Origin of the sequence: Streptomyces sp. NPDC048001 (genome assembly GCF_043203115.1) — a bacterium.
GTDB lineage: Bacteria > Actinomycetota > Actinomycetes > Streptomycetales > Streptomycetaceae > Streptomyces > Streptomyces sanyensis.
In genome coordinates, this window is sequence record NZ_JBIDBN010000001.1 from 1 (window position 1) to 56049 (window position 56049).

At 75.2% G+C, this 56049-nt stretch carries 51 protein-coding genes and 1 riboswitch (1 of these 52 only partly in view); of the genes, 23 read left to right on the top strand and 28 right to left on the bottom strand.

Translation table 11 applies throughout. From position 1 onward, the window contains the following. Positions 1-136: 136 nt before the first annotated feature. Positions 137-817, bottom strand: coding sequence for a FadR/GntR family transcriptional regulator (locus ACGF15_RS00005; RefSeq protein ID WP_362612431.1), 681 nt, complete (start codon positions 815-817; stop codon positions 137-139). A gap of 130 nt (positions 818-947) precedes the next feature. On the opposite strand from ACGF15_RS00005, the gene ACGF15_RS00010 reads away from it, so the two are divergent. From ACGF15_RS00010 to ACGF15_RS00025, 4 genes are all read left to right on the top strand, one after another. Next, the gene (locus ACGF15_RS00010) at positions 948-2249 is read left to right on the top strand and encodes an MFS transporter (RefSeq protein ID WP_362612433.1); all 1302 of its coding nucleotides are present in this window, start codon (positions 948-950) and stop codon (positions 2247-2249) included. A gap of 4 nt (positions 2250-2253) precedes the next feature. Beyond that, positions 2254-2370, top strand: a complete 117-nt coding sequence (locus ACGF15_RS00015; RefSeq protein ID WP_345615669.1) for an SGM_5486 family transporter-associated protein — start codon at positions 2254-2256, stop codon at positions 2368-2370. Positions 2371-2530: 160 nt separating this feature from the next. Then, complete coding sequence (locus tag ACGF15_RS00020; protein WP_345615667.1) at positions 2531-2740, top strand: hypothetical protein; 210 nt, start codon at positions 2531-2533, stop codon at positions 2738-2740. A gap of 70 nt (positions 2741-2810) precedes the next feature. Continuing rightward, positions 2811-3362: a histidine phosphatase family protein gene (locus ACGF15_RS00025; RefSeq protein ID WP_345615666.1), complete on the top strand. Its 552-nt coding sequence runs from the start codon at positions 2811-2813 to the stop codon at positions 3360-3362. A gap of 93 nt (positions 3363-3455) precedes the next feature. Here ACGF15_RS00025 and serB read toward each other — a convergent pair whose 3' ends face one another. Continuing rightward, on the bottom strand, positions 3456-4682 hold the full coding sequence (gene serB, locus ACGF15_RS00030; protein WP_345615665.1) for a phosphoserine phosphatase SerB: 1227 nt from the start codon (positions 4680-4682) through the stop codon (positions 3456-3458). A gap of 362 nt (positions 4683-5044) precedes the next feature. Between serB and ACGF15_RS00035 the strand changes: the two genes are divergently transcribed. Next, positions 5045-7564, top strand: coding sequence for an FHA domain-containing protein (locus tag ACGF15_RS00035; RefSeq protein WP_345615664.1), 2520 nt, complete (start codon positions 5045-5047; stop codon positions 7562-7564). Between the two features lie 130 nt (positions 7565-7694). On the opposite strand, the gene ACGF15_RS00040 is transcribed toward ACGF15_RS00035, so the two are convergent. Together ACGF15_RS00040 and ACGF15_RS00045 are read right to left on the bottom strand one after the other, a co-directional pair. Further along, positions 7695-8477, bottom strand: a complete 783-nt coding sequence (locus tag ACGF15_RS00040; protein WP_392796393.1) for a transglycosylase SLT domain-containing protein — start codon at positions 8475-8477, stop codon at positions 7695-7697. 4 nt (positions 8478-8481) lie between these two features. Continuing rightward, positions 8482-8647, bottom strand: a riboswitch (cyclic di-AMP (ydaO/yuaA leader). A 352-nt stretch (positions 8648-8999) separates the two neighbouring features. Further along, entirely contained in the window at positions 9000-9701 is a 702-nt protein-coding gene (locus ACGF15_RS00045; RefSeq protein WP_392796394.1) for a helix-turn-helix domain-containing protein, read from the bottom strand. 202 nt (positions 9702-9903) lie between these two features. Here ACGF15_RS00045 and ACGF15_RS00050 point away from each other — a divergent pair, with 202 nt between their 5' ends. Next, positions 9904-10515 (top strand): CBS domain-containing protein, encoded by a 612-nt coding sequence (locus tag ACGF15_RS00050; protein ID WP_362606273.1) that lies wholly within the window; start codon positions 9904-9906, stop codon positions 10513-10515. Positions 10516-10583: 68 nt separating this feature from the next. Here the strand turns inward: ACGF15_RS00050 and ACGF15_RS00055 are convergent, their stop codons facing one another. Further along, positions 10584-12980, bottom strand: coding sequence for a glycoside hydrolase family 65 protein (locus tag ACGF15_RS00055; RefSeq protein WP_392796395.1), 2397 nt, complete (start codon positions 12978-12980; stop codon positions 10584-10586). Positions 12981-13342: 362 nt separating this feature from the next. Here ACGF15_RS00055 and ACGF15_RS00060 point away from each other — a divergent pair, with 362 nt between their 5' ends. After that, positions 13343-14218 carry a universal stress protein gene (locus ACGF15_RS00060; protein WP_362606279.1) on the top strand — a complete coding sequence of 292 codons (876 nt, stop codon included), beginning with the start codon at positions 13343-13345 and terminating at the stop codon, positions 14216-14218. Positions 14219-14292: 74 nt separating this feature from the next. Here the strand turns inward: ACGF15_RS00060 and ACGF15_RS00065 are convergent, their stop codons facing one another. From ACGF15_RS00065 to ACGF15_RS00080, 4 genes are all read right to left on the bottom strand, one after another. Next, a complete protein-coding gene (locus tag ACGF15_RS00065) occupies positions 14293-14589 on the bottom strand; it encodes a DUF1876 domain-containing protein (protein WP_256526447.1) in 297 nt (98 codons plus the stop codon). Positions 14590-14730: 141 nt separating this feature from the next. Beyond that, entirely contained in the window at positions 14731-15987 is a 1257-nt protein-coding gene (locus tag ACGF15_RS00070) for an MFS transporter (RefSeq protein WP_392796396.1), read from the bottom strand. A 525-nt stretch (positions 15988-16512) separates the two neighbouring features. Then, the gene (locus tag ACGF15_RS00075; protein ID WP_256526449.1) at positions 16513-16743 is read right to left on the bottom strand and encodes a DUF6296 family protein; all 231 of its coding nucleotides are present in this window, start codon (positions 16741-16743) and stop codon (positions 16513-16515) included. Between the two features lie 104 nt (positions 16744-16847). Further along, positions 16848-17405: a TerB family tellurite resistance protein gene (locus ACGF15_RS00080; protein ID WP_345608153.1), complete on the bottom strand. Its 558-nt coding sequence runs from the start codon at positions 17403-17405 to the stop codon at positions 16848-16850. Between the two features lie 302 nt (positions 17406-17707). Between ACGF15_RS00080 and pgm the strand changes: the two genes are divergently transcribed. Beyond that, positions 17708-19351 carry a phosphoglucomutase (alpha-D-glucose-1,6-bisphosphate-dependent) gene (gene pgm / locus ACGF15_RS00085; RefSeq protein WP_392796397.1) on the top strand — a complete coding sequence of 548 codons (1644 nt, stop codon included), beginning with the start codon at positions 17708-17710 and terminating at the stop codon, positions 19349-19351. A 34-nt stretch (positions 19352-19385) separates the two neighbouring features. Here pgm and ACGF15_RS00090 read toward each other — a convergent pair whose 3' ends face one another. Continuing rightward, positions 19386-19739 (bottom strand): cupin domain-containing protein, encoded by a 354-nt coding sequence (locus ACGF15_RS00090; protein ID WP_345608157.1) that lies wholly within the window; start codon positions 19737-19739, stop codon positions 19386-19388. A gap of 183 nt (positions 19740-19922) precedes the next feature. Between ACGF15_RS00090 and ACGF15_RS00095 the strand changes: the two genes are divergently transcribed. Beyond that, complete coding sequence (locus tag ACGF15_RS00095; protein ID WP_345608159.1) at positions 19923-20585, top strand: TetR/AcrR family transcriptional regulator; 663 nt, start codon at positions 19923-19925, stop codon at positions 20583-20585. After that, entirely contained in the window at positions 20582-22252 is a 1671-nt protein-coding gene (locus ACGF15_RS00100; RefSeq protein ID WP_362613954.1) for an acyl-CoA dehydrogenase family protein, read from the top strand. Before ACGF15_RS00095 ends, ACGF15_RS00100 begins: the two co-directional genes overlap by 4 nt. Before the next feature lie 156 nt (positions 22253-22408). On the opposite strand, the gene ACGF15_RS00105 is transcribed toward ACGF15_RS00100, so the two are convergent. From ACGF15_RS00105 to ACGF15_RS00145, 9 genes are all read right to left on the bottom strand, one after another. Then, a complete protein-coding gene (locus ACGF15_RS00105) occupies positions 22409-22840 on the bottom strand; it encodes a DUF5958 family protein (protein WP_345608163.1) in 432 nt (143 codons plus the stop codon). A 207-nt stretch (positions 22841-23047) separates the two neighbouring features. Continuing rightward, complete coding sequence (locus tag ACGF15_RS00110; RefSeq protein ID WP_392796398.1) at positions 23048-24487, bottom strand: Gfo/Idh/MocA family protein; 1440 nt, start codon at positions 24485-24487, stop codon at positions 23048-23050. A 260-nt stretch (positions 24488-24747) separates the two neighbouring features. Next, positions 24748-25407, bottom strand: a complete 660-nt coding sequence (locus ACGF15_RS00115) for a TetR/AcrR family transcriptional regulator (protein ID WP_345608167.1) — start codon at positions 25405-25407, stop codon at positions 24748-24750. A 9-nt stretch (positions 25408-25416) separates the two neighbouring features. Then, positions 25417-25932, bottom strand: coding sequence for a peroxiredoxin (locus ACGF15_RS00120; RefSeq protein WP_345608169.1), 516 nt, complete (start codon positions 25930-25932; stop codon positions 25417-25419). A 78-nt stretch (positions 25933-26010) separates the two neighbouring features. Beyond that, positions 26011-26874 (bottom strand): M24 family metallopeptidase, encoded by an 864-nt coding sequence (locus ACGF15_RS00125; RefSeq protein ID WP_392796399.1) that lies wholly within the window; start codon positions 26872-26874, stop codon positions 26011-26013. Between the two features lie 89 nt (positions 26875-26963). Further along, positions 26964-28046 carry a PDR/VanB family oxidoreductase gene (locus tag ACGF15_RS00130; RefSeq protein WP_345608173.1) on the bottom strand — a complete coding sequence of 361 codons (1083 nt, stop codon included), beginning with the start codon at positions 28044-28046 and terminating at the stop codon, positions 26964-26966. Between the two features lie 23 nt (positions 28047-28069). Further along, complete coding sequence (locus ACGF15_RS00135; protein WP_345608175.1) at positions 28070-28945, bottom strand: metal-dependent hydrolase; 876 nt, start codon at positions 28943-28945, stop codon at positions 28070-28072. 147 nt (positions 28946-29092) lie between these two features. Further along, the gene (locus tag ACGF15_RS00140) at positions 29093-30457 is read right to left on the bottom strand and encodes an MFS transporter (protein ID WP_392796400.1); all 1365 of its coding nucleotides are present in this window, start codon (positions 30455-30457) and stop codon (positions 29093-29095) included. Positions 30458-30635: 178 nt separating this feature from the next. Further along, a complete protein-coding gene (locus ACGF15_RS00145) occupies positions 30636-31088 on the bottom strand; it encodes an NAD(P)H-dependent oxidoreductase (RefSeq protein ID WP_345608179.1) in 453 nt (150 codons plus the stop codon). A gap of 164 nt (positions 31089-31252) precedes the next feature. Between ACGF15_RS00145 and ACGF15_RS00150 the strand changes: the two genes are divergently transcribed. Next, positions 31253-32251, top strand: a complete 999-nt coding sequence (locus ACGF15_RS00150; protein ID WP_362613821.1) for a TerC family protein — start codon at positions 31253-31255, stop codon at positions 32249-32251. Between the two features lie 77 nt (positions 32252-32328). Next, positions 32329-32553, top strand: coding sequence for a hypothetical protein (locus ACGF15_RS00155; protein ID WP_345608183.1), 225 nt, complete (start codon positions 32329-32331; stop codon positions 32551-32553). Positions 32554-32595: 42 nt separating this feature from the next. Here ACGF15_RS00155 and ACGF15_RS00160 read toward each other — a convergent pair whose 3' ends face one another. From ACGF15_RS00160 to ACGF15_RS00180, 5 genes are all read right to left on the bottom strand, one after another. Then, positions 32596-33312 carry a DUF2470 domain-containing protein gene (locus ACGF15_RS00160; RefSeq protein ID WP_392796401.1) on the bottom strand — a complete coding sequence of 239 codons (717 nt, stop codon included), beginning with the start codon at positions 33310-33312 and terminating at the stop codon, positions 32596-32598. 99 nt (positions 33313-33411) lie between these two features. Further along, entirely contained in the window at positions 33412-34611 is a 1200-nt protein-coding gene (locus ACGF15_RS00165) for an alanine racemase (RefSeq protein ID WP_345609786.1), read from the bottom strand. A 53-nt stretch (positions 34612-34664) separates the two neighbouring features. Further along, the gene (locus ACGF15_RS00170; protein ID WP_392796402.1) at positions 34665-36392 is read right to left on the bottom strand and encodes an IucA/IucC family protein; all 1728 of its coding nucleotides are present in this window, start codon (positions 36390-36392) and stop codon (positions 34665-34667) included. 8 nt (positions 36393-36400) lie between these two features. Continuing rightward, the gene (locus tag ACGF15_RS00175; protein WP_392796403.1) at positions 36401-38233 is read right to left on the bottom strand and encodes an IucA/IucC family protein; all 1833 of its coding nucleotides are present in this window, start codon (positions 38231-38233) and stop codon (positions 36401-36403) included. Next, the gene (locus ACGF15_RS00180) at positions 38230-39432 is read right to left on the bottom strand and encodes an acetyl-CoA carboxylase biotin carboxylase subunit family protein (RefSeq protein WP_392796404.1); all 1203 of its coding nucleotides are present in this window, start codon (positions 39430-39432) and stop codon (positions 38230-38232) included. Before ACGF15_RS00180 ends, ACGF15_RS00175 begins: the two co-directional genes overlap by 4 nt. Positions 39433-39718: 286 nt before the next feature. On the opposite strand from ACGF15_RS00180, the gene ACGF15_RS00185 reads away from it, so the two are divergent. From ACGF15_RS00185 to ACGF15_RS00235, 11 genes are all read left to right on the top strand, one after another. Then, positions 39719-40624 carry a (2Fe-2S)-binding protein gene (locus tag ACGF15_RS00185; protein ID WP_362613836.1) on the top strand — a complete coding sequence of 302 codons (906 nt, stop codon included), beginning with the start codon at positions 39719-39721 and terminating at the stop codon, positions 40622-40624. A gap of 130 nt (positions 40625-40754) precedes the next feature. Beyond that, complete coding sequence (locus ACGF15_RS00190) at positions 40755-41198, top strand: hypothetical protein (protein ID WP_345608193.1); 444 nt, start codon at positions 40755-40757, stop codon at positions 41196-41198. A gap of 578 nt (positions 41199-41776) precedes the next feature. Beyond that, entirely contained in the window at positions 41777-42304 is a 528-nt protein-coding gene (locus ACGF15_RS00195) for a hypothetical protein (protein ID WP_345608195.1), read from the top strand. Between the two features lie 434 nt (positions 42305-42738). After that, a complete protein-coding gene (locus ACGF15_RS00200) occupies positions 42739-44868 on the top strand; it encodes a hypothetical protein (RefSeq protein WP_392796405.1) in 2130 nt (709 codons plus the stop codon). 77 nt (positions 44869-44945) lie between these two features. After that, positions 44946-46493 carry a GT4 family glycosyltransferase PelF gene (pelF, locus tag ACGF15_RS00205; protein WP_345608199.1) on the top strand — a complete coding sequence of 516 codons (1548 nt, stop codon included), beginning with the start codon at positions 44946-44948 and terminating at the stop codon, positions 46491-46493. Continuing rightward, a complete protein-coding gene (locus ACGF15_RS00210) occupies positions 46490-47863 on the top strand; it encodes a hypothetical protein (protein ID WP_362608544.1) in 1374 nt (457 codons plus the stop codon). The genes pelF and ACGF15_RS00210 overlap by 4 nt, the downstream gene beginning before the upstream one ends. 116 nt (positions 47864-47979) lie before the next feature. Next, positions 47980-48981 (top strand): SDR family NAD(P)-dependent oxidoreductase, encoded by a 1002-nt coding sequence (locus ACGF15_RS00215; RefSeq protein ID WP_345608203.1) that lies wholly within the window; start codon positions 47980-47982, stop codon positions 48979-48981. A gap of 28 nt (positions 48982-49009) precedes the next feature. Continuing rightward, entirely contained in the window at positions 49010-49723 is a 714-nt protein-coding gene (locus ACGF15_RS00220) for a nucleotidyltransferase family protein (protein WP_345608205.1), read from the top strand. A gap of 9 nt (positions 49724-49732) precedes the next feature. Continuing rightward, on the top strand, positions 49733-50626 hold the full coding sequence (locus ACGF15_RS00225; protein ID WP_392796406.1) for an NAD-dependent epimerase/dehydratase family protein: 894 nt from the start codon (positions 49733-49735) through the stop codon (positions 50624-50626). After that, positions 50623-51285, top strand: a complete 663-nt coding sequence (locus ACGF15_RS00230) for a spherulation-specific family 4 protein (RefSeq protein WP_345608209.1) — start codon at positions 50623-50625, stop codon at positions 51283-51285. Before ACGF15_RS00225 ends, ACGF15_RS00230 begins: the two co-directional genes overlap by 4 nt. After that, positions 51282-52229 (top strand): endo alpha-1,4 polygalactosaminidase, encoded by a 948-nt coding sequence (locus ACGF15_RS00235; protein ID WP_345608211.1) that lies wholly within the window; start codon positions 51282-51284, stop codon positions 52227-52229. Before ACGF15_RS00230 ends, ACGF15_RS00235 begins: the two co-directional genes overlap by 4 nt. 80 nt (positions 52230-52309) lie before the next feature. Here the strand turns inward: ACGF15_RS00235 and ACGF15_RS00240 are convergent, their stop codons facing one another. The 4 genes from ACGF15_RS00240 to ACGF15_RS00255 form a co-directional block, all read right to left on the bottom strand. After that, complete coding sequence (locus tag ACGF15_RS00240; protein ID WP_392796407.1) at positions 52310-53500, bottom strand: low temperature requirement protein A; 1191 nt, start codon at positions 53498-53500, stop codon at positions 52310-52312. A gap of 151 nt (positions 53501-53651) precedes the next feature. Then, positions 53652-54281 (bottom strand): class I SAM-dependent methyltransferase, encoded by a 630-nt coding sequence (locus tag ACGF15_RS00245; protein WP_362608552.1) that lies wholly within the window; start codon positions 54279-54281, stop codon positions 53652-53654. A gap of 132 nt (positions 54282-54413) precedes the next feature. Beyond that, positions 54414-54926: a hypothetical protein gene (locus ACGF15_RS00250; protein ID WP_362608554.1), complete on the bottom strand. Its 513-nt coding sequence runs from the start codon at positions 54924-54926 to the stop codon at positions 54414-54416. A gap of 78 nt (positions 54927-55004) precedes the next feature. Further along, positions 55005-56049, bottom strand: partial view of a hypothetical protein gene (locus ACGF15_RS00255; protein WP_362608556.1) — the 3' portion only. 212 nt of this gene lie beyond the right edge of the window; only the last 1045 of its 1257 coding nucleotides appear in the window; its start codon lies off the right edge, out of view; it ends in the stop codon at positions 55005-55007.

Below are 56049 nucleotides of genomic sequence, written 5' to 3' on the forward strand. Positions count from 1 at the left end.
GGGGGTTGGTTTTTGTTGCCCGGGGGCGGTGGGTTCACCCCGGCGCCGGGGGGGGGGGGGGCCGCCCCCCCCCCCCCCCCCCCGGGGGGGCCCGGGGGGGGGGGGGGGCGGGCCCCCGGGGGCCCGACCGCGCCGGTCACACGCCCTCCGGGCGGCGCAGGCACAGGAACGGGTAGCCCGCCGCCTCCGCCGCGGCCCGCTCCCCGTCACCCGCCCTGATCGCCTCCACCAGGCGCGCGTGGTCCATGTGGTGCTCCGGGCGCAGCTCCCGCCCGACGTCGTCGCGCAGCCAGTCCCGCAGCAGGTCGGCCAGGTCCGCGTAGAGGCCGGTCAGCACCTCGTTGTGGGAGGCGGCGACCACGGCCAGGTGGAAGGTGGCGTCGGCGGCGACGAAGCGCTCGGCATCGCCCGACTCCCACGCCTCCTCCCGCCGTCCCAGCAGCGCCTGGAGCTGTACGAGGTCCTTCGCGGTGCGCCGCTCGGCGGCCAGACGGGCGCCGGACGACTCCAGCGTGGAGCGCAGCTCCGCGATGTGGCGCGGATCGGCGTCGGCGAAGCGGCGGTGCATCACCCCCGCGAGCTCGCTGGTGGCCACCACATAGGTGCCCGAGCCCTGGCGGATGTCCAGCAGGCCGTTGTGCGCCAGGGCGCGGACCGCCTCGCGCACCGTGTTGCGGGCGACACCGAGCTGCTCCACGAGTTCCGGTTCGGTCGGGATGCGGCAGCCCACGGGCCACTCCCCGGAGGTGATCTGGTTCCGCAGCTGGGCGATCACCTGGTCGGAGAGCGCGGAACGCCGGGGTGAGGACAGCGCCATGGTGCTCCTTGTCGTAGGCCGGTCCGCTCGGGTCCGGTCGTGGGCCGGTCGGTACCCATCGTTCCAGCCCCCGGCCCCCTCCGGCACCCGACTGGACACATATTCATCCCATGATTCTATGATGGGCCCCATGCCTGACGAGATCCGGACCCTGCGACCCGCCGAAACGGCACCGACACGCCCCTCGCCCCGTGGCACCGCCCCGGAGGCCCCCGGCACCCGGCGGGCGGTGTGGACCCTCCGGCTCGTCGCCGTCGGCATCGTGCTCGCGGCCCTCAACCTCCGGCCCGCGATCACCAGCCTCGGCCCCCTCCTCGAAGAGGCCCGCGTCGGCCTGCACATGAGCGGCACCGCCGCCGGGCTCCTCACCTCCGTGCCCGCGCTCTGCTTCGCCGTCCTCGGCATCGCCGCACCCCGCCTCTCCCGCCGCTTCGGGCCCGCCGCCGTCGTCTGCGCGGGCATGGCCGCCGTCGCGGCCGGGCTGGCCGCCCGCTCCCTCGCCGGCGGCGAGGCCGGCTTCCTCGCCGCGAGCGCCCTCGCCCTCATGGGCATCGCCGTCAGCAACGTGCTGATGCCGGTGATCGTCAAGCGGTACTTCCCGGACCGGGTCGGCTCGATGACCGGCCTCTACTCGATGGCCCTCGCCCTCGGGACCTCCGCCGCGGCCGCGGCCACCGTCCCCATGACCTCGGCGCTGGGCGGCGGTTGGCGCACCGGGCTCGCCGTCTGGGCCCTTCCCGCGGCGCTGGCCGTCCTGCCCTGGCTCGTCCTCGTCCTCGTGCGCAACCGCTCGGCGTCCGCCGTCGGCGGGGCCGCCGCGGCCGCGGAGGGCGCCCCGGCCCCCCGGATCACCCGCAGCCCCACCGCCTGGGCCCTGGGGGGCTTCTTCGGCCTCCAGGCCACCGGTGCCTACATCACCATGGGCTGGATGCCGCAGATCTTCCGCGACGCGGGGGTCCCCGCCTCGACCGCGGGCGTCCTGCTCGCCGTCACCATGGCGATGGGCGTCCCCCTGGCCTTCGTCATCCCCCGGGTGGCGGGCCGGCTGCGCCACCAGGGCCCGATCGTCGTGCTCCTCGGACTGTGCGGACTGGCCGGCTACCTCGGGCTGCTCCTCGCCCCCGCCGCCGGGGCCTGGGCCTGGGCCCTGCTGCTGGGCGTCTCCAACTGCGCCTTCCCCCTCGCCCTGACCATGATCGGCATGCGCTCCCGCACCGGCGCGGGCGTGGTGCGGCTCTCGGCCTTCGCCCAGTCCGCCGGGTACCTGATCTCCGTCCCCGGCCCCCTGCTCGTCGGCATGCTGTACCAGCACAGCGGCGGCTGGACCCTGCCCCTGTCGCTCATGGCCGCCCTGCTGGTGCCCCAGATGGCCATGGGCGTGCTGGCGGGACGGGACCGCACGATCGAGGACGAGCGGGGGATGCGAGACTGACCCCATGCCTGTGCTCGATCCGAACCCCCAGAACGGCCAGCGGAAGCTCCTCGGGATCTTCGGCCTGATCCTCCTCATCGGCGTGGTCATCTCGATCCTCGCGACGATCGCCGCGCCCTGACCGCCGGACGGCCCCGCCGCCCCCGCACCCGGGGTGGGGCCAGCACCACCACCCCCTAGGGGGCAGGGCTCAGGGAGAACTGGGTGGATCACCGGATGGGGCCGCCCGGCGCTCCTCCGTAGGGTCGGAAGCATCCCAGCCCAGACCCACGGAGGCGGCGATGCCGGTCCCCACGCACACCCGTCCCCGCCCGCCGGCCGCGGCCGGGACGCGGCTGCCCTGGTGGGCGCTGGTTCTCCCGGCGCTGGCCTTCGCCGCGCTCCTCGCCCTGATCACGGCCACCGGAGCGGTGCAGGCCGGGGACGGTGCGCAGGGCGCCGGAGCGGTCGGCGCGCTCCTCGCGCAGGTACGCGAGACCCTCGCCCCCTGATGCCTCCCCTTCGCGGGAGAGCCGTCAACACCCTGCGCCCGGTGGCGTGTTTCATGCGAAGCTGGGAGGTATGAGCGCCGCTGTGTCTTCCGGGGGGACACCCCCCGGATCCCCCGAGTCCCGACGGATCGTCCTCCTCCGCCACGCCAAGGCCGACTGGCCCCAGGTGTCCGACCACGAGCGCCCGCTGGCCGACCGCGGCCGCATGGACGCGCCGGTGGCGGGCCGCCGCCTCGCCCAGGCCGGGATCGCCTTCGACCTCGCCCTGTGCTCCACCGCGACCCGGACGCGTGAGACGTGGAAGCTGGTCGTGCACGAGCTGCCCCACCGCCCGAGGACCGTCTACGAGGAGCGGCTCTACGAGGCATCCCTCGGGGAGCTGATCGCCCTGCTCAACGAGGTCCCCGACGAGGTGGGCGACCTGCTGGTGATCGGCCACAACCCCGGGATGCACGCGCTGGCCGACGCGCTGGCCGGGAGCGTGGAGGGCGACACCCTGTCCCGGATGAACCGGGACGGGTTCCCCACCTCCGCCTACGCGGTGGTGGGCTTCACGGGATCCTGGAAGACCCTGGAGCACGGCTCCGGACGCCTGCTCGACTACTGCACGCCGCACGACTGACGCCGTACGGCCGCGGCGGACGGCCGGCACCGTACGCCGCGGCCCCGGCAGAGGCGTCCCTCACGCCGGGGCCCGGGGCGGACCGCCCTCGGCTCAGTGCTCCGCGGCCCCGCCGTCCGCGGCCTCCACCTCTTCCCGGGTGATCCCCAGCAGGTACAGCACCGTGTCCAGGAAGGGCACGTTGACCGCGGTGTGCGCGGCCTCGCGCACCACCGGCTTCGCGTTGAAGGCGACTCCCAGCCCCGCGGCGTTCAACATGTCCAGGTCGTTGGCGCCGTCGCCGACCGCCACCGTCTGCTCCAGCGGAACCCCCGCCTCCTCGGCGAACCTGCGCAGCAGCCGGGCCTTGCCCGCACGGTCGACGATCTCGCCCGTCACCCGGCCGGTGAGCCTGCCGTCCACGATCTCCAGGGTGTTGGCCGAGGCGAAGTCCAGCCCCAGCCGCTCCTTGAGGTCGTCGGTGACCTGCGTGAACCCACCGGAGACCACGCCCACCTGGTAGCCGAGCCGCTTCAGGGTGCGGATCAGGGTCCGCGCCCCGGGCGTCAGCCGGACCTCGGCGCGCACCTTGTCGACCACCGAGGCGTCCAGGCCCTCCAGCAGCGCCACCCGGGCGTGCAGCGACTGCTCGAAGTCCAGCTCACCGCGCATCGCCGCGGCGGTCACCGCGGCCACCTCGTCCTCGCAGCCCGCATGGGCGGCGAACAGCTCGATGACCTCGTCCTGGATCAGCGTCGAGTCCACGTCCATCACGACCAGGCGCTGGGCGCGCCGGTGCAGCCCGGCGGAGACCACGGCCACGTCCACGCCGATGCGCTGGGCCAGCGGGGCCAGCTCCGTGCGCAGCGGCTCCGTCTCCACCCCGGAGACGGCGAACTCGACCGCGGTCACGGGGTACTTCGCCAGGCGGAAGATGCGGTCGATGTTGGCGCCCATGCCGCTGATCCTGGCCGCTATGGCGGCCGTCGACTCGGCCGTCAGCGGGTGGCCCAGCACGGTGACGTGCGAACGCCCGCTGCCGCGCGGCCGGTTGTCGCCCGTACCGGAGATGATCTCGGCCTGGAGCCCCAGGGAGTCCGCCCAGCTGTGCACGGTGGCCCGCAGGTCGCCCTCGCCGGACCCGCCCGCCGACGGCGAGGTGACCAGCGCGCACAGCACGAGCCGACCGCGGGAGACGACCTGCTCGATGTCGACCACGTCGACGGCGTAGGCGGCGAGGGTGTCGAAGAGCCCGGCGGTGATGCCGGGGCGGTCCTTCCCGAAGATCTTCACGAGAAGGGTGGGGACGTCGGTACCCGGAGGGGTCTGCGCTGCAGTCATGGTGCTCCCACCGTATCCGGCGCGGGCCCGGGACAGCCCCTCCGTCCCGTCTGGCGGACAGCCGCGCGCCGCAGGCCCCCGCCCCGCGCGGACCGCCCCGGTCCGCGCCGTGCGCCCCCCGCGCCGTGCGTTCCCCGGCCTGCGCCGCACCGCCCCCGCCGTGTCGAGGAGCGGCCCGCGCCGCACCGCCGCGCCTCCCGTCGCCGTGCGGTGACGAAGGTCCCAACTGGGTACCGAAGGCGGTCTTCCCGCGGCCTGGCTTTCGGATTCCGGACCGGGCCTGAAATAGTTCCCCACGATGTTCGCCATCCCTAGACTCCCGGCGACGGGGGGCGCTCGGGGGACAACTAGTGGGGCATGGAGTGCCGGAACTCGTACTGGAATTGAACGGAAGGACCTGGACCCTCGATCCGTCCAGGACGTACACGCTCGGCCGCGACCCGCAGGGTGACCTGGTGGTCGACGACGCCCGGGTCTCGTGGCGGCACGCCACGCTCAGCTGGAACGGCCGAAGTTGGGCCGTCGAGGACCACGGCAGCACCAACGGCACCTACCTGGGCGGCCGGCGGATCCACCAGACGGAACTCGGGCCCGGCGCCGCCGTCCACCTCGGCAACGCGACGGACGGCCCGCTGCTGGCCTTCTCCGCCCCGGCGCCGGGCGGATACGGCGCCCAGCCCGCCGCCGCGCCCCACGCCGCCGCACAGGCCGGTGCGCCCGGGGCCTGGTCCGGGCCCGCCGCCGCACCCGCGCCCGCCGGCGAGGGGGCGCAGGCTCCCCCGCACGCGGCGGGGACGCCGGGGGCACCGCAGGTCCCGCACCAGCAGGGCGCCGGGCGGCAGGACCCCGCCCCGGCCTACGGCGACCGCAGCCCGACCACCTTCCACCAGCTGGCACTCGGCCGCGTCATGCGCATCGGACGTGCCCTGGAGAACGAGCTGGTCGTCTCCGACCTCCAGGTCTCGCGCCACCACGCCGAGTTCGTCGCGACCCCCGACGGCCGCTTCGAGATCCGCGACCTGGGCTCCCACAACGGCACGTACGTCAACGGCCAGCCCATCGCCAAGTCCTCCACGGTCCTGATCGGCCCGAGCGACATCGTCGGCGTCGGCCACTCCGCCTTCCGGCTGGTCGGCGACCGGCTGGAGGAGTTCGTCGACACCGGCGAGGTCTCCTTCTCCGCCCGCCACCTCACGGTCACCGTCGACGGGGGCAAGCAGATCCTGCGCGACGTGTCCTTCGGCGTGCCGGAGAAGTCGCTCATCGGCGTGATCGGCCCCTCCGGTTCCGGGAAGTCCACCCTGCTCAAGGCGCTGACCGGCTACCGGCCCGCCGACCAGGGCGACGTCCTCTACGACAACCGCAGCCTCTACAAGCAGTTCGCCGAGCTGCGCCAGCGCATCGGTCTGGTCCCGCAGGACGACATCCTGCACAAGGAGCTCACCGTCCGTAAGGCCCTGAAGTACGCGGCCAAGCTCCGCTTCCCGGCCGACACCACGGAGGCCGAGCGCGAGGCGCGCATCGGCGAGGTGCTGCGCGAACTGAAGCTGGACATCCACAAGGACAAGAAGGTCACCGCGCTCTCCGGCGGGCAGCGCAAGCGCGTCTCGGTGGCCCTGGAGCTGCTGACCAAGCCCTCGCTGATCTTCCTGGACGAGCCGACCTCCGGCCTCGACCCGGGCATGGACCGCGATGTGATGCAGCTGCTGCGGGGTCTCGCCGACGACGGCCGCACCGTGCTGGTGGTGACCCACTCCGTGGCCGAACTCGCGCTCTGCGACAAGCTGCTGGTGATGGCGCCCGGCGGTGCGGTGGCGTACTTCGGCCCGCCCGAGGAGGCGCTGAACTTCTTCGGCTACACCACGTGGGCGGACGTGTTCTCGGCCTTCGAGAACTACCGGGACTACGACTGGGCCGGCCGCTGGAAGGGCTCCCAGCACTACCAGATGTACGCCGCCGACATCGACGCCGTCGCCCCGCAGGCGGTGCAGATGCCGCCGCAGCAGCTGAAGCCGCCGAAGCCGCAGAGCTGGGGCTCCCAGCTGTTCACCCTGATCCGGCGGTATGTCTCGGTGATCGCCTCGGACAAGGGCTTCATGGCCCTGATGCTGGTGCTCCCGGCCGTCCTCGGCGCCGTGAGCCTGGTGATCAACCCGGACAACGGCCTGCTGGTCAACGTCAACGAGCAGACCGGGCGGATCATCCCCAACGGCACGGCCACCACGGTGCTGCTGATCCTGGTGGTGGGCGCCTGCTTCGCGGGCGCCGCCAACTCGGTCCGCGAGCTGATCAAGGAACGGGTGATCTACGAGCGGGAGCGGGCCACCGGCCTGTCCCGCTCGGCGTACCTGATGTCCAAGGTGATCGTCCTCGGGATGATCACCGCTGTCCAGGGTGCGCTGGTCGGCGCGATCGGCTTCGCCACCCGCGAGCTGCCCGAGGAGGGGCTGGTCCTCGGGGGCGCGGTGCTGCTGGAGCTGTCCCTGCCGATCATGGCCCTCGGCTTCACCTCGATGATGTTCGGCCTGATCATCTCGGCACTGGTGAAGACGGCCGAGAAGACCATGCCGCTGCTGGTGATGTTCGCCATCGTCCAGGTCGTCTTCACCGGCTGCCTGTTCGTCCTGCACGGGACGGTCGGCGTCAACGAGTTCTCGTACCTGATGCCCTCGCGCTGGGCGGTGGCGGCCGCGGGCACCACCCTGGACTTCAACCGGATCAACCCCAACACCGACGACCCGGCCAGTACGGACCCGCTGTGGGACCACGAGGCCGGGGCCTGGATGCTCGACATGGGCGTGCTGCTGGCCCTCGGGGCCTTCTGCGCCTTCCTGGTGGCCCGCTTCCTGCGGCGCCACGAGCCGGAGGTCATGCGCAGGTGACGCGACCGCGGGCCGGGACCGGTCCGCGGACGGCGCCGGAGGGCGCACCCCGTTCGGGGTGCGCCCTCCGGGCGTCTGCGGTGTCCGCGCCGGGCCGCTGCGGGGGCCGGGCGGTCGGGGCGGGTGCGGCTCAGTAGGCGCTGTCGACGTTGTCGATCGAGCCGTAGCGGTCGGCCGCGTAGTTGCAGGCGGCGACGATGTTGGCGACCGGGTCGTACTGGTCGTGCTTGGTGCCCGCGACGTGGTAGGCGTCGAAGGTCGGCTTGATGACCTGGAGCAGGCCCTTGGAGGGGACGCCGTTGTGGGCGTTGATGTCCCAGTTGTTGATCGCGAGGGGGTTGCCGGAGGACTCGCGCATGATGTTGCGGTGGATGCCCTCGTAGCTGCCGGGGATCCCGTGCTTCTTCATGATGGACAGCGCCTCGCGGATCCAGCCGTCCAGGTTGTCCGGGTAGGTGACGGCGGCGGTCTGCGCGGCCGGGGCGGACTTGCCCGCGGTGCCGGTGGCGGCGGGGGCGCGCTCGGCGGAGCGGTCGGCACGGTCGGCCTCGGCGCGCCCGCCGCCGATGGTCAGCTCCAGACCGGGGTGGATCAGCGAGGGGTTGTCGCCGACGGCCTCGCGGTTGTCCTGGTAGAGCTTCTGCCAGCCGCCGTCCACCGAGTGCTCCACCGCGATGGCGGACAGCGAGTCGCCGGCGACCACGGAGTACGTCACGGGGGCGCTCTGCTGCGCGACGGCGGGAGCGGCCACGGCGGCGGCCGGGGCGGCGGGAGCGTGGGCGGGCTGTGCGGCGCTGGCGGTCGTCGCCCCGAGGAGCGGGAGGGCGAGGGCTGCGCCGCCCGTTCCGACGGCGACGAGGCCGAGGGCGATGCGGCGGGAGCGGGGACGGCGGTGCTTACCCTGTGCAGGCATGGTGAGTTCCTCTCCGTCGCCTGCGAGGTGAGCTGTCGGGTTCGGGCTGGAGATGCCCGGCCGTGCGAGCGCACGGCTTCACCCCGAGCCGTCCCGGCGTCCTTGGCGGACGCCGGTCCGGCGACTTACCTGGTTCCCCCGCTCCTGCCGAGTTCGGGTGATCTGGTCGGAATACCGGACAGCGGCAGGATTCGGCGTCCCGTCCGGAATGCCGTGACCGTAGGCGAGGCACCGGCGGCACAACAAGCCCGCAATTCACACACGCAATGCGCGGGGCGCCGAAAGCACCGGGAGAGGGCGCCCGAGATCGACTTCCGTTCCGTCAGTTCCCTTTGCAGGAAACGGAGAAGGGCAGGGGAGATCCACTGCGCGGGGCAGGCCGGGTGACCGATGTCACCAGCGATGGAGCAAAGGCCGCCAATGAATTCATTGGCGGCCAAATCGGACATTCAGTCGCGCCGGTGAGGCGGCGGTGGCACGGCTCCCCTCGCGGCATATATGGATGCATGTCCGAAATGAGGCTTACGACTGCCCGGGGGCGCCGCGCACCAGGATCCGCCGCCCGGTGATCCGCGTCGGGGCGACCGCGATCCACAGCTCCCGCCCGCCCCCGGCCCAGGGCGCGGAGTAGGCCTCGCGATCCAGCCTCCGCCCCTCCTCCTCGTCGGTGACCCGGCGCGCCGCGCCGACGACCAGCACGCTCCAGCCCTGGCTGAAGGCCTCGTCGATGTGGTCCACCTCGAAGGCGGCCTCACGCCCCGCCGAACGGCCCAGCAGCGACTCGTGACCGGTACGGAAGGCGACCTCGCCCTCGGTGACCAGGTAGTTCACCGGGAGGATCGCCGGCCCCTCCGTCGTGGCGACCGCGACCCGGCCCACACCGTGCGCGCCGAGCAGGTCCCAGCACTCCTCGGCATCCAGCTCCACCAGCTCCGGGTGGTACCCCGCACGGCCCGCACCGGCCGGGAGGTCCGCGTCACCACCGGTCAGCGCCGTGACGGTGGTCTCCAGGGCGTCCGCCAGCCGCAGCAGGAAGCCCATCCCGGGCGCGGCCGGGCTCTCCTCCAGGTACTGCAGGTACCCGGGCGCGGAGCCCGCCCGCAGGGCGACCTCCTCCCGCGAGAGCCCGAGCTCCCGGCGGCGGGCGGCCGCCCGGCGGCCGATGTCGCTGCCTGCGCGGTCCCGGCCCGCGCCGCCTGAGTCCGCTTGCGGTTGTCCGGGCATGGTCGCCACCTTCTCCTGTCGGCGGTCCGGTCACGGCACGTGCCCCGCCCCGCGCCCACGGTAGCCAGCGCCCGCCCGGCCCGCACGGCGGGCCCGGCATTCACCACCCTCCCGGCCGACCGGGGACAGACTCGGAAATACTGTCCCCAAGAGGACCCGGACGGACTGGAGGCGCCGCGATGACCCCCTGGACTGGTGCACGATGAGACACCGCTCGGTAGCCGACCTGATGACCCCGCAGGCGGTGGTCGCCCAGCGCGGCACGGCCTTCAAGGAGATCGCCCGGCTGCTCGACGAGTACGGCATCACCGCCGTGCCCGTCGTCGACGACGAGGGGCGGCCCGTGGGGGTCGTCTCCGAGGCCGACCTGCTGCGCCGCCATACCGGGGGCACCAGCGCCGACACCGCCGAAGGCCTGATGAGCAGCCCCGCCGTGGTCGCCCGTCCCGGCTGGAGCGCCGTGCAGGCGGCCCGCGTCATGGAGGACCACCGCATCAAGCGGCTCCCCGTGGTCGCGGAGGACGGACGGCTCGCCGGCGTCGTGAGCCGCAGCGACCTGCTCCGGCTCTTCCTGCGGCGCGACCGCGCCATCCAGGAGGAGATCGTCGAGGACGTGCTCGCCGGCACGCTCGGTGTCTCCCCCGCCGCGGTGGGCGTGGAGGTGGCCGACGGCCGGGTGACGCTCAGCGGCACCCTGGAGCGCCGCTCGCTGGCGCGGATCGTGGTGCGGCTGTGCGAGAGCATCGACGGCGTGGTCGACGTCGTCGACCGGCTGGACTACGCGAGCGACGACGTGCCCGCCCCGGAGGCCTGAGACGCCGCCTCCCGCGCCGCCCCGGCCCGCGCGGGAGGGGCGGGCGCGCTCCTGGGCGGCGGGCGGCGTCAGGCGGACGGGATCGGCAGGGTGCGCACGGTTCCCGGGTCGACGGTCACCACGGCGCCGCCCAGGCGCACCTCCACGGGCGGGCCCTGCGAGGAGGCGGGCACACCGACGCTCAGTTCACCCGGCCGCACCCGCACCCGCACCCCGAAGTGGCCGCGGTAGCGGAACGAGAACCCGTACTGGGCGAGCTGCGGCAGCGGGACCGGGTCGAACCACAGGGCGCCCGCGCGGGTCTCCATGCCGCTCAGACCCCGCTGCACGAGGTCGAGCGTGCCGGCCATGGCGCCGAGGTGCACGCCCTCCTCGGTGGTGCCGCCCTGGAGGTCGGCGATGTCGCCCTCCAGGGCCTCGCGGCAGTACGCCCACGCCTCGCCGCGGCGCACCCGGGCCAGGATCCAGCCGTGCACCAGTCCGCTGAGGGTGGAGCCGTGGGTGGTGCGGTGGAGGTAGTAGTCCACGGTGCGGTGCCAGACGTCCTCGTCCATGGCGTAGCCCAGGCGGCGCAGCAGACCCCCGAGCTCGTCGGGGGAGAACAGGTATCCGAGCATCAGCACGTCGGCCTGCTTGGAGGCCTTGTAGCGGTTGACCGTGTCGTGCTCGGCCTCCAGCACGCGGTCGAGGCGGCGGATGTCCCCGTGGCGGGCACGCAGACCCTCCCAGTCGAGTTCGGCCAGGTCGCCGTAGCCGTGGAACTGGCTCGGCACCCCGTCGTGGAAGGGCACGTACAGCCTGCGGGACACCTCCTCCCAGTGCGCCAGCTCGGTGCCGGTGAGCCCGGTGCGCCCGAAGAGCTCGCTGCGGCGCGGAGCGGGCAGGCCACCGGCCAGTTCGAGGACGCGGGCGAGCACCCAGGCGGCGGTGACGTTGGTGTAGGTGTTGTCGTCGATCCCCGGGCGGTCGGCGCCGGGGTAGGCGTCGTGGTACTCGTCGGGGCCCACGACCCCGCGGATCCGGTAGCGGCCGAGCCCGGGGTCGTAGGCCGCGGAGTCGGCCCAGAAGCGCGCGATCCCGACCAGCATCTCGGCACCCCTGGTGTACAGGAACTCCGTGTCGCCGCTCGCCTCGCAGTACTGCCAGACGTTGTACGCGATCGCCGATCCGACGTGGTGCTGGAGGTGCGAGTGGTCGGGCAGCCAGCGCCCCGAGCGCGGGTTGAGGTGCACCTCCTGGGTCTCCTCCCGCCCGTCGCTCCCGCTCTGCCAGGGGTAGAGGGCGCCGCGGTGGCCGCAGTCGCGGGCCAGCAGCCGGGCGCGCTCCAGGCGGCGGTGGCGGTAGGTCAGCAGGGCCCGGGAGACCTCGGGGAAGCGGAGGTTGAGGTAGGGCAGCACGAACAGCTCGTCCCAGAACACATGGCCGCGGTAGGCCTCCCCGTGCAGGCCCCGGGCGGGCACGCCCACGTCCAGGTCGGCCGTGTGCGGGGAGAGGGTCTGCAGGACGTGGAAGAGGTGGAGCCGCAGGATCCGGCCCGCCTCCCCCGGCACGTCGAGGTCGGCCCGGCTCCACAGCCGCCGCCAGGCACCGCGGTGGGACTCCAGCAGCTCCTCGAAGCCCGGCGCGCGCCGGGCGCGGTCGGACGCCGCGTGCAGGGGGTCGCCGATGGCCCTGTCGTGCGAGGTGTGCAGGGCGGCGACCTTGTCGACCGTGAGGGGCCGTCCGTGGGTGAGCGGCAGGTGCAGCAGCTGCACGGCGCGCTTCGGTTCGTGCGCGGTCCTGCCGTGCTCCGCCGGGGCGTCGGTGGTGGTGCGGGCCGCCAGGCCGATCCGGACGTCGGAGGCGCTCGTGCGGCAGCGCAGCCAGACGACCCCGGGGGAGGCGTCACCGGTGCCGACGTGGACGAGGTGCCGGCCGTCGAGCCCCCGGTAGCGCTCCACACCGCTGTTGGTGACCCGGCCGTCCAGCGCGGACTCGACCTCGATCTCCCCGTCCCAGCCTTCCGCGGTGAACTCGGTCCGCAGCGCGGCGAGATGGGGGTCCCCCATGTGGACGAGGCGGGTCTGCCGGACCGTCAGGGGGCGCCCGTCGGCGGCCGTGTACCGGCAGGTGCGGGTCAGGGTGCCGGTGCGCAGGTCGAGCCGCTGGCGGTGGTCGCGCAGGGCGGGGGTGTCGGGGGCGAGCCAGGGCTCGGGGCCGTCCGGGCCGCGGGGGCGGAAGCGCAGGGGCAGCCAGTTGGGCAGGTTGACCATGTCCTCGTTCTCCACCCGGCGCCCCGCGACCGTGGAGGTCAGGCGGTTGTAGCAGCCCGCGGCGTAGGTGCCCGGGTAGTGGAGGTCGTCGGCGGTGCACTCGGGGGCGGCACCGCGGGTGGCGAAGTAGCCGTTCCCCAGGGTGCACAGCGCCTCCCGCAGGCGTTCGGCACCGGGGTCGTAGCCCTCGTACTCCCAGCTCCAGCCGCTCATCGCCGCTCCCGCCCGCAGGTGAGTGCGGAGCCGCGCCGCGGGGCGCGTGCGGCCGGGCGCGCGGCGGCGCGCCCCGGGGTGCCCCGCAGGGCGCACCCCGGGGCGCGGGCGCGCGGGGCCGCCGGTACGGCGGTCCGGCGGCCGGGCTCGCTCCCCTCGGGCATGGCGGCGGCTCCTGTCCGGTCCGCCCCGCGGGGGGTCGGCGCTTGCTTCGGGCCCGGCGGGGCGGTCACCGGTCGGGCGGGCCCTCGGCACCAGGATGGCCGTGCGCCCGCGGGGCCGCCTGCCGGGGCCCGTGGCGGGCCGGAGCACCGCGCGCGACCCTGGAGGCCGGGGCAGTGCACAGGCCCGAGGAGGTTCCCGTGTCCCGTTCGGTGACCGCCGGTGTCGACGGCACGCCCGAGAGCCTGGCCGCGGCCCACTGGGCCGCGGAGGAGGCGCGGCGGCGCGGGCTTCCGCTGCTGCTGGTGCACGTCGAGGAGTGGCCGCTGCCGCTGGCGGTCGCGGTCCCGACGGTGAACCGCGACGACCACCGCCGGTGGGCGGACGGCCTCCTGGCCGACGCGGCCGCGGAGGTCCGCGGCGCCCACGCCGGGGTGGCCCTGGCCACCCGCAGGCTCTCGGGGCGGGCCCCGGCGGCACTGGCCGTGGCGGCGGCACGGGCCGAGCTGCTGGTCCTGGGGTCGCGGGGGCTCGGCACGGTGGCGGGCACCCTGCTCGGCTCCGTCGGGCAGGCCGTGATCGGGGCGAGTGAGCGGCCCGTCGTCGTGGTGCGCACCGGCGGGGGCGACCGGGGCCGGGACGTGGTGGTCGGGGTGGAGCTGCACCACGGCGGCACCACGCCGCACGTCGACGAGGCGGTGCTCGACTTCGCCTTCGAGGCGGCGCGGCTGCGGGGAGGGCTGCTCAGGGCGGTGCACGTCGCCCGGCTGCCGGTCCTCCACGGACGCTCGCCGGAGCACCGGGCGGCCGCCGAGCGGCACGGGCTGTCCTCCCTGGCGCTGGCGCTCGGACCCTGGAGGTTGCGCCATCCCGAGGTCACCGTCGAGCAGCGGGTGGCCGTCGGCTCGCCCGCCCGGATCCTGGTGGCCGAGGCGGAAGGGGCGGCGCTGGCCGTGGTCGGCCGGCGGGTACGCCATGCACCGGTGGTGCCGCACATCGGGCCGGTGGCGCATGCGGCCATCCATCACTGCACGGTCCCCGTGGCGGTGGTCGCCCACGGCCCCGCGGGCGGGTGAGCCGCCCCGGCCCGCCCGGCCGGCGGCCGGGACGGCCCGGCCCCGGGCGGGTGCGGGGGCCCGCCCGGCCGGGCTCAGGGCGCGCTGTAGGGCCATCCGTAGCCGGGCTCCGGCGGGCCCGAGGGGCCGGCGCCCACGGCCTGGAGGTCGCGGTCGGCGGCCCGCATCAGCTGGCGCACCACGCTGTGCATCGCACGGGCGGCCGCGAGTTCCTCGCCGATCTTCGGCACGTCCACGTCCTGCGGGCTGAGGTGGGCCGTGCCGTAGCCGGTGATGGTTCCCGTGTCCGTGCGCAGACGGGCCCGTGCCTTGGTGGTGCCCTCGTCCTCGACGAGGGCCACGTCGACGTTCCACTGCAGTGTCCTGGTCATCGCCGCTCTCCCGGCCGCTCGGGGCTTGTGCTTACAGGATCCGCCCGGCCCGGGCCCGCTGCGAGGCGGCCGGGGCGGGGCGGCCTGCGGGGCGGCCTGCGGGGCGGCCTGCGGGGCCCGTGCGGAGGGAGGGGCCGCGGGTCACGGAGCGGCACGCTCCTCCCGGCGGTCAGGGGTGCCGAGATCGTGGTGCAGGCGGCGGGCGCGGGAGACGAAGGGCCGGGAGGCCAGGGTGACGGTGAGCGAGAGGGCGGCCAGGGCGGTCATGACCGTTCCGGGGTCCGCGTACTGGGCGGCGGCCCCGGCGAGCGCCGCACCGAGCCCCTGGCAGGTCATCCGGCCGGCCGAGTCCACGCCCTGGACCTGGCCCCGGATCGCCGGGGGTGTCAGGGCGAGGAGCCGCTCCTGGAGCGGCAGGGTGGCGGCGAAGCCCGCACCGGCGACGAACACCGCGGCGATCGCCGCCCCGGGGGGCGGGTCGGCGGCGAAGAGCAGGAAGGGGGCGGCCAGCAGCAGGCGCAGCGGGAAGGCCGCGCGGCTCCGCTGCCCGGCGGTCAGCAGCCGCCCGACGATCAGGTCGCCGAGGAGCATGCCGGCCGATACGGCCGCCAGCAGGGCCCCCGCCAGGTCCGGTGCGTAGGAGAGGAACAGGGCCTCGCAGCCGACGATCAGGCCGCCCGGGACCCAGAGGTTCAGCAGGAGCGCTCGCGGGCCGGAACGGGAGAACAGGGCACGGTTGGCCGTCCGGGTCCGGCGCAGTCCCGGGCGGCTGGTGGGGCGGACCGAGCGCTCCCGGACGGTGGCCGCGGTGACCGCCAGGGCGGTCGCGGTGAGGACGGCGGCCAGGGTGAACACGCCCGGCGGGTGCAGGAGGCGCAGCAGCGCGGCCCCCGCGGCGTACCCGAGGACGGCCGTGGCGCCCGCGGTGATGTTCATCAGCGAGCGCGCCGTCGCGTAGGAGGCGGTCGGTACCGCCTCGGCGAGGAGCCCCATGCGCGCGCCCGTCCCCAGGGACTGGAAGAACCCCAGCACCAGGAGCAGCGCGAAGCGCACGGCGAGGGGGAGCGCGGGAAGCGCCTGCGCGGCCGTGACCGCGAGCGAGACGCACTGGAGGGCGGTGAGGGTCCGCCGGGGCCGGTGCCCGTCCGCGACCGACATCAGCGTCAGGGCTCCGAGCACGGTGGCGAAGGTGGCGCCGTACATGCTGAGGGCGGTCAGCAGGGGCGAGCCGGTCTGGTGGTCGACGAGGGTGGCGAGGGCGAAGCCCGCGAGGGTGCTCGCGGCGACCGCGAGGGTGAAGCCGGTGTAGAGGCCGGCGAACTCGCGGTTGCGCAGCAGAGCGCGGTATCCCGTCCGGGGTGGCTGGGCAGGGAGGGGTGAAGGGGCGTCAGAGGGCATGAAAAAAGCCTCCGGACACCGCTTGTGCGGGCCGAAGGCGACGGAGCCCAGTATAGCGCAGCGGACCGCGCGCCCCGGCGGCGGCCGGGCTTGGCCGGGGGTGCCGCCCTTCCCGGGCGTCGCTGGGGGCATGGCGGCGGGGTGCCGCGGGCGGAGCCCGGGCCCGGCAGCCGGGCGGAGCACCCCCGGGGCGCGCCGCTCCGGGGCACTGGTGAGCGCCGCGCCGCGCCCTTGGCGGGGCGCAGCCGGCCGACCGGGTCCACGCCCTGGCCTGGCCCCGGATCGCCGGGGGCAGGCCGGGGCCCCGGCGGCCGCCGGGCGGCCGATCGCGGAACGAGGAGTGCGTCCACCGTGCGGGTCAGCGACCAGGACCGGGCCCGGCCCGCTCCGGGACGCGGCCCGGAGCGCGGGCGGGCGGGGGCACCCGGCAGCGGCCGGGTCGCACGACGGCGCGGCGGCCCGGGGCACCCGGCAGCGACCGGCCGCCCGGCAGCGCTTGCGGCCGGATCGCGGCAGAGGCCGCGCTCAGCCCGTCAGGACGCGGGCCACCACCGGGAGCGGGTGCACCTGGTGGGCGCCGCTGGCCAGCATGCGGACCTCTCCCCGCTCGCTGATCTCGGCGCGGACGATCCCGGTGGCGTCCTGGTAGACCGGGCAGCCTCCGGCGCCCGTGCGGTCGGTGCGGTGCACGACGACCACGTCGTCGGCGACAGCGGGCGCCTGGAAGACGAGTTCGTAGTGTTCGGGAAACTCCATGGCAGCCATCACCCCTTCCATCGTCGCCCCCGGGGCGCCGCGGCGCCCGTCCTGCGCACCGGGGACCACGGAGCGGCGCGGCCCGGCGCCGGAGGGTGTCCGCCTCAGAGGCCGAACTCCGTCGGGGACAGGCCCAGCGCGGCGCACGCCTCGCGCAGCACCTGCTCCTCCGCCGGGGCGACATAGCCGTCGGCCCCGGCGACCACCAGGCCCGTCTGGACCACCGCGCGCGCCTCCACCGGCTTCTTCGCCGCCTTGGCGATCTCCTGGAGCGCCTGCGCCTTGCCGTGTGCGAAGTTCGCCGCGAGCTGGTCCACGTGCCGGTTGAAGCGCTCGCGCAACTGGCCCGCGGGGAAGTTCTGCAGGACGTCGTTGGAGACGATCAGCGATTCGACGTGCTGCCGCTCGGCAGGGTCCACATGCCCGTCGGCGGCGGCCACCAGGGCGCACACGGCCATGCTCGCGTCCCGGAAGGCGCCGCTCTTCAGCTCCGCCTTGAGCGAGGTGAGCTGCGACTTCAGCGCCCCGACGAGCTGGGCCCTGGAGCCGCCGCCGGAGCCGCCGCCAGGCCCCCCGGGCCGCGCCGGACCGCCGCCCCGCGCGCCCTGCGCCTGCTGCTGGAGCCCCTTGGCCTGCTCCTTGAGCTTGTCCCACATCGCCACGTGTGCCACCTCGACTTCGCCTGTGCCCGTCGTGTGCCGCGCGTGCTCGCCCGGCGCCCTGCCAACGTGCCGCACCTCCCGGCGAGTTCCCCGCGCACGGGACATCCCTCGAACGGGTGAGCGCATCGGGCGGCCGCCCCGGCGGCGGAGTGTGACGAGGCCCGCACGGTCGGTGCGCCCGAAGCAGGAGCGGGGGCGGCCCCGCGGGGGAAGGATCAGGACCGGCACGGCGCGGTCCCCGCCGCTTGCGACACCCCGGCGGGTTCCGCGCTCATCGGCGGTACGACACCAAGGAGTGGACGATGGCGGACGAGCGCGCGGGGCTCCCGGCCCGGCCCGACGAACTCGTGGACGTGGCCCGGCTGGTCACCGCCTACTACGCCCTGCACCCCGAGCCGGGCGAACCGGACCAGCAGGTGGCCTTCGGCACCTCGGGGCACCGCGGCTCCTCCCTGCGCCGCTCCTTCAACGAGGACCACATCGCGGCCACCAGCCAGGCGATCTGCGAGTACCGGGCGCGCCGGGGCACCGACGGCCCCCTGTTCCTGGGCGCGGACACCCACGCCCTGAGCGAGCCCGCCCGGGTGACCGCGACGGAGGTGTTCGCGGCCAACGGCGTGCCGCTGATGCTCGACGCGGCCGACGGCTACACGCCCACCCCGGCCGTCTCGCACGCGATCCTGGCCCACAACCGGGGCCGCCGCACCGGCCTCGCCGACGGCGTGGTGGTGACGCCGTCCCACAACCCGCCCTCGGACGGCGGCTTCAAGTACAACCCGCCGAGCGGCGGGCCCGCGGGCTCGGAGGCGACCGGCTGGATCCAGCACCGCGCCAACGAGATCATCACCGGGGGCCTGAAGGAGGTGCGGCGCCTGGGCTACGCACGGGCACTGGCCGCCGACTCCACCGCCCGCCACGACTTCCTGGGCGCCTATGTGGGCGACCTCCCCTCGGTGCTCGACCTGGACGCGGTGCGGGCGGCGGGCCTGCGGATCGGGGCGGACCCAATGGGCGGGGCGTCGGTGGCGTACTGGGGGCGGATCGCCGAGGAGCACCGGCTGGACCTGACGGTCGTCAATCCGCTGACCGATCCGACCTGGCGCTTCATGACCCTGGACTGGGACGGGCGGATCAGGATGGACTGCTCCTCCCCGTACGCGATGGCCTCGCTGATCGAGGAGCGCGACCGCTTCGCCCTGACCACGGGCAACGACGCCGACGCGGACCGCCACGGCATCGTGACCCCGGACGGCGGCCTGATGAACCCCAACCACTACCTCGCGGTCGCGATCGGCCACCTCTTCCGCCGGCGCGGCGGCTGGCCCCCGGACGCGGGTGTGGGCAAGACGCTGGTGTCCTCGTCGATGATCGACCGGGTGGCCGCCGACGCCGGGCGGCGGCTGGTCGAGGTGCCGGTCGGCTTCAAGTGGTTCGTCGACGGGCTGTCCCGCGGCGACATCGCCTTCGGCGGGGAGGAGTCGGCGGGCGCCTCCTTCCTGCGCCGCGACGGCTCGGTGTGGACCACCGACAAGGACGGCATCCTGCTCGCGCTCCTCGCCTCCGAGATCCTGGCCGTCACGGGCCTGTCGCCGAGCGAGCACTACGCGGGGCTGACGGCCCGCTTCGGCGAGCCGGCCTACGCGCGCGTGGACGCCCCCGCCACCCCGCAGGAGAAGGCCGTGCTCGCCCGGCTGTCGCCGCATCAGGTCCCGGCCGGCACGCTGGCCGGGCAGCCGGTCACGGCGGTGCTCACCGAGGCGCCCGGGAACGGGGCCCCGCTGGGCGGGGTCAAGGTGACCACGGCCGACGCCTGGTTCGCGGCCCGCCCCTCCGGTACGGAGGACGTGTACAAGGTGTACGCCGAGTCCTTCCTCGGCCTGGAGCACCTGGCCAGGGTGCAGGAGGAGGCGAGGGGGGTGGTCTCCGCGGCCCTCGGCGGGCGGTAGGGGCGGGGGCGGGGCGGCACCGGCCGCCCGCGTCTCAGGGCAGGCTGATGTGGTACGCCTTGCGCAGCGTCTCGTGGACGGTCCAGGTGGTGCGGTCGCCCTCGCGCAGCACGCACGCGTCCCCCGGGCCGACCTCCAGCACCGGGCCGCCCGCCACCTCGATGGTGGCGCGGCCGCTGACCACCACGAACAGCTCGTCCGCCTCGGTGTCGGTGACCACTCCCGGGGTGATCTGCCAGATGCCCCGGATCTGGCGGCCGTCCGGTGACTCCCACAGCACGCGCCCGGAGACCTCCGGCGTGCCGGAGACGATCTGCGCGGGGTCGAGCGGGTCCGGCGCGAGGTCGGCGTCGGGGATGTGCACGGCGAAGGCGGTGGCGTCGGTCATGGACCGAAGGCTAGGTCCGCGGGCGGGGCGCCGCATCGGTCCGAGTGTCGCGCCGCACGGCTCCCGGGGCGACGGTTCGTCGCCCCGGGAGCGCCGGTGCGGTGCCTCACCGGGCGGAAGCGGTGCGGGGCGCTGCGGCACGGGCCCTGGCCTGAAGGTCTGAACGATGGTTCACTTCTTCGTATGGCCTATCGCAAGACCCCCTCGGTCCAGGGCCGGCTGGACGCCGCCCGGGAGCAGCTGGTGGACAGCGCCACCGCCGTGGTCGCCGAGGCCGGCTGGTCGGGCGCCTCGGTGACGGTCGTGGCGGCCGCGGCCGGGATGTCCGTCGGCTCCGTGTACCAGCACTTCCCCTCGAAGTCCGCACTGGCCGTCGAGGTCTTCCGCAGGGCGTCCGGCCGGGAGGTCCGCGTCCTGTCCGAGGTGCTGGCCCACGGCACGGGCGACCCGCTGGAGCGCCTGGCGCACGGGGTGGGCGTCTTCGCCCGCCGGGCCCTGGAGAACCGGGGACTCGCCCATGCCCTGCTCGCCGCGCCCGCGGACGCGGCCGTCGGCCGGGAGCGCCTGGAGTACCGGCGGCGCTACCGGGCCGCGTTCGCCCGGGTGATCCGCGAGGGCGTCGCCGAGGGGCTGCTGCCCTCCCAGGACGCCGATGTCACCGCGGCCGCGCTCACCGGTGCGATCGGCGAGGTCCTGGTCGACCCGCTGGCCGGTCCCGGCGAGGACGCCTCCGGGGCCCTGGTGGCCGAACTGGTCGCCATGTCCCTGCGCTGTGCGGGCGCGCCGCCCGCAGCACCGGCCGGCCGCCCGGCCGGCCCCTCCGACGACGACGAAGGAATCCGATGACCGCCATCGCCGCGACCCCGCGCAGCGCCCCCGCCGGGCGGACCCACGAGGTGACCAACCAGCCGCCGCCCCGGGTGGGCCACGACGCCGCCGACGACCCGGTCCTGCTGGAGGGGCTGGCCCGCGAGGGGGCCGCCTGGTACACCGAGGACCTCCACCGCATCGGCCGCCTCACCGGGTCCGAGCAGGTGCAGCGCTGGGCGCGGGAGGCCAATGCCCACGGGCCGGTGCTGCGCACCCACGACCGCTACGGCAACCGGGTGGACGAGGTCGACTTCCACCCGGCCTACCACTCCCTGATGGAGGTGGCCGTCGGTGAGGGGCTGGGCGGCGCGCCCTGGGCCGACCCGCGTCCCGGCGCCCATGTGGCGCGCGCGGCGGGTTTCATGGTGTGGAGTTCGGCCGAGGCGGGGCACGGCTGCCCGGTGTCCATGACCTATGCCGCGGTCCCGGCGCTCCGCTCCGCCCCGGAGCTCGCCGCCGTCTACGAGCCGCTGCTGACGAGCCGTTCCTACGATCCCGGGCTGCGTGCGCCGACGGGCAAACGGGGGCTGCTGGCGGGGATGGGCATGACGGAGAAGCAGGGCGGCACGGACGTCCGCTCGAACACCACGGCGGCCGTCCCGGAGGGCGACGGCACCTGGCGGCTGCGCGGGCACAAGTGGTTCACCAGCGCTCCCATGAACGACCTCTTCCTGGTGCTCGCCCAGGCCCCCGGCGGGCTGTCGTGCTTCCTGGTGCCGAGGGTGCTGCCGGACGGCACCCGCAACACCTTCCGCATCCAGCGGCTCAAGGACAAGCTGGGCAACCGCTCGAACGCCAGCAGCGAACCCGAGTTCGACGACACCGTGGGCTGGCTGGTCGGCGAGGAGGGCCGCGGGGTGCGGACCATCATCGAGATGGTCACCATGACGCGCCTCGACTGCGTCCTCGGCTCGGCCTCCGGCACCCGGGCGGCGCTGGCGGAGGCGGCCCACCATGTGCGCCACCGGCGGGTGTCCGGCGCCCTCCTGGCCGACCAGCCGCTGATGCGCAATGTGATCGCCGACCTGGGCGTCGAGTCCGAGGCGGCGACCGCGCTGGCCCTGCGGCTGGCCGGGGCGGCGGACCGGGCGCAGCGCGGGGATGCCGGTGAGCGCGCCTTCCTCCGCCTGGCGACGGCCGTGGCCAAGTACTGGGTGTGCAAGCGGCAGCCGGCCGCGGTCGCCGAGGCGCTGGAGTGCCTCGGCGGCAACGGCTACGACGAGGCCTCCGGCATGCCGCGGCTGTACCGGGACGCGCCGCTGAACGGGATCTGGGAGGGCTCGGGGAACGTCAACGCGCTGGACGTGCTGCGGGCGCTGACGCGGGAGCCCGGCTGTCTGGACGCCTTCCGCGCGGAGGTCGACGCCGCGGCCGGCGCGGACACGCGGCTGGACACCGCGTGGCGGTCGCTGCTGGGCGAGTTGGGGACGCCGTCCGACCCCGGGGAGGCGGCCCTCGGGGCGCGGCGGCTGGTGGAGCGGATGGCGCTGGTCCTCCAGGGCTCGCTGCTGGTCCGGCACGCGCCCGCGGCCGTGGCGGACGCGTTCTGCGCGACGCGGCTCGGCGGCGAGGGCGGGGCGGCCTTCGGGACCCTGCCGCGGGGGGCCGACCTGGCGGGGATCTGGGAGCGCGTGCCGCGCTGACCGCGCACCGCCCGGCCTGCCCCTCCGCCCGGCGGGCCGGGCGGCACGGCGCGCCGACGGCACCCCGGCCGCGCCGTCCGCAGGGCGGCCCGAGCACCGGGCCGTCGCGCGGTCGGGCCGCCGGGGATCAGGGGGCCGGAGCCGGAGCGGCTGATGCTACGGCCGTCCGGTCGCCGGCGGCAGGTTGTGCCAGGCGTGTCCGCAGGTGCCTCTGCAGTACCTCTCACGGCGGCGGGTGTCGGCAACGGCGAACACGGAGACGAGGACGCGGAACGCCTTGGGATGTTCGGCGGAGGGGAGGTTCGAGAACCCGTAGCGGGGCGGGTCCATGCAGATCATCACCGCGGGGTTGGCCGTGGGTTTCACACCGGACCGCGCCACCCCCTCACGCCCGTCCGCAGCCGTGATGTGCGCCTGCATCGCATAGCCGGCGACGTCGTCCAGCACCTCCTTCCGGCGCGTCGGGGCGAGGCCGGAGAACCACTCCGCACCGGCGTCCAGTCCCCGGAGCCCCTGGGCGATCTCGTTGACGACCCGCTCGGTCTCGCGCCGGAGGTCGCGGCCGTCGTCACTGCTCGGTTCGGTCATCGCCTGATCGTTCCACGATGCCGCTTCCGTGCGAAAGCCGGTATCCGCAAGCGGAGACGACGCGGGCGGGAACCGGAAGCAGTCCGCTCCCGCCATCCGGCAGTCCCGAGACTCCCCCTCCGCGGCTCCCGGGCGCCGCCGGGAGTGCCGTGCCCGTCGCACCGCTCTCCGCTGCGCCCCTCCTTCGCGGAGTGGGGCGACGGCGGGTCAGCGGACCGGGGGCATCTCGGTCCTCCGCGAGTCCAGGCCCGGCCGCAGGTTCACCCAGGCCCCCCTGGTGAAGTCGGGGACGGCCACGGGACGGCCCTGGCGGGCCAGGGACGCCGCGCTCAGCGGCACGGGCGAGCACCAGGCGGCGGAGTCGTAGACGTCGATGTCGGGGACGAGCCCGGCGCGCATCTGCTGCACGGTCCGCCACTGCATGACGTAGTCCATGCCGCCGTGGCCCCCGTTGCCGGCGGCGTCGTCGCCCACCTTCACCCAGAGCCAGTGGTCGAACTCCTTGCGGTAGGCGTCGAAGTCCCGCCAGGTGTGGCCGCTGTGGTCGGGTTCGAGGTAGACCCGGCCGCCGGTGGCCGAGGTGCCGGAGTAGTCCTCGAAGATGCCGCGGCTGCCGGCCAGGGTGTTGATGCGGCTGTAGGGGCGGGGCGAGCTGACGTCGTGCTCGGCCCGGATGACCCGGCCCCGCGCGGTGTCGATCAGGCAGGTGACGAGGTCCCCGTTGACGTAGGTCTCCCGCCAGGAGGGGTGCGAGCGCAGGACGAAGCGCTCCCGGTAGTCCGCCAGTCCCCGGGGGGCGGTGGCGGTGGCCCGCAGCACGGTCATCCGGTCGCCGCGGTTGATGTCCATGGCGGCGGCGATCGGGGCCAGCCCGTGCATCGCGTACAGCGAGGCGGTGCTGCGGGTGTGCCACAGCCGGCGCCAGGCGTCGGTGTAGTAGGTGTCGGAGAAGAGCAGTGCCCTCAGGTCGTGCAGATAGCCGCCGTGGCCGTTGGTGACGTCCCCGAAGAGCCCTTCGTGCGCCATCCTCAGCATCGCGAGTTCGTTGCGGCCGTAGCTGCAGTTCTCGGCGAGCATCAGATGGCGGCGGGTGCGCTCGCTGGTGTCCACCAGGTCCCAGAGCCCGTCCAGGTCCGTGGCGATGGGCAGTTCCACGATCACGTGCTTCCCGGCGAGGAGCGAGGCCCTGCCCTGCTCGTGGTGGAACTCCCAGGGGGTGGCGATGTAGACGAGGTCGATGTCGTGACGGCCGAGCATCCGCCGGTAGGCGTCCTCGGAGCCGCCGTACGCGGCGGGGCGGGGGCGGCCTCGGGCGGCCAGCCGGTCCGCGGTGCGGCGGGCGCGGTCGGCCCGGACGTCGCAGACGGCGGTCACCGTGCAGCCGGGGACGGCGGCCCACCCCTCGCTCATGCCGGCGCCCCGGTTGCCGAGGCCGACGACGCCGACCCGGACGACGGGGTGCCGCTCGTAGGGGACGCCGATCATCGAGCTCTGGCCCCTCTCCCGGCGCGGCGCGGGGGAGGGCGCCGGGGTCCCGGGGTCGTGGCGGGCGGCCGCCGCCGTGCCTGCTCCGGCGGCCAGGGCGCCCGTGGCGGCGAGGGCGCCGCCCAGGAGCAACCGGCGCGGGACTGCGGGGGTTCCGGGCATGTGCATCGCTCCTCGGTCCGTGGTGCGGCAGGGGCGGGGAAGACTCTGGCGGCGATGACACCTACATGTCAATAGATGCTCGTTGAGGGCGCGTTGCAAACAGAAACAATCAATGACGGGCGGGCGAACGGCGCGCCGGATGACAGGACGGACGGCGCTGCGGCGCCGCACGGAGGGGGTGTGCCCGGCTTCTTCAGGACCGGGGCACCGCGCGGGAGGCGCCGCGGGGTCCTCCGCGCGGACAGCGGCGGCAGGGGCGGTCAGGCCGGGTCGGCCGTCCCGTCCGGTGCGCGGCGGATGCGGTCCAGGACGCCGCTGCGGAGCTCCGGGTCCTCCACCGTCAGGCCGAGCAGCCGGTAGCCGCTCTCCTCCAGCAGGTCGACCAGTTCCTGCCGGCTCAGCCCGCTGCCGCCGAGCCACTGGACCAGCGCCTCCTCGACGAACGAGAGCCAGGCGGGGACGCCGATGGCGAGGAAGGGCGTCTCGGGCGCGCCCGCGGCGACCAGGCGGGTGAGGATCCAGTCGGCGAGGACCCTGCGCACCTCCGTGCGCAGGGAGCGCACCTCCGCCCCGCCCCCGGTGGAGAGGCGGACGACCGCGAGGAAGGCACGGGGGTGGCGGGCCGTCTGGTCGACGAAGGCCGCCAGCCCCTCGCGGAGTTGACCGGCGTAGGACAGCGAGGGGTCGGGCCGCACGCTGGCGACGAGGCGCTCCGTCAGTGCGCGCAGCACGGCCAGCCGGAGGTTGGCCTGCGAGCCGAAGTAGTGGAAGAGCAGCCCGGGGGTGACACCCGCCTCCGCCGCCACCGTCTCGGCCGAGACCTCCTCGATGTCGCGCCGCTCCAGCAGGGCGAGCGCCGAGTCGAGGATCTGCGCCCTGCGCTCCTCGGGCGACAGGCGCAGGCGCTTGGGGCGGGTCATAGGGGGATTCTATTGATCGCCCCCCGGAACCCCGCGCGGGCGCCCGGCGACCGCCGCGCGGATCTGCTCGGTGAGGGTGTCCACACTGCGGAAGGTCAGCCCGGTGACGGCGACATGGCGCCACCGCACCACGCCCTCGGCGTCCAGGACGAAGACCGAGCGCCGCAGCCCGAGCCCGGGCACGGCCACGCCGTAGGCGCGCGCCACCGCCCGCTCGGTGTCGGCCAGGAGGGGGAAGCGCAGGTCGTGCCGGGCGGCGAACTGCTCGTGGCTGTCCAGCCCCTGGGGGCTGATGCCCCACACGGTGGCCCCCAGGTCGGTGAACCGCTCCAGTTCGGAGGTGTAGGAGCACAGCTGCCGGGTGCACACCGGGGTGTTGTCGCCCGGGTAGAAGACCAGGACCAGCGGGCTGCCCCGCCTCTCGCCGGGCCGGTAGGTGCCGCGCAGCGGACCGGTGTCGGTGCGCAGGGTGCCGGGGGCGGCGAAGTCGGGTGCGGGGGTGCCCGGTTCGGGGGGCTTCGGCATGGGTTCCTCTTCCGGTCGGGAGCGGCAGGGCCGGGGCGGTCGCCGGGGGCCGGGCGGCGGCAGGGGCGCGCCCGGCGGTCACTCGGGCTCGGGCCGCCAGCGGCGCACGTGCGGGAGGTCGTCGTCGAGCCAGTATGCGTCGTCCTCGGTGACCACGAGCAACTCCTCGAACTTCAGGCCCACGTCGCCCAGGCCGATGTGGGGTTCGACGGCCCACAGGCCGGGGGTGGGGGCATGGCGCGAGGCGCGGCCGTCGGCCCAGAGCGGGGAGCGGCCCCGCAGGCGTTCGCCGACGAGTTCCCTGCCGAGCGTCTGGAGGGTGCGGACGCCGAACCCGAAGAGGGTCACCCCGGCGGGGCCGCGGGCGGTGGTCCGGGTGACCTGGTGGCCGATGACCCGTCCGGGGTAGACCTTGTGGCGGTTGTCGTATCCGTGACGGGCGGTGAGCGCGTCGACGGAGGCGTAGATGTCGGCCAGCGGCCTGCGGGCCCGCACCTCGGCGAGGATGAGCTCCCGGTACTCGCGCAGGTCGGCGGCGATCCGGTCCCAGACCTCGTTCTCCCCGATCCGGCCCGCGTAGCCGATGTCGGCGGTGTAGCCGTCGACGACCGGCGCGCAGTCGAGGATGTAGGGCATGCCCTCGGCCAGTCGCCGGTTGCCCGCGAAGAACTGCAGCGGGGTGCGGAAGCCACGGAAGGCGGTGCGGTCCCCGAACCAGGCGAAGGGGATGTGGAAGTAGTCCCGGACCCCCTCGGCGGCCAGTTCGTGCCGCAGCCGTGCGGCCGCCTGGCGCTCGGTCACGCCCGGGCCGAGCCAGGCGCCGACGCGCTGGGCGCAGCGGTAGGCCAGTTGCTGGAGTTCGCGGAAGCGGTCGAGGTCGCGGTCGTCGTAGGGGAAGGCGGGAGGGGTGGCGGTCCTGCGGCGCAGGGCTCGGCTCGTCATGGCTGCCTCGTGGGGATCGGGCTCCCCCGTGCGCGGCCGGGGGCCGCTGCCGCGGGAGCGGGCGGGAGGGCGGGAAGCGGGGCGGGGGCTCAGAGGTCGAGTTCCAGGCAGGTGCCTTCCGGTGCGCGGGAGACGCAGACGCGCAGGGCGCCGGGGGTCCGCTCCCCCGGCCGCCGGTCGCGGTGGTCGACCGTCCCGTCGGTCACCCGCACGGTGCACACACCGCAGAAGCCCTGTCGGCAGGAGTACGGGGTGGCCGGGTCGTGGTCCCGCAGGACGTCCAGCGCGGAGCGGTCCGCCGGGACGGCTAGGGTGGTGCCGCTGCGGCGCAGCCGCAGGGTGAAGGGCCGCCCGTCCCTGATCGGGGGCGCGGTGAAGCGCTCGGTGTGCAGGGCCGTGGCGGGGGACGCCTCGAAGGCCTCGCGCAGCGCGTCGAGCATCGGGGCGGGGCCGCAGCCGTAGACCGCGCCGCCGGGGGCGGCGCGGCGCAGCAGGCGGGCGGCCGTGCGCACCCCTCCCTCGTCGTCGGGCAGGATCTCGACGCGCCCCGGGAAGCGGTCGGCCAGCCGGCCGCCGAACGGCATGGAGGAGCGGGTGCGGCCGGTGTGGACCAGGTGCCAGTCCAGGCCGCGGCGTGCGGCCTCGCGGGCCATCGGCAGCAGGGGCGTGATGCCGATGCCTCCCGCGACGAGGAGGACCGGCCCCTCGGCGACGAAGGGGAAGGCGTTGCGGGGGCCCTTGACGCCGACCGGGGAGCCGGGGGCGAGGTCGTCGTGGACCTCGGTGGATCCCCCTCCCCCGCCGCGGATGCGTCGCACGGCGATCCGGTACGCGCCGGTGTCCGCGGGGTCGCCGCACAGCGAGTACTGGCGCACCCGGCCCGAGGGAAGGCACAGGTCGATGTGGGCCCCCGGCTGCCAGCGGCGCAGGGGTGAGCCGTCGGCTGCCGTCAGCGTCAGCGCCACGACGTCGTCGGCGGCCTCCTCCCGGGCGCTGACGAGGAACCTGCGGGGCGCCGGGGCGGGGCGCGGGGGCGGGACGGCGTCCGCGGACCGGGCGAGGACGGGCACGAGGGCGCGGGCGGCGCGGTCCAGGAACCGCATCAGGCGGTCGGGGCGGTCCCGGCCGTAGAGGTCCGGTGGGATGTCGGCGGGGACGGGCGGGCGGCTCATCGGCGCGTTCCTCGGTGCTCGGGTCAGTGGTCGGCGGCGCGGGCCGCGGGGGACGCGGCGAGGTACGCGACGGCCTGGGCAGTGGATCCGTCCTGGGAGGGGTGGTAGCCGGGCCGAAGGTAGCGCACGGCGAAGCGGGCCATCCGGCCCAGGCCGGGGAGCAGCCCCTCGCGTGCGGCCTCCCGGTAGGCGCGCCAGGTGGGCCCGGCCCCCGGCGGCAGGGTGGGGTCGGCGGCCATGAGGAAGCGGACGCCGCGGATCCACAGGTGCACCAGGACGGGGCCGCCGATCAGGAAGGTGCGCAGACGGCGCGCGTAGCCGGGGTCGAGGTGCCGGAGCAGGTCGAAGGCGACGCTGCGGTGCTCGACCTCCTCCGCGCCGTGCCAGCGGAGCAGATCGAGCATGGTCGGGTCGGCACCGGCCCTGTCCAGGGCCTCGGCGTTGAGCACCCAGTCGCCGAGGAAGGCGGTGAAGTGCTCGACGGCGGCGATGACGGCCACCCGCTCGACGACGTGCTCCCGGGCCCGGCCGGCGGTCGGCTGCGGGCGCTCCCCGAGGACGCGCCGGAAGACGAACTCCACCTGCCGGATGTAGGGCGCGGGGTCGAGCCCGGCGGCGAGCAGGTGGTCGAGCACGCCCTGGTGCGCCTCGGCGTGCATCGCCTCCTGGCCGGTGAACCCCAGGACCGCCTCCTTCAGCTCCTCGTCCCGGACGAGCGGGAGCGCCTCCTGGAACGTCCGTACGAACCAGCGCTCCCCCTCGGGCAGCAGCAGGTGGAGCACGTTGATCACATGGGTGGCGGTCGGCCGTCCGGGGACCCAGTGCATGGGCAGCCGGCCCCAGTCGAAGCGGACGTCGCGCGGGTGCAGGACGAGGTCGTCGTGAGTGTCGTGGCTCATGGGTGCTCCTCCACCGGGAGTGGGCCGGACGCCCTATTGAGAGTTACTCAACAGTAAGGCGGCTTGTTGACCTTCTGTCAATAGTGTGGGCGTGCGCGGGCGGCGGCCCCGCGCGCGGCCTGAGCGGGCGCGCCGGGAGCCGCCCGGTCAGGGGCTGAGCTCCTCCAGCGTCCGGCCGCGGGTCTCCTCGGCGCACCAGGCCAGGCCCGCTCCCGCGGCGGCCACCGCACCGAGCTGCGCGAACACCAGGGGCAGTCCCCCGCCCGCGCCGAGGATCGCCCCCACCGCCACCGGACCGGCGATCACCCCGAGGCGGTTCCACAGCCCGCCGAAGGCGGCGCCCGTGGCGCGGTGGGACGTGGGGTAGAGCTCGGGGGCGTACAGGTACAGGCCCGCGTTGATCGCGTACAGGAAGAAGGTGGCGCAGGAGGCGAAGGCGGCGACCTCGGTGCCCGTGTCCGCGCCCGACGCGGCGAGGGCCCCCAGGCTGACCGCGGCCCCGCCGAGCGCGGTCGCCAGCGCGGGCCTGCGCCCGACGCGGTCGACCAGCAGGGCGGCCGCGAGGGTGCCGAGCAGGCCGGTGGCGTGTGCGAGGAGGGTGTAGGCGAGTGCCGTGCCCAGGTCCAGGCCGAAGTGCCCCGCGTAGAGGGACGGGAGCCAGACGGAGATCCCCTGGTTGACGTAGAAGGCCGTGAACCACAGCCCGGAGAGCACGGCGGTGCGCCGCAGGTAGACGCCGCGGAAGAGGGCGCGCAGCCCGCCGGGGCCGACGGGCCCGGCGGCGCGTGGGACCGGGGGCGGCAGCGCCTCGCCGGAGGCCGCGGCGACCCGGTGCTCGATCCGCGCGAGGACCGCCTCGGCCTCCGCTCCCCTGCCCCGCGCCAGCAGCCACCTGGGCGACTCCTCCACATGGCGGGGCAGCAGGGCGGCGAGCACGGCGGGCAGGGCCCCGAGGACGAACATGGCACGCCAGCCCGCGTGGGGCACCACCCAGACGGCGACCAGGGCCGCGGCGGCGAGCCCCGCGGGGAAGACCATCTCGTAGAGGAGCACGAAGCGCCCCCGCCGGTCGGCCCGGGCGATCTCGTTGATGTAGGCCGCCGCGACGGGGACCACACCGCCGATGCCCAGGCCCTGGACGAAGCGGAAGAGCGCGAACCCCTCGACGCCGCCCGAGGCCGCGACGCCCAGGCCCGCCAGCCCGGTGACGGCCACACCCAGGGCGACCGTGCGGACCCGCCCGATGCGGTCGCCCAGCCACCCGGCGGCCAGCGCGCCGACGAGCATGCCGACGGACGCCGCGGCGAGCAGCACGGTGGCCTGGCCCTGGCTCAGCCCCCACTCCACCGTCAGCACGGGCAGCGCGGACGCGGCCAGCAGCATGTCGAAGCCCTCGAAGAAGGTGACGGCCCCGATCAGGACCCGCACCTTGACGTGCCAGCGGGAGTGGGGGAGCCGTTCGAGCCGTGCCGCTATCGAGCCCTGGTCCGGTATGCCGGGCGCAGTCGCCATGGAGGTCCTTCCGGGCCTGGGTGGGGTCTCCGGCGGCACCGTCGCCGCCGCGCGGCGCCCCCCGGGGTGCCGCGCGCGGCACAGTATGGCCGACACCTCCGGGGCCGGGGTGCGGACCCGGCCACCGTCCGCCGCCCCCTTCCCGCGGCGCGGCGCGGCCCGGCCCGGCGCGGGCGGCTCAGCCGCCGAGACCGGCCGCGAGCACGGCCCCCAGTTCCCAGCAGCGCTCCAGGTCTGCCCTGCCCGGCTCCCCGGTCACGGCGACCGCCTCCGCGGCGCGGCGCCAGCCCAGGCCGGTGGTCACCGCGTCGATGGCCCTCAGGGCACCGGTCACGTCGTTGCCGCCGTGGACGTAGGCGCCGAACGGGCGGCCGCGGGTGGCGTCGAGGCAGGGGTAGTAGACCTGGTCGAAGAAGTGCTTGAGCGCCCCCGACATATAGCCCAGGTTGGCGGGGGTGCCGAGCAGATAGGCGTCGGCGGCGAGCACGTCGACGGCCGTGGCGGCGAGCGCGGGGCGGCGGACGACGTCGACGCCCTCGATCCCGTCGGCGCCCGCGCCGGAGACGACGGCCTCCAGCAGCGCCTGGCAGTTGGGCGAGGGGGTGTGATGGACGATCAGCAAAGTGGCCACCGACGCACCCTGCCGCCCCGCGGGCCGCGCACGCAAACCGGCCCGCCCGGCCGGGTGCGGCCTCGCGGGCGGGGCGCCGCCGCCGCGTCCAGGCAGGACAGCACCGCCGCCATGGGCCAGACTCGTAGGACAGCCTCCGTCCACCGCCCTGCGAGGTCGGGTCCATGCATGATGTGCCGCTGTGGCTGTGGATCGTGTTCGCCACCACCGTGCTCGTGTCGCTGGCCGTCGACCTGCTGGCGCACCGGCAGGCGCATGTCATCGGCTTCCGGGAGGCCGCCGCCTGGAGCACGGTCTGGGTGGGCCTGGCCCTGGCCTTCGGTGCGCTGGTCTTCCTGGTGGTGGGCACGGGCGCGGGGGTCGAGTACACGACGGCATGGCTGCTGGAGAAGAGCCTGTCCGTCGACAACCTCTTCGTCTTCGCCCTCATCTTCGGCTACTTCCGGGTGCCGCGCGCCTACCAGCACCGCGTCCTGTTCCTCGGCGTCCTCGGCGCCCTCGTCTTCCGGGGGCTGTTCCTCACCGCCGGCGTGGCCGTGGTCAGCCGCTTCACCGCCGTCCTGTTCCTCTTCGCGGCCGTCCTCTTCTACAGCACCTTCAAGATCCTGCGGGGCGAGGACGAGGGCTTCGACCCCGGCCGGAGCCTGGCCGTCCGCGCGCTGCGCAGGGTGGTCCCGGTGCGCGACGACTACGAGGGAGCGCACTTCTTCGTGCGGGAGCAGGGCCGCCGGGTGGCCACTCCCCTGCTGGCCGTCGTGGCCGCGATCGAGGCGGCGGACCTGGTGTTCGCCGTCGACAGCGTGCCCGCGGTGCTCGCGGTCAGCAGCGACGCCTTCATCGTCTACACCAGCAACGCCTTCGCGATCCTCGGCCTGCGCGCCCTGTACTTCCTGCTCTCCGGGCTGCTCGACCGCTTCGAGTACCTGAACAAGGGGCTCGCCGTGATCCTGGGCTTCATCGGGGTCAAGCTGGTCCTCCAGGCGGCCCACGAGACGGTGAGCACCGCCGTTCCCGAGATCCCCTCACCGGTCAGCCTGGCCGTCATCGTGGTGGTGCTCGCGGTGTCCGTGGCCGTCAGCATCCTGCACCCGCCGAAGCCCTCCGCTCCGGCGGAGGGCGAAGCCCGGCGGCCCGCCTCCCGCGACGGCGACCCTCCCGGTTGAGGCGCCGCCCGGGAAGGAGGCGCGAGCCAGGGCAAAGACCACCCCACACCCTCACCAAAAGAGAGTAAAGTTACGATATGTCCAAGAACGAGCGAGCCGCCGAGAGCCGGAGCGTGCACCACTGCCCCGCATGCCACCGGCCCGTGAGCGATGTGATCGAACGACGCAAGTCCATGGGCGTGACCGTCCCCGTGTGGGTCGCGGGGCCCTGCCACAACCCCGAGTGCACCGCTTACGTCCCGGAGCACACCGACATCACCTCGGTACGCGGAAGCACCTGGCACGCCGCCACCGACTGGTAGCCGCGCCCCCGCCGGAGGGACCGGACCCGCGGCCGGGGGACCTCAGGCCCGCCCGGCCCGGCGGCAGCGGCGGCCGCGGGCGAGCAGGGCCTCCACCTGGGCGCCGACCTCCGCCGCCGAGTCCACGGGCTCCGGGAAGGGGAGGCGGACGTCCTCGTGGCCGCGGACGTACTCGAAGCGCAGCGTGAAGCCGAAGCGGTCGAGCGCGTAGGGGCGCACCGCGGCCTGCTCCTCGCGCATCCCCGGCGCCGCCAGGCGGCCGAGGCGGCGGACCACGTCCTGGTGGTCCCGGTCGAGATGGGCGAGCATGGCCGCCTCCTGGAGCGCGAGCCCGTCGGGCGCGGCCGACTGGACCTCGCTCGGGCCGACCGGCTCGACGCGCCCGTCCCGCTGGATGCTCGCCCGAGCGAGGTCCAGCCTGAGCACCAGCACCCCGGGGTCGTCCTGCACCACGGCCGGGGACAGCTGGCCGAACAGTGCGACCCGCGCCCGCACCCGGTCGCGGGCGCGCACGGGTGCGATGTCGGTGAACTCCGCCAGGGCCGCGAGCGTTCCGCGCGGCGCGCACGCCGCCTCGGCCGCGAGCGGGGTGTCGCCGGGCACCCGCAGCAGCAGGCGACCGCGCTCGACGGTGTGCATGGCCACGAGGTCGTAGGAGGTCCCGGCGGTGGCCAGGCCGAGTGAGCCGGCGGCCGCGACGACGGAGCAGATCCGCTCGGCGCGTGAGGGTTCGGCGACGCGGGCAGGGGCGAGGGCCATTCCAACTCCTTAGGTTAGGCTTGCCTAACCTAGCACCCCGGTACGACTCCCGCGCCACCGCCCGCCGCACTGCCCGCGCCGGCCCCCGTCACCGCGCCGTCAGACGAACCGGAAGCCGGGCGGAGGGTGCATCAGGAAGTCGCGGTGGGAGATGTTCCAGGCGTAGGCGCCCGCCATCGCGAAGACCACCCGGTCCCCCGCCCTCAGCCCCGGCGCCGGCACCGCCCTGGCCAGCACGTCCTTCGGCGTGCACAGCTGACCGGCCACCGTGACCCGCGCTCCCCCGGCCGCGGGCCGGGGCCAGGGGTGCCCCCACTCCTCCACGGCCACCACGGCCGCGGGCTGGTCGTGGCCCTTGGCCGCGGGGGTGCGCAGATGGTGGGTGCCCCCGCGGACCACGGCCACGTCCTCGCCGTGGCTGCGCTTGACGTCCAGCACCTCCGTGACGTACCAGCCGCAGTAGGCCGTCAGGGAGCGGCCGGGCTCGATACGCAGCCGCAGCCCCGGGTGGGTGCGCGCGAGGCGCCCGAGGCCCGCTCCGTAGCCCTCCCAGTCGAAGCGCTCGCCCGGCCGGCCGTAGTCCACGGCCATGCCGCCGCCCACGACCGCCTCCGGCGCGGCCAGCCGGTGGCGGGCGGCCAGGTCCGCGGCCGCCCCCGCCACGGCCCGGGCGACCCGCAGCAGGGTGGGAGCGTCCAGGCCGCTGGCGAGGTGGGCGTGGATCCCGGCGGGGACGAGGCCCGGGCAGCCGTCGCCGGCGAGCAGGCGCAGGGCCTCGGACGCCTCCTCCAGGGACATGCCGAAGGGCGAGGGGCGGCCGCCCATGGTCAGGGCGCTGCCGCTCAGCACCCCGTGGTCCACCGGCACGTCGACACGCAGCAGCACCCGCACGGGCGGCCGTCCCGTCGAGGCCGTGGCGGCGGCGAGCGCCGCGAGCATCCGCACCTCGTGGAGGCTCTCGGCGTGGATGCGCTCCACCCCCGCCCCCAGGGCCGCGGAGAGCTCCGCGGGGGTCTTGCCGGGGCCGGAGAAGGCGAGCGGGTGGCCGGGCGCGGCCGCGCGGACGTGTTCCAGTTCACCGCCCGAGGACACCTCGTAGCCGTCGGTGAAGGGTTCCAGGGCGGCCAGGATCGCGGGCTCGGGGTTGGCCTTCGCCGCGTAGTACAGCTCCACCGCCCGCGGCAGCGCCCGGCGGACCGAGGCCGCGTGGGTGCGCAGGGCCGTCAGGTCGTAGACGTAGCAGGGCAGCTCGCCCGGGCGCAGCGCTCCGGCGGCGGCGCGCACGGATGGGGTCAGCAGGCCGGCCGCCGACGGCTCGACCTCGGTGGCGGGCACACCGCCGGGCTCGGGGGTCACAGGGCGCCTCCGGGGGTCAGGGGGGAGGGAAGCCGCACATAGGCGGCGTCGCGGTCGGCCTCGCGCCGCCAGCGGGTGAGCAGGTTGGCCTTGGCGGGCAGCGGCGCACCGGCGAGCAGCGCCGCCGTCCGCGGCGGGTCGCCCAGGGCGCGGGAGGAGCGGGCCAGGACGCGGCGCACCTGCCCCCACAGCGCGGGCTCCAGCCCGGGGTCCAGGTCGGCGAGGGCGGCGAGGACCTCGGCGGCGTGGTTGACCAGCAGGCAGTAGACCACCCGGTCCCAGCCGCGCGCCGCGTCGTAGGTCAGCGGCCCGGCCACGTCGCGCGGCAGCGCGGCCAGTGCCTCCCGGTGGTGCCCGGGGAGCAGCTTGACGCCCTCCAGGTCGCGGAAGAGGACCTTCTGGGGCATGCCGTCCCGCCCGACGCAGACCACGACGTTCTGCAGGTGCGGTTCGAGCACGATCCCGTGGCGCACATAGGCGGTGAGCACCGGCGGGATCAGCAGCTCCGTGTAGCGGGCCCACCAGTCGGCGGTCCGGCGCCGGTCGGCGCCCGCCAGCAGGTGGGAGACGTGTCCGGGACCCGTGGGGTACTCCCCCGCGACGTCCGCGGCGAGCAGGGGCACGGCCCCCGGCGGGGTGACGGGGCCGAGGCCGTCGCGGACGATGACGCCGAAGCCCTCCAGCAGACGGCGGTCGGGGCGGCCGTCCCGCCCCGGCAGGGCGAGCGAGCGGTAGGCGGGCTCGCGCAGCACCGCGCAGCCGGGGTGGCTGCGCTCCAGGTCCGCGAAGGCGGGGGCGAGCAGGCGGGTGAGGGCGACGGCCCCGGCGAGTTCGTAGTGGGCGTTCTTGCGGACGCAGTTGGTGATGCGCACGTCCAGGCTGAACTTCAGGAACGCGCCGCCGTCGTAGACCGTGCGCACCGAGGCGGTGGGCGCGACCGGGTGGGCGGTGGCGCCGAGGTCGAGGACGTCGCCCCGCTCCAGGGCGGCGGCCAGCACCGGGTGGGAGCCGAGCAACCCGGCCTGCCAGGGGTGCGCCGGGAGCAGCCGGTATCCGGCCGGCGCCCGGCCGAGCCGGTCCAGCGGTCCGAGGCCGCCGGGGGCGGCGGTGTCCTCGGCGGCGAGGTCCGCACGGACGGCGAGCAGCCGCAGCGGGAAGCGGGCGCCCTCCTCGGGCGCGTAGGCGGCCCAGGCGGCGGGGTCCGCGCCGTGCGCCTTGGGGGTGGGGTGGAAGCGGTGGCCGAGCAGCAGGGACTGCTCGGAGGCGAGGTAGGTGCCGAGCGGGTCGCCGCCGGGGGCGGCGGGGGCGTGCGCGCGCGAGCGGCGGGCGAGGGTGCCGGCGACCGCCCGGTGGCTGGCGGCCACCTGGCCGAGGAACTCCTCGTTGGGCGTGCCCGTGCGGGAGCAGAGTTCGGCGTGCACCAGCTCGGCCAGCCGCTGCCAGCCGATCTCCGTCCAGGCGCCGCGCGACGGGGACTCCAGGGCGCTGACGGGCCCGGTGAATCGGTGGGCGCCGATCAGCGAGGTGCGGCGCAGCGCCACGCCCAGCCGGATGTCGCGGTGGGTGAGCCGCATCAGCAGGCGGCCGTCGGCGAGGACCTGGTCCCCGGGCGCCACCGCCTCGCGCAGCAGGCAGTTGAGCAGGGTGTGGGCGACGGCCTCGTCCGCGGTGGGCAGGCGCGCGGGCGCGCCGGACCGCCTGCGGGACGTGGTGGTGCTGGGCATCGGGGTGGTCATGCCTTCCGCAGCAGGTAGTTGGGGCCGGTGGTGTAGTGCTTGTTGATGTCGGTGGCCCCCGAGCGGGCCTTGGTCAGCAGGGTGCCCGCCGTGACCATCGCCTTGACGGGCAGCTCCGGGGCGTGGAGGAGGCGGGCGCGCAGCACCTCGGCGGCCGCCGGGAGGCCGTCGGCCGCCGGGTAGGCGGCGGCCGTCCGGTCCAGCGCCTCGCGCAGCCGGTCGCGTACCAGGGCCAGCAGGGCGTCGGGGCGGGCGGGGCCGCGGGCGCCGAGGCCGAAGGCGAGGGCCCCGGCGCACAGGTGGACGGTGATGGCGGTGAACAGGTCGGCGACCGGGCCGTCACCGGTGACGCACACGCGCCGGTCGGCGAAGCCCAGCCGCTCGGCCTTCCACTCCCCGCCGCCGAGCGCCGCGGTCAGCCGGCGGGTGTTGACCCGCGGGCCGTCGTTGTCCTTGAGCAGCAGCCGGGGCCCCTCGGCGCCGCCGAGGACCAGCGAGACGTTCTGCTGGTGCGACTCCAGGGCGATGCCGTGGGCGAACAGGGTGGTCTGCCAGTCGAAGAGGAGGGTGAGCAGGGAGTCCACCAGGGCGGTGACGTCGCCGCCGTGGAAGCGGTCGGCGAGGGCCGCGGCCACCGGGCGCCCGTCGGGGGCGGGTGCCGGCAGAGCGGCGAGCGGGAGGACGACCGCGCCCTCCAGGCCGGCGGGCTGGACGCGGCGCAGCACGGCGAGCATGTCGTGCCCGGCATGGGCCCAGCGGGTCTCGTCGGCGAGCAGGATCCGTCCCGCGAAGCGGGGTGCGCGGGCGAGGACCCGGGCGAGCAGCCGCTGTCCGGCCGCGCCGTCGAGCAGCGAGGCCGGGGTGACGGTGCGGCGGTTGAGCAGCCCCAGGGTGGAGGTGGCCAGCGGCAGCTTGAGGTGCTCGGCGGGCCGGGCGGCCAGCGCGACGGTCCGCGTCGACAGGGTCGGCACCACGTCCAGCAGCGGGCGTCCGACGGGCACGGCCCGGTCGGCCAGGCCCGTTTCGGCGAGGGCCTCGCGCAGGGGTCCGGCCCAGGTCATCGGGTGGACGGGCAGGAGCACATGGCTGTCGTGGAGCCGGTCGGGCAGGCCCGCCTCCGCCGGGGTGGGCCAGCCCTCCCGCAGCCCTCCGGCGGCGCCGGGCGCGTGGACGACGTGCTCGGCGGGCAGGGCGAGCCAGCGCAGCGCGAAGCGGGGGTGGAACTCCGGCGCCCAGGCGCGGAGTTCGGCCGCCCCCATGCCCCGTCTGCCGCGGGCGACGGGGTGGACGGGGTGGTCGGTGCGGGCGGCCAGGGTGTCGTGGGCGAGGCTGCCCCGGTGGCCGTGCCAGTACGCGGGGTCGGGCCCGTGGACCTCGGCGAGGCGGGCCAGGACGGCCGCGTGCGTCGCGGAGTGCAGGCGCCGGGCCAGCAGGTCCCGGTCGCACTCCTCGGCGAAGGCCCGGTACCCGGGGGCGTCCCCGGGGGCGGCGAGCCGGGCGAGCGCGTCGAGGACCGCCCCGGTGGAGGTCAGGTCCCGGCCGCCGGGCTCCTGGCGCAGCAGCGGCAGCCGCGCGGTCCAGCGGCTCTGGAAGCCGTCCTCGCGTACGGGCAGGAGCAGGGCCCGGCCCTCGCCGGTGGGCAGCCGCAGCCAGGGGCCGTCGGGGAGGGCGACCAGCGTGCTGCGGGTACGCAGCCCGCCGACGTCCTCCCGCAGCAGGGCGCCGAGCACCCGCAGCAGCTGCGTCCGGGCCGCCGGGTCGGTGCCGGCGGGGGCCGCTCCGTCAGCGGGGAGCGCCCGGCCGGTCCCGCGGGCCGGTGCGCCGGTCACGGGGCGATCTCCCAGCGGGCCCCGGCGAGGAAGGCGTCCGCCGCCCGGTCGACCTCGGCGGCCCCGGGGCCGATGGTGCGCAGGACCCCGAGGTAGTCCCGGTTGGTGCGGTGCAGCGGGTGGCGCTCCCCGGGGCTCCGCAGCGGGCGGTAGGTCTGGTGCAGTCCGTTCTCCCGGCGGTCCATCGGCTCCGGGGCCGCGACGAGGGTCCCCGCGCGGTCGGCGCAGGGGTAGTCGATCCGGGCGGCCCGGTCCGCCGGGGGCTCCGGGGCGGGGGGCAGCGTCCGGCCGAGGTGCACGGAGAGGATGCGGTCGAAGAGCGGAACGCCGAGGAGGTCGGCGAGGAGCAGATCGCACTGGTCGCCGGCGGCACGGTAGTTGACCTCCACGAGGCGGACCCGTTCCTCGTGGAGCACGAACTCGGTGTGGCAGGCGCCGAAGCCGACACCGAGGGCCGCCAGGCGCACGAGCAGCTGCTCGCGCACCGGCGCGGGGTGGCGCGGGACGTAGGTCATCCGCTCCTCGATGAAGTGCGGCGGCGGCGACAGCCGGGTGCGGAAGCCGCCGAGCAGGTGCAGCAGCCGTCCGTCGCCGAGGGTCTCCAGGGTGTGCAGTCCTCCGGGAAGGTACTCCTCGACCAGCAGGACGTCAGCGGGGCGGCGGACCCGTACCCGGGCGCAGTGCCGCCGCAGCTCGGCCGCGTCCCCGGCGAGCACGACGTCCTCGCTGGCCACGCCCTCCCGGGGCTTGAGGACGCAGGGGTAGGGCACGGCGGCGGCCTCGGCGCGGGCGGCCGGGTCCTGGCCGGGGGGCACTTCCGCGGACCGCACGGGCTCCACCCCGGCGCCGGCCAGGTGACGGCGCATCTCGGCCTTGTCCTTGGTGCGCAGCGCGGCCCGCCAGTCCTTTGCCGGGAGGTCGAAGTACGCGGCGGCGAGCGCCCCCTGCATCTGGAGGTGGTCGCTGTTGGTGAAGACGCCGTCCGCCCTCCGTCCGCCCGCGATGCGGCTGATCACGGCGCGGTGGTCGCGGACGTCGCAGCGCTCGACCTCGACGTGGTCCCCCAGGGAGCCCGGTTCGCCCCAGGGGTCTGGCCGGTCGGTGAGCAGGGTGACATGCAGACCGAGGCGGCGGGCGGCGGGGAGGAACCCGTCGAGGACCGAGTCGGTCGGATTGAGCGCGAGCAGGTAGAGCTGCATGGTGCGGACCACTTCCGGCGGTCGAGCGCGGCGGAGAGCGCGGAGCGGGGATTCGGGGGCCGAGGCGAGGAGAGCCCGGACCGAAGAACGGACCGAAGAACGGACCGAGCTTAGGTTAGGCAAGCCTAATGGCGCCAACTGGCGCCGCGCCGCGGTGCGTTCGACCGAGGAGGGCCGACCCGGTAGTAAGGTGAGCCTTCCCTCAGGTCGCGACCCGCGGACGGTAGCCGTCCCGCCCCGGGCCGCGGTCGCCCCTCTGTTCGATCCACGCCTCCCGGGAGCTCCCGTGATCCTCGCCCCGGCACCGGCCCCAGGCCGCCCCGCCGAGAGCTGCTCCGCCCTGATGGCCGCCGCCTACCGGCGCCTGGCCGTGCTGTGCCCCGCACTGGAGGTGGCGGTCTGCGCGCCGAGGACCCCCGCCGGGCCGGGCTGGGTCGACGGCACGGAACTCGTCGGGCGCCCGGGGCTGCTGGACGCCCTCCTCGCCGACGGGGCCGACCGGATCACGTCGGAGCACGGCCGCGCGCCCCGCCCCGACGTCACCGCCTCGCGCTTCCTGCACGGCCACCTCTGGTCCCTGTGCCTGCTGCTGAGCGGCCCGTGGTACCTGGAGCGCCGGGTGCCGCTGCTGCGCCCCGAGGACGTGCGCCTCGCCCTGGGCGGCGGGGGCCACCAGGTGGTCCCCGGGGCCTTCGCCTGCCTGCCGGGCGATCCCGCGGCGGGACTGCCCGGCGTCCGGGTGCTGTCCGGGGAGCGGGAGGCGGCCGAGGTGCTGCTGGACGCCGTCGCCGCCCTGGCCCGGCCCCTGTGCGGTGCCCTCTCCCCGCGGCTGCGCCGGGGCCCGCGCGCCCTGTGGGGCATGGTCGAGGACGACCTCGTCTCGGGCATCTGGTACCTGGGCCGGATGCTGGGCGAGGAGGAGCGGGCCGTGGGCGAGGCCGAACGGCTCCTGCCGGGGCCGGTGGCGCCGTTCCCGGCGGGCGCCGCGTTCCGGTGGCTCGAGGACGCGGACGGGAAGCGCCACCCGACGCGCGACCGGGCCGGATGCTGCCTCTACTACACGCTGCGCCCCGCGGAGGCGTGCGGCACGTGCCCGCGCACCGGCGACGCGGAGCGCCTGCGGCGGATCGCCGCGGAGCGCGGTCCGGCCCAGGCGCCCCCGCCCGCACCGGACCGGGGCGGGGACTCCTGAGAAGGGCTCCGCACCCGGCCCCCGGCCCGGGCGGGCGGCCCCGCGCCCGCGGAGCGCCGGCGGGCGGCGGTAGCCCGGATGGCCCTGGACGGGGGTGTGCGGGGAGGGCGTTCGCGGGTAGCAGGTGGTGATGGACGACCACACACCAGACGACAGCCCGCAGGACCGGATGGCCATGGCCGCCCTGTACCTGGAGTCCGTCAAGGCGCGCATGGACCCGGAGGACTTCTCGACGCTCCATTCGGCCGTGGAGGAGATGACCCGGCTGATGGCGGAGGGCAACGAGGGCTTTCTCGAGGCGGGGTCGGCCAAGAACTTCGCCGGGGACGTGCAGCGCGAGTTCCTCGTCGTGATGGCGATCGTCTCGACCGGGCGGATGGACCACGAGGTGGTCGACATGCCGGGCCCTGACGGGAGCGCCGGCTACGCGGTCGTCACCCCGGAGGTCGCAGGCGACCCCGAGGCGCTCGCGGAGATCAGGGACCAGGTGCACACCTGGATGACCGAGCGGCAGGCGGTCGACGACGCGCTGGAGGGCATCGCCCGCGCCAGCGGGATGGATCCCGAGGACTGAGCCCGCCGGACCGGGGCCGCGGGGACGGGACGGCACCCGCCGCCCGCCCGGGGCCGTGTCCGGGCGGTCCCGGGAGCGGGACCGGCGCCGCGGACTCCCCGTCCGCGTCCGGGCGGTCCCGGGAGTTCCCGGCGAGCCGGGAACCGTTCACCCGCAATCGCCCGTCCGTTTCGGTGCACGGGCGTGCGAGGAGGTTCCGGGGGAACCCGCGGTCAGGGGAGGGCCGCGCCCGCGGCGGCGGCCGGGGGCGAGGCGAGCCCCGGGAGCCGCCCCGACCCGCCGGCGGTGCGCCGCCCGCCGCGCCGTCCGCACTCCGGACGCACCGCGTCCTGCCCACCGCCTGCGCCGGTGACCGGTACAGGCCATTGGCGGACACGGGGCGACGCGGCGGCCGCGGGGGCCGGCGAGCCCTCCCCGGAACCGCCCCGAGAGCCCCTGCCGTGCGGAAACGGCCCCACCGTCACACAGTGAAGACGGCGTCACAAGCGCTTCACAGGCCGCACACTTTCGGTCGCGTGTACGAGCACTGACCCGGAGTGACGGACGGCGGACGCCCCGCTCTCGTAGCGTTCCGCTCCATGCGACGTACTCAGATGAGGCGCATGGGCCTCGCTTCCGTCTTCGCCCTCTTCCTCGCCGTCTTCGGCCTGGCGCCCGCCGCGCACGCGGCCGACCCCGCGCCGGCCGAGCTGACCTTCAGCACCGACGCCGCCACCACCACCCCCGGCGGCACGGTGAACCTGTCGATGACCATGACCAACAACCAGACCTACGACATCTGGTTCATCTACCAGACCATCGACCCGACCTGGCTGACGACGCAGCGCCCCGACCTCAAGTACAGCTTCACCGGCTGCGCCCTGGCCACCACCGGCGGCAGCGTGCCGTGCTCGGGCACCGGCCCCGCGAACCTCGGCGGCAACTACGGCACCACCATCCCGCCCGGCCAGAGCCGCACCGTGACGCTGACGCTCCAGGTCGCGGCCGACTCCGGCTGCAACGGCAACATCGGCTTCTACTCCTACTTCTACGCCGAGTTCAGCGACAGCAGCAACCTCAGCGGGGGCCCGGTCTACACCCCCGAGACCCGCGTTCTGTGCGCCTGACCGCACACCCGGGCGAGCCCGTATGACGGTCGCCGCCGCGCCCCTGCCGACCCGGCGGCGCGGCGGCGACACACGTTGGCCGGAAATCGACGTTTGACGATCATTACATCGGTCTAGACCAATGACGGTGATCCGGGCGCCACCGCTCCGGACCCCTTCCCGCGAAGACCGCAAACGCCTGCTGAGCAGGGGAGCGCACATCCCGGAGACGCTCTCGCGCCCCCACAACACGCCCCCGACAGAGCCCAGTTCGTCACCTGTCGTTTTCCGCCAGCTTTCGCGGTGGGAACACAAAAGGTCCACACACGCATCACCATGTGTCGAGACGGATGTGAGCGACCGGCCGCCCGAGGGGCGGCGGCGTCCGCACGGGGGTGACGTCCGCTCCGCACGGGGCTGTCTTCATCCCGTCCTTGGGGAGGGGACATAACCGCATGAAGCGGAGTATTCGCACGACCCTGTGCACGGCCGGCGCACTGCTGGCCTCGCTGTGCCTGCCCGTGAGCACGGCACATGCCGACGACCCTGTACGCATCGACCTGCGGGTCCTCGTGGTCTCCGACGGCGGACCGGCGGTGGACGCCATCGCCGCGGAACTCGAGACCGCGGGCACCCCCTACACGGAGGTGGACCTCCAGCAGGCGGGCCGGCCCGTCATCGACGCGGCCTTCCTGGCGGACACCGTGGACGGTGTTCCGCGCGCCAGGTACCAGGCCGTGGTCCTGCCGAACGACAACCCCTTCCCGGCGGGCTCCGCCGAGATGACGGCCCTCGCCGACTACGAGCGCACGTACGACATCCCGCAGGTGGACGCCTACACCTACGCCCGGCCCGAGGCCGGGCTCCAGTACCCCGTCTTCGGCGGCTACTCCGGCAGCATGGACGGCGTCGAGGCCCAGGTCACGGCGGCGGGCGCGTCGGGCCCCTTCGCCTACCTCGACGGCGCGGTGCCCTTCGAGGACAACTCGCCCGACGTCGGCGAGAGCTACGCCTTCCTGTCCAACCCCGTCGCGGGCGCCGACTTCACCACCTATGTCGACGCCCCGATCCCGGGCCGGGCCACCCGCGGCTCCCTGGTCGGCGAGTACCGCCACGACGGGCGGCGCGAACTGGTCGTCACCTTCGTCTACAACCAGTACCAGCAGCAGTTCCGCCTGCTCGCCCGCGGCATCGTGGAATGGATGACCGACGGCGTGCACCTGGGTGCCTCCCGCAACTACTTCGCCGTGCACGTCGACGACGTGTTCGCCGCGGACGACCGCTGGAACTCCGAGCTCAACTGCACCCCCGGAGACGTGGACTGCACCGACAGCAGCGTGCAGCCGGACCCGATCCGGATGACCGCCGCCGACGTCGACCACGCCACGGCGTGGCAGGACGCCAAGCAGTTCACCCTCGACCTCGCCTACAACGGCGCCGGCAGCGTCGACCACCGCGAGGACAACAACGGCGAGGACGCCCTGGCCGACCGGCTGATCGCGAAGCGCAACGAGTTCCGCTGGATCAACCACACCTACACCCACGCCTTCCTCGGCTGCGTGCAGGACACCACCGTGGTCCCGTGGCGGTGCGAGACCACCCCGGGCGGGGACACCGTCTGGCTGAGCCGCAACGACATCTCCGACGAGATCGCGACCAACCGCGTCTGGGGCGACGTCGCCGGCCTGCCGCTGGAGGACGACGAGCTGGTCACGGGTGAGCACTCCGGCCTGAAGGTGCTGCCGCAGCAGCCGCAGGACAACCCGAACCTGGCCCCCGCCCTCGGCGACAACGCCGTCGGCTGGCTCGCGTCCGACAACTCGCGCGACCCGCAGCTGCGCCAGGTCGGCCCGGCGCTCACCGTCGCGCGCTACCCGATGAACGTCTTCTACAACGCGGGACGCGCCGCCGAGCAGGTCGACGAGTACAACTGGATCTACACCAGCCGCGCCCAGGGCGGCAGCGGCATCTGCGAGGACAACCCCGAGACGACCACCTGCCTCCCGGCGCCCCTCGACCTCTCCACGGGCTACGGCGACTACATCGTCCCCCTGGAGACCAGGATCGCCCTCGGCCACGTGATCGCCAACGACCCCAAGCCCCACTTCATCCACCAGTCGAACCTCGCCGAGGACCGCATCGCCTACCCCGTGCTCGACGGCGTCCTCGACACCTACGCGGGCCTGTTCGCGGACAGCGCCCCGGTCGTCAACCTGCGGATGAAGGACATCGGCCTCGAGCAGCAGCGCCGTGCCGCATGGCGCTCGGCCGTCGCCGCCGGGCAGGTCAGCGCCTACCGGACCGGCGACACCGTCACCGTGCAGGCCCCCGCGGGCCTCGCGGTCACCGCGACCATGCCCGCCGGGACGCAGAACGGGACCGCCGCCTTCGGCACCCCCTACGCCGGGCAGGTCTCCGGCTGGGCCACCGGCACCGCCGGGGCCCTGACCCTGGACGTCCCCGGGGCCGCCGCCCCGGCCGCCGCCCCCGAGAGCGGTTCCTCCCCGGAGCCCTCCGGCACCGCGCCGGACGTCCCCGTGCCCGCCGGTGTCACCCGGCAGGTGCCCTACTCGCCCGAGAGCTGAGCGTGCCGCGGGCGCCCCTCGGGGGCGCCCGCGCCACCTGCACGCCTCTGTCCAGCCCTCGACGGCGGAGCACACCCATGCACGCTATCCACGGCGCGCGCCACTCCGGCGCGACGCACGTCACCCTGCTCACCGAAGGTACCTATCCCCACAGCCACGGCGGTGTGAGCGTCTGGTGCGACCAGATCGTCACCGGCATGCCGGACGTCGCCTTCGACGTGCTGGCCGTCACCGGCACCGGCCGCGAACCGGTGGTGTGGGAGCTGCCCCCGCACGTCACCCGGGTCCGCTCGGCGCCCATGTGGGGCCCGGCCCCCGGCGGCCGTCCCCCCTCGGGGCGGCGCGAACGCCGGATCGCCCAGGCCTACGAGCGCTTCGCCACCGCGCTGCTCGACCCCTGCGCGGAGGACGGGTTCGCCCCGGCGCTCTACGCCCTGGCGGACGCCGCGACGGACGGGCTGCTCAGCCCCTTCCTCCGGAGCGACCGCGCCATCGAGGTCCTGGCCTCCGTGTGGAACCGCCCCGGCCTGATAGTGCGCGAGGCGCGCCCCAACCTGCACGACGCCCTGACCGCCACCAGTCTGCTGGAGCACGCCCTGCGGCCGCTGGCGGCCGAGGCGCCCCGGCACGGCGTGTCGCACGCCGTCAGCGGCGGGGTCGCCGTGCTGCCCGGTCTCGCCGGGCTCGAACGCCATGGTGTGCCGCTGCTCCTCACCGAGCACGGCGTCTACCTCCGCGAGCGCTACCTCGGGTACCGCACGGCCCCCTACCGCTGGCCGGTCAAGGCCGTGGTGCTCGGCTTCTTCCGGCTGCTCGCGGAGGAGACCTACCGCCGGGCGGCGCTCATCACCCCGGGCAACCGCTACAACCGGCTGTGGGAGGAGCAGGGCGGCGCCGACCCGCGCCTGATCCGCACCGTCTACAACGGCGTGGACCCCTCGGCCTTCCCGCCGGCCGGGCCCGAACCCGACGGCCCGGTGCTGAGCTGGGCGGGCCGGGTCGACCCGATCAAGGACCTGGAGACCCTGATCCGCGCCTTCGCCCTCGTCCGGGAGAAGCAGCCGGAGGTGACCCTGCGGCTGTTCGGGGGGACACCCCGCGGCGGCGAGGCCTACCGCGAGCGCTGCGAGGCGCTCGCCGCCGCACTCGGGCACGCCGGGGCCGTCCGGTTCGAGGGGCGGGTGGAGGACATCACCGACGCCTACGCCGCCGGCTCGGTCGTGATGCTGTCCAGCATCAGCGAGGGCTTCCCCTTCACCCTGATCGAGGCGATGTCCTGCGGCCGCGCCACGGTCTCCACCGACGTGGGCGGCGTGCGCGAGGCCGTCGGGGAGGCCGGGCTCGTCGTCCCCCCGCGCGATCCGCGGGCGATGGCGGACGCGGCGCTGGAACTCCTCGGCGACCCCGAGCGCCGGCGGCGCATGGGCGAGGCGGCGCGGCTGCGCGTCATCGAGCAGTTCACCCTGCGCCAGACGATCGACGCCTTCCGGGACATCTACCAGGAACTCGCCGGCCACCGCGGGCTCCTGCCGCGCCGGCGCACCGCGGCGGAGCCCGTCGCGCTGCTCGCGGCCGTCGGGCGGGAGCGGATACCCGCCGCCGGAACGGCGGGCATGGCCGGATGAGCGGACCGCTGCCCCTGGAGCCCCGCACCGGGGAGGACACGCTGGCCCTGCGCTTGGGCGACCAGCGCACCCTGTCGCTGCGCCTGCCCCGGATGAGGGGGCGCGAGCAGGAGATAGACCGCCTCGCCGCCGAGATGACCGAGGCGCTGGGCCCCGCCGTCCACTCCTACGAGATCGCGGCGATGCTGGAGTCCGAAGGGCTCACGGCGGACGTGATCCGCGAACGGTACGGCAAGAAGGACCTGTTCGCGCTCGCGGACGCCCTCTACCAGCGGGTGCCGAGGGCCTTCCCGGAACCGCAGGCGCCAAGGGACCCCTGGCGCCCGGACCATCTGCGCTGCGCCCTGCGCGGGGCGCTGTTCGCGCTGCCGGGCCTCGCCCACCTGCTGACCGCCCCGCTGTGGCAGGGCACCGACGCCGTCCCCGCGCTGGTCACGGCCGGGCTCGTGTCCTGGGCCTTCGGACAGGCGCTGGGCCACCGCGCCTACCTGCGGCTCGCCGACGGCCGCCGGGAGGCCGGCCGGACCCTGCTGCTCGGGGCGCTGGCCGGGGCCGCCCTGGCCACCGCGGCGGGGCTCGCGGTCGCCGGGCCGGGACCGGCCGCGGCCTTCGCCGCCGCGCAGTCGGTCTACCTCGCCTGCGCGGGCGTGCTCCTCGTCCTGGGCCGGGAGAGGCTGCTCCTGGCGGCCCTCACTCCGTTGATCGGCGGAGCCGCGGCCCTGCTGTGGTGGGACGCGGGCGCCGCCGTGCGGATCGCGGTGCCCCTGGCGACGGTGGCCGCCACGGTCGCCGCCGCGGGTTTCGCCCTGTCCCGGGCGCTGGCGGCACCGGCGGCCGCGCACGCGGCGCGGCCCCGGGCCCTGCTGTCCGTCCCCTACGGGCTGTTCGGCCTCGCCGCGGGTGCCCTGGTGCTGAGCGAGGGCCGCACGGAGCCCTTCGCGATGATCGTCCTCACCGTGAGCATGGGGCCGGCGGAATGGCTGCTCTACCGCTACCGCGGGCTGTCCGTCGCGGCCCTGCGGTCGGCCGCCACGCCCTCCGGGTTCCGTCGCCGCTCGGCGGGCATCCTGCTGCTCTGCCTGGCCGGCTACCTGCTGCCCCTGCTCCCGGGCGCCCTGCTGGTCGGCGCCGACCCGGCCACCCTGCTGGCGCTCGGCGCCACGCTGTGGTGCGCCCTGCTCCTGCAGGCGTTCGGGATCGCCTGGCCACCGGCGCTGGTGTGCCTGGCGGCGGCGTGCGCGGTGGCGGTCCCGGCCCTGGCCTCGGCTCCGGCGCAGCCGCTGCTGCTCCCCGCGAGCTGCGGGGCGGCCTCGCTCGTCCTGGTCGCCTGGGTGCTGGGCCGCCTCGGCAGACCCGCGGCCCACACCTGACCCGCACAGCGGGACCGCCGGCACCGACGGCGGTCCCGCACCGGCGGGCCGCGCCCGCGGTCCCGCCCCTCACTCCTCACGACCGTTCCGCGAACCACCGACCGAAAGGACACGTGTTGACCTCCGCACCGCTCGCCGCCGTCACCGGAGCCGAAGGATTCATCGGCTCCCATCTGACCGAGGCGCTCGTCGCCGCCGGCTACCGCGTCAGAGCCATGGCGCAGTACAACTCCTTCTCCTCCTACGGCTGGCTGGAGACCCTCTCCGCCGATGTGCTCGCGGAAGTGGAGATCGTCCTGGGCGACGTGCGGGACCCGGGCTCGGTCCGCGCCCTCACCGAAGGGGCGGAGTGCGTCTACCACCTCGCCGCGCTCATCGCGATCCCGTACTCCTACCAGGCGCCGCACAGCTACGTGGACACCAACGTGACCGGCACGCTGAACGTGCTGGAGGCGGTACGCGCCCTCGGCACGCCCCGCCTGGTGCACACCTCGACCAGCGAGACCTACGGCACCGCGCAGACGGTCCCCATCACCGAGGACCACCCGATCAACACCCAGTCCCCGTACGCGGCCTCGAAGGCGGGCGGCGACCGGCTCGCGGACAGCTACCACGCGAGCTTCGGCACCCCGGTGGTCACGCTCCGCCCCTTCAACACCTTCGGCCCCCGCCAGTCGATGCGGGCCGTGATCCCCACGGTGATCGGCCAGCTCGCCGCGGGCGCGCGGACCATCACCCTCGGCGACCTCCGGCCCACCCGCGACTTCACCTTCGTCCGGGACACGGCGCAGGCCTTCCTCGCGGTCGGCACGGCCGAGGCCGAGCGGGTCGTCGGCCGGACCTTCAACGCCGGCACCGGGGGCGAGATCTCCGTCGGCGACCTGGTGACGCTCATCGGGAAGGTCATGGACACCCCGGTCGACGTCCGCACGGACGCCGAGCGGGTACGCCCGGCCGACTCCGAGGTGATGCGTCTGGTGGCCGACGCCACGCGGCTGCGCGGGACCACCGGCTGGGCTCCGGCGCACGACCTGGAGCAGGGGCTCGCCCACACCGTGGAGTTCTTCCGCGACCCGGCGAACCTGGCCCGCTACAAGACCGACATCTACAACATCTGACCGTTCGGACACCACGAAGGAGAAGCCTGTGCATGCAGTGATCCTGGCGGGAGGCAAGGGTGTCCGGCTGCGGCCGTACACCACCGCGCTGCCGAAGCCGCTGGTCCCCATCGGCGACCAGCACGCGATCCTGGAGATCGTGCTGCGCCAGCTGGCCGCGGCCGGATTCCGCAGCTGCACCCTCGCCATCGGGCACCTGGGGGAGATCATCCGGGCGTACGTCGGCGACGGGTCCCAGTGGGGAATGGCCATCGACTACGCCACCGAGGAGAGCCCGCTGGGCACCATGGGTCCGCTGCTGAACCTGCGCGACCGCCTGCCCGAGCAGTTCCTCGTCATGAACGGCGACGTCCTGACCGACCTCGACTACGCGGACGTGCTGGGCCGGCACACCGACTCCGGTGCACCGCTGACCATCGCGACCTACAGCCGCCAGGTCCGCATCGACTTCGGCGTGCTGACCACCGACGACCGGCGGGTCGTCGGGTTCACGGAGAAGCCGAGCCTGGACTACCGCGTCTCCATGGGCGTCTACGGCCTCTCCCGGGCCACCCTCGACACCTACACCCCCGGCCTTCCGCTCGGCTTCGACGAGCTGGTGCTGGACCTGCTGAAGGCGGAGACCCCCCCGCACGCGTACGAGTTCGACGGCTACTGGCTCGACATAGGCCGGCCCGACGACTACGACCGGGCCAACGCCGAGTTCACCAGCCGCAAGTCACTGCTGCTCAAGGGAGCCTGAACCCCCGCCATGCGCATCCTCGTCCTGGGCTTCACCGGATATCTGGGCGGACACGTCACCGAGCTGCTGCGCCGTACGCCGGACGTGGCCGTGATCGGCGGCGGGCGCTCGCCCGCCGCCGACGTCGGCGTCGACCTCGCCACCGTCTCCCCCGACCGCCTGGCGGGGACACTCGCCGACGTCGCACCCGACGCGGTGGTCAACTGCGCCGGGGCGGTGGGCGGCGACGCCGTGACCCTGGCGGAGGTGAACGCCCGGGGCCCGGCCGTGCTGGCCGCGGCCCTGAGGGCCGCGGCCCCCGGGGCCCGGCTCGTCCATCTCGGTTCCGCGGCCGAGTACGGCCCGGGCACCGAGGGGGTGCGGGTGGCGGAGACGGCCCAGGCCGCCCCCGCCACCCCGTACGGAGCCACCAAGCTCGCCGGTACGGCGGCGGTGACCGCGTCGGGGCTGGACGCGGTCGTGCTGAGGGTGGGCAATCCGGTGGGCCCGGGGGCTCCGGCCGCGGGCCTGCCGGGGCGGGTGGTCCGGCTGCTGCGGTCGGCCGGCGGGGGCCCGGAGGCGGAGCTCCGGCTCGGGGACCTGTCCCCGTACCGGGACTTCGTGGACGTGCGCGACGTCGCCCGGGCGTCACTGCTCGCGGCGACGGTCCCCGGGCCGCTCCCGGGCGTGCTGAACGTCGGCGGCGGCGGAGCGGTCCCCGTGCGGGAGCTGGTGGAGGGGCTGACGCGGGCCGCCGGGTTCCGGGGCCGGGTGGTGGAGCAGAACGGCGGATCGGCCCGCTCCGGCGGGGTGTCCTGGCAGTGCTCCGACATCGCCGCCGCCGAGAAGGCGCTGGGCTGGCGTCCCGCGCACACCCTTCGGGACTCGGTGGCCGCCCTGTGGCAGGAGGACGGCACACCGTGAGCCTCCTGATACCCCTCTACGTCCACCCGGCCGACGACCCGGGCGCCTGGCACCGGCTCATCACCGCCGCGCGCCGCACCTGGGCGGTGATCCTCAATCCGGCGAGCGGGCCGGGCGAGGAGCCCGATCCGGCGTACGCGGCGGCCGCCGAGGCGCTGCGTGCGCGCGGGGCCCGGGTCCTCGGCTACGTGGACAGCGGGTACGGCCGCCGCCCGGAGGACACGGTCACGGCGGAGGTCGCCCGCTACCGCGAGTGGTACGCCGCGGACGGCTGCTTCCTCGACCAGGTGACCTCGGGTGCGGCGGAACTCCCCGCCTGCAGACGCCTGGTCCGCAGGATCCGCAGGCTCGGCGCGTCACCGGTCGTGATCAACCCGGGCGTCCACCCGGCGCCCGGGTACGCGCGGGCCGCCGACCTCACCGTCACCTTCGAGGGCCACTGGAGCACCTACGTGTCCGCTTTCAGCCGACCCGACTGGACCGTCCGTCAGGCACCGGAGCGCTTCTGCCACCTGGTGTACGGCGTGCCGGAGGCCCTGGTGCCGCTGGCCGTGCGCACGGCGCGCACCCGGGGGGCGGCCGTCACCGGTCCGGTCACCGGCGACCTGCCCAACCCCTGGGCGGGCCTCACCCCCGCACTCGCGGGAGCCGAGCGATGAGGCGCCCGGTGCGCCACGCGCTGGTGGCGCTGCTGGTCCTGGCAGCCGCGGGGTGCTCATCGGAGGGCGGCGACGCGGGCGCCCGCGGTCCGGACCGCTCGTCCCCCGCGCCGCGGCCCCCGGCCTCCACCGAGCCGCCGGCGGGCACGGCCTCGCCGGGGACGCCGCCGTCCGCGTCGGCCTCCGCCCCCTCGCCGGGGCGCACGACGGGCACGCCCGGACCGGGGGCGTCCCCGGGACCGGGCGGGCGCTGGCAGCCCCGGCCCGGGCTCGCCTGGCAGTGGCAGCTGGACGGGCGGGTCGACCCCTCGGTGGACGTGCCGGTCTACGACATCGACGGCTTCGAGAACTCCGCGGCCGACGTGGCCCGCCTGAAGCGGGACGGACGCCGGGTCATCTGCTACATCAACGCGGGTGCCTGGGAGGACTACCGGCCCGACCAGGAGGACTTCCCCCGCTCCCTGCTGGGCTCGCCCAACGGGTGGCACGGCGAGCGGTGGCTGGACATCAGGCGGATGGACGTCCTGCGGCCGCTGATGGAGCGCCGCTTCGACATGTGCCGGGACAAGGGCTTCGACGCCGTCGAGCCGGACCTGCTGGAGGGGTACGCCAACGACACGGGGTTCCCGCTCTCCGCCGACGACCAGCTGCGCTACAACCTGATGATCGCCGAGATCGCGCACGCCCGCGGTCTGGCGGTCGGTCTGAAGAACGACCTGGCGCATGTCCCGGTGCTGGTGGACCACTTCGACTTCGCGGTGAACGAGGAGTGCGCGGAGTTCGACGAGTGCGAGCGGCTGGAGCCGTTCGTGGCGGCGGGGAAGGCGGTCTTCCACGTGGAGTACGAGGAGCGGACCGAGGAGTTCTGCGCGGACTCCCGGGACCTGGGGCTGTCGTCGATGCGCAAGCGCCTGGATCTGGACGTGTGGCGCGACCCCTGCTGAGAGGGCGGAGGCGCCGGGTGCGGCGCCCCGTGCGGGGATCGCGCGGGGCGCCGTGGCGCGGGCAGGCGACCGGGAGGGAGTCAGCCGCGGCTGCGGGCGCCGAGGGCGATGCCCGCGGCGACGGTCGCGGCCGCCGCGAGGCCCGCCAGGGGAACCGCCCAGTGCCCGGCGAGGGTGGCGAGCAGCACCAGGAAGGCCCCGCAGGGCAGCACCAGGTGCTCGGCGATGTCCCGCTTGAAGTGGCGCGCGTGGACGGCCCACACGGAGACCATGAACAGCGCGGTGGGAAGGGTGACCGCGAACGCGGCTCCGGTCGCGGAGACGTGGGCGTGGTGGGTGGCCTGCTCCACCGCCACCTCCAGTCCGGCGCCGATCGCGGCCGCGGAGCCGAGGACGACGTAGTGGGCGTAGCCCCACAGGAAGGCCTGGCGGCTGGAGACCAGGTACTCGTGGATGGGAACGGAGAAGTAGATCCAGAAGGCCGCGAACACGATCACCAGGCCGCCCGCGGCGATGGGCAGCAGGTCGCCGAGCGCGTGCTCGTCCAGCCCGGCCTGCACGGCGACGCTGGTGGCCGCGATGCTCTCGCCGAGCATGATGATGGTGAACAGCCCGTAGCGCTCCGAGATGTGGTGCGGATGCCAGGGGGTGCGCCGGCTGTGCTCGGCGAAGGCCGGGACGGCCAGCTCGGCGACGATCAGCGGGGCGAGGCCCCACAGCCATGCGGCGTCGGGCAGCAGCACCAGCACCACCCAGCCGATCTGCACCAGGACCAGGCCCCCGGCGTACCGCAGGGCGGTCGTCCGCGCCGCGCCGGTCTCCCCGCGGGAGGCGCGCAGCCACTGGGCGGTGAGGGCCACGCGCATGATCAGGTAGCCGACGACGGCGACCGTGTAGTCGCCCTCGTCGAAGGCCTCGGGGATCCCCGCCGCCAGGACCAGCACCCCGGCCATCTGGACCAGGGTGGCCACGCGGTAGGGGACGTCGTCGCAGTCGTAGGCGGAGGCGAACCAGGTGAAGTTCACCCAGGCCCACCACAGCGCGAAGAACACCAGGAGGTACCCGCCGATGCCGTGGGCCGGATCGCCCTCCGCGACGGCGTGGACCAGCCGGGCCCCGGCGCGGGCGACGGCCACCACGAAGCACAGGTCGAACAGCAGCTCCAGTGGCGTGGCGGCCCGATGCGCCTCGTCGGGGCGCCGGGAGGTCATCCGCACCAGGGGCCGCACGACCCGGCCCCGGCCCACTCCCTGGGAACTGTGCTCGGTCATCTCCGGTCCGCCTCCCGCTCGGCCTCGCGCCTCGTCCCAGGATGGACCAGAGGAGCGGAGGGGACGCGGCAGGCGCGGCGGGAGGGCGGCCGGCGGCGCCTCCCCGGAGGCGGCACTGCCTCCGGGGCCCGTCCGGCGGGATCCGGGTCCCTCAGAGCGGGCGGCGGCAGTGCACGTAGAGCTGGGGTTCGGGCGAGGCGAGTGCGGTCGCCGGGGTGAACTCCTCCTCCCGCACCTCGGCCACGCTCAGCCCCGCCTCCTCCACCAGGTGCACGAACGCCTCGGTGGAGAAGCTGCTGAGGGTCACCTCGTGGCCCATCCAGCGGCCCTCGGCTCCGTCGAGGTCGAGGGGGACGGTGGCGAGGGCGCAGACGCCGCCGGGCACCAGCGCGGCGGCCGCCCTGGCGAGGACGGCGCGCTGCTCGGCGCGGGTCATCTGGAGCAGGCTGAAGTAGGAGCAGACGCCGTCGTAGTGTCCGGGCTCCGGCTCGTGGGTGCGGATGTCGGCGAGGAGGAAGCGGGCGTCGGGCACATGGCGGGAGGCCAGCTCGACCATGACCGGGGACACGTCGAGGCCCGTCACCCGGTGCCCGGATCCGGCGAGGGCGGCGGCGACGGGCCTGCCGGTGCCGGACCCGATGTCGAGGACCCGGCTCCCGGGCGGCAGTTCGCCCAGGAGCCAGGCCACGCTCTGCCTGCGCCCCTCGGAGGCGGCGAAGGCGCTCTCGTACTCCTCCGCGATCGCGTCGAAGAGACGGGCCGCGGGCGACGGCTGCTGCACGGGGTGCCTTCCGGGTCGGGGCGGTCGGGCGGCGTCGGACACGGGCGGTGCCGCCCCCGGTGGAGGCGCCCCGCGGCGGCGGCCCGGGTGCCTGGACGCTTCCCCCGGCCGCGGAGGGCGAAACCGCGGGGTCTACGGCCCGTCCGGGAGTTCGAGGTCCGCGATCTCCTCCAGGGACATGCCCAGGTGCCGGTGGAGGAAGCGGACGATCGTCCAGTGCGGCAGCGCCTCCTCCTCGAACGGCCCGAACGCGCGGCAGTACAGGGGGATCCAGCGCAGCGCCTCCTCCACTACCTCCTCGCGCCCGGGCTCGCGCTGGTAGTCCTGGTAGGCGATGCTGCGGTGCTCGACGAAGTAGCCGCCGGGAAGCCGCTCCTCGCACAGGGCCCGGTACTCGCGGGTCTGGAGGATGAGGTAGTGCCAGATCTCGTCCACGGCCTGCTCGACCGGGAGGAACAGTCCGGCCAGCCGGTCGCGGTGGAGCGAGACCAGGTACAGGTAGCGAAGGCACTCCAGGACCTGCCGTTCGACGAACTCCCTCGGGGGGCCGTCCCCGGCGCAGAAGTGGGCCACGACCTCCTCGTGGAGGGCCTCGCCGAGGAGGGTGCGCAGGTCCTCGGCCGTCGTCTGCGGTGGTGCGCTCATGTCTCTCCCTCGCGGTGCGGTGCTTGTGGCGCGCCGGCGCCGGGGCCTTGCGGCGGGGTGCCGGAGTCCCCGGCGCGGTCAGCCGCCGGTGTCGAGCCAGGCGTACTTGCCGGATCGGCCGACGGGGATGTGGTCGCGGTGCTCCAGGGCGCAGCGGCGTCCGACGAGGGCGCCGACGGCCTCCGCCAGTTCCCCGGCCACGGGCGGCGCCAGCGGGGCGCCGTCGAAGGTGGTGTACGACAGGCAGGCTTCCCGGTCGCCGTCGATGCGGAGCCGGTGGACGAAGACGGCCGGGGAGATCCCGGCGACGCAGTCGTCCAGGTCCCCCTGGGCGATCGGGCCCCGGCGGCCGGTGCGCAGCGCTCCGGCGGGCAGCAGTTCCTTCTCCCGTCCGCAGAAGCGCTCGATCCGCTCGGGGTCGGGGGTGCCGTCGAGCGTCCGCACGCAGTCGCCCGAGCGGTAGCGGATCAGCGGCATGTAGGGGTTGCGGACGCTGGAGACGATCAGGCTGTAGATGTCGCTTCCCGGGGTGACGGGCAGGAGTTCGACGCTCATCCGGTCGAGGTGGGGGTGGTACCGGCCGTGGCGGTCGCTGTAGTAGAGGTAGCCGAGTTCGGTGCTGCCGAAGAGGTCGACGACGGGGCAGGCGAAGTGCCGGGCCAGGAAGCGCCGGACGTTGGTGGGGGTGTACTCGTAGGCGTGGACGATGCTGGCGGGCCGCGGGAGGTCCTCCCACAGGCCCCACCGGCGGGCCTTGAGGACCAGATGGGCCAGGTGGTAGCCGGAGCAGTCGAGGTGGTACCAGCCGCGGGGGTGCGCCCGGCGGGCCTCGTGGATCTCCGCCACCATCCGTTCGACGTCGGAGCGCTCCCACCGCGCCGGGTCCAGGCGCAGGTTGAGGTACACGGTGCGGTCGTCGAGCCTGCGGTCGCGCAGCGACGGCACCGCTTCGGGGGTGGCGCCGCGCTTCCTGGCGTTGGTGCGTGCGACGTGCTCCGTCGCCAGCACGGTGGTCAGGGAGACGCGCTCGCAGCCCTGCTCCCAGGTGAAGGCGATGTCCGGGTGCTCGCTCCAGAGCCGGTAGTAGGAGTGCAGCAGGAAGTACGGGGGCCGGATGATCTGC

Coding starts and splice junctions, on each gene's coding strand:
- ACGF15_RS00005 (WP_362612431.1), bottom strand. CDS start 817: ATGGCGCTGTCCTCACCCCGGCGTTCCGCGCTCTCCGACCAGGTGATC.
- ACGF15_RS00010 (WP_362612433.1), top strand. CDS start 948: ATGCCTGACGAGATCCGGACCCTGCGACCCGCCGAAACGGCACCGACA.
- ACGF15_RS00015 (WP_345615669.1), top strand. CDS start 2,254: ATGCCTGTGCTCGATCCGAACCCCCAGAACGGCCAGCGGAAGCTCCTC.
- ACGF15_RS00020 (WP_345615667.1), top strand. CDS start 2,531: ATGCCGGTCCCCACGCACACCCGTCCCCGCCCGCCGGCCGCGGCCGGG.
- ACGF15_RS00025 (WP_345615666.1), top strand. CDS start 2,811: ATGAGCGCCGCTGTGTCTTCCGGGGGGACACCCCCCGGATCCCCCGAG.
- serB (WP_345615665.1), bottom strand. CDS start 4,682: ATGACTGCAGCGCAGACCCCTCCGGGTACCGACGTCCCCACCCTTCTC.
- ACGF15_RS00040 (WP_392796393.1), bottom strand. CDS start 8,477: ATGCCTGCACAGGGTAAGCACCGCCGTCCCCGCTCCCGCCGCATCGCC.
- ACGF15_RS00045 (WP_392796394.1), bottom strand. CDS start 9,701: ATGCCCGGACAACCGCAAGCGGACTCAGGCGGCGCGGGCCGGGACCGC.
- ACGF15_RS00050 (WP_362606273.1), top strand. CDS start 9,904: ATGAGACACCGCTCGGTAGCCGACCTGATGACCCCGCAGGCGGTGGTC.
- ACGF15_RS00055 (WP_392796395.1), bottom strand. CDS start 12,980: ATGAGCGGCTGGAGCTGGGAGTACGAGGGCTACGACCCCGGTGCCGAA.
- ACGF15_RS00065 (WP_256526447.1), bottom strand. CDS start 14,589: ATGACCAGGACACTGCAGTGGAACGTCGACGTGGCCCTCGTCGAGGAC.
- ACGF15_RS00070 (WP_392796396.1), bottom strand. CDS start 15,987: ATGCCCTCTGACGCCCCTTCACCCCTCCCTGCCCAGCCACCCCGGACG.
- ACGF15_RS00075 (WP_256526449.1), bottom strand. CDS start 16,743: ATGGAGTTTCCCGAACACTACGAACTCGTCTTCCAGGCGCCCGCTGTC.
- pgm (WP_392796397.1), top strand. CDS start 17,708: ATGGCGGACGAGCGCGCGGGGCTCCCGGCCCGGCCCGACGAACTCGTG.
- ACGF15_RS00090 (WP_345608157.1), bottom strand. CDS start 19,739: ATGACCGACGCCACCGCCTTCGCCGTGCACATCCCCGACGCCGACCTC.
- ACGF15_RS00095 (WP_345608159.1), top strand. CDS start 19,923: ATGGCCTATCGCAAGACCCCCTCGGTCCAGGGCCGGCTGGACGCCGCC.
- ACGF15_RS00100 (WP_362613954.1), top strand. CDS start 20,582: ATGACCGCCATCGCCGCGACCCCGCGCAGCGCCCCCGCCGGGCGGACC.
- ACGF15_RS00105 (WP_345608163.1), bottom strand. CDS start 22,840: ATGACCGAACCGAGCAGTGACGACGGCCGCGACCTCCGGCGCGAGACC.
- ACGF15_RS00110 (WP_392796398.1), bottom strand. CDS start 24,487: ATGCCCGGAACCCCCGCAGTCCCGCGCCGGTTGCTCCTGGGCGGCGCC.
- ACGF15_RS00115 (WP_345608167.1), bottom strand. CDS start 25,407: ATGACCCGCCCCAAGCGCCTGCGCCTGTCGCCCGAGGAGCGCAGGGCG.
- ACGF15_RS00120 (WP_345608169.1), bottom strand. CDS start 25,932: ATGCCGAAGCCCCCCGAACCGGGCACCCCCGCACCCGACTTCGCCGCC.
- ACGF15_RS00125 (WP_392796399.1), bottom strand. CDS start 26,874: ATGACGAGCCGAGCCCTGCGCCGCAGGACCGCCACCCCTCCCGCCTTC.
- ACGF15_RS00130 (WP_345608173.1), bottom strand. CDS start 28,046: ATGAGCCGCCCGCCCGTCCCCGCCGACATCCCACCGGACCTCTACGGC.
- ACGF15_RS00135 (WP_345608175.1), bottom strand. CDS start 28,945: ATGAGCCACGACACTCACGACGACCTCGTCCTGCACCCGCGCGACGTC.
- ACGF15_RS00140 (WP_392796400.1), bottom strand. CDS start 30,457: ATGGCGACTGCGCCCGGCATACCGGACCAGGGCTCGATAGCGGCACGG.
- ACGF15_RS00150 (WP_362613821.1), top strand. CDS start 31,253: ATGCATGATGTGCCGCTGTGGCTGTGGATCGTGTTCGCCACCACCGTG.
- ACGF15_RS00155 (WP_345608183.1), top strand. CDS start 32,329: ATGTCCAAGAACGAGCGAGCCGCCGAGAGCCGGAGCGTGCACCACTGC.
- ACGF15_RS00160 (WP_392796401.1), bottom strand. CDS start 33,312: ATGGCCCTCGCCCCTGCCCGCGTCGCCGAACCCTCACGCGCCGAGCGG.
- ACGF15_RS00170 (WP_392796402.1), bottom strand. CDS start 36,392: ATGCCCAGCACCACCACGTCCCGCAGGCGGTCCGGCGCGCCCGCGCGC.
- ACGF15_RS00180 (WP_392796404.1), bottom strand. CDS start 39,432: ATGCAGCTCTACCTGCTCGCGCTCAATCCGACCGACTCGGTCCTCGAC.
- ACGF15_RS00190 (WP_345608193.1), top strand. CDS start 40,755: ATGGACGACCACACACCAGACGACAGCCCGCAGGACCGGATGGCCATG.
- ACGF15_RS00195 (WP_345608195.1), top strand. CDS start 41,777: ATGCGACGTACTCAGATGAGGCGCATGGGCCTCGCTTCCGTCTTCGCC.
- ACGF15_RS00200 (WP_392796405.1), top strand. CDS start 42,739: ATGAAGCGGAGTATTCGCACGACCCTGTGCACGGCCGGCGCACTGCTG.
- pelF (WP_345608199.1), top strand. CDS start 44,946: ATGCACGCTATCCACGGCGCGCGCCACTCCGGCGCGACGCACGTCACC.
- ACGF15_RS00210 (WP_362608544.1), top strand. CDS start 46,490: ATGAGCGGACCGCTGCCCCTGGAGCCCCGCACCGGGGAGGACACGCTG.
- ACGF15_RS00225 (WP_392796406.1), top strand. CDS start 49,733: ATGCGCATCCTCGTCCTGGGCTTCACCGGATATCTGGGCGGACACGTC.
- ACGF15_RS00235 (WP_345608211.1), top strand. CDS start 51,282: ATGAGGCGCCCGGTGCGCCACGCGCTGGTGGCGCTGCTGGTCCTGGCA.
- ACGF15_RS00240 (WP_392796407.1), bottom strand. CDS start 53,500: ATGACCGAGCACAGTTCCCAGGGAGTGGGCCGGGGCCGGGTCGTGCGG.
- ACGF15_RS00250 (WP_362608554.1), bottom strand. CDS start 54,926: ATGAGCGCACCACCGCAGACGACGGCCGAGGACCTGCGCACCCTCCTC.